Source organism: Prochlorococcus marinus str. AS9601, assembly GCF_000015645.1.
In the GTDB taxonomy this organism is placed as follows: Bacteria; Cyanobacteriota; Cyanobacteriia; order PCC-6307; family Cyanobiaceae; genus Prochlorococcus_A; species Prochlorococcus_A marinus_O.
Genome location: NC_008816.1, coordinates 1,599,085 through 1,656,755, shown reverse-complemented (window position 1 = coordinate 1,656,755; position 57,671 = coordinate 1,599,085). Strand labels below are relative to the sequence as shown.

The window sequence follows — 57,671 nt, the reverse complement described above, 5'->3', positions numbered from 1 at the left end:
TTGTTTTTCTTTAGATTCAACTTTCGCATCTGGATTATCGTTATTCTCTGATTGAGATGTACTCTTGTTCGAAGGCCTTGGGGTTGGTAAAGGACCTTCTTGTTTAACAGTCATGTATCTAATAACATCTTCACTTAGTCTCATTGCTTTTTCAATTTTGAAGATATGTTGCCCATCACCTTGATGACTTAGTTGCACGTAAATACCTTCTCTATGTTTTGCTATTTGATAGGCTAATCTTCTCTTACCTCTCATTTGACTATCAAGAATAGTACCGCCAAATTCTTCTAAAAGCTTGTTGTATTTATCAATGTGATTAGTTACTTCATCTTCCGCAATGTCTGGGCGGAGGATATACATGGTTTCGTAATAAGATTGTTGGTCGGTCATAGTTTCAGACAAGGTCTTTGGCTCATCAATTGATGTAATGAGCGTCTGTTCATTACTTACCATACATTACGATAGGCAATTTCTTGACAAGTAGGATCATTTTTTTAAAGATATTTTTTTAGTGCGTCATTCATTACATGAAAAGGTACTTCTAAACCATCTGTCCAAAATGATAATGATTTTATTCCTTGGGCAACAAGCATTTCCAAACCATCTATAGTCTTGCATCCTTTTCTAGCACTAAATTTCAATAAAGTAGTTGGAGCAGGATTGTATATTAAATCGTAAACAATTGTTTGCGAGTTAAGAGATCTCCAAAATGTTTCGCCATATGGCATTACATTATTTTTATATTTAGTTGTTTTCATCCCTGCTGGTGTTGTATTTACAATCAAATCTGCTTCCCGAATTAAAACTTGGGCTTGATCATCACTATTCAATAAACCCTGTAGTTGAATTTCATTACCAAAGTTTTTAATTAATTCATCCAGTGATGATTTGTTACGTGATATTACTGAAATTGTTGAAAGATTTAAATTTATTAAACCTTGAATAACAGATCTTGCTGCACCCCCGGAGCCAAGAACTATTGATTTTTTCTTTGCTAAGTTTAAATTTTTTAATGGATAAATAAATCCCTCTACATCGGTATTAGTTGCGCTCCATTTTTTTTCAGAATTTAATTTCAGGGTATTAATTGCTTTAAGTTTGTTAGCAATAGGGGAGATTTCACTACAAAGGGTTAATACTTTTTCTTTGTGTGGAATTGTAATGTTTAAACCTTTGCAATTAATCTTTTTAAAAGAATTAAGAACTAATTCTAGATCTTCATCTTTGCAGGGTACAGCAATATAGATTAAATCTAAGCCTAAATATTGAAGGGCAGCATTTTGCATAATTGGAGACAAAGAATGGCTTACTGGATTGCCAATTAATGCGATGAAAGATGTCTTACTTGAAATCATATTTAGAATTTTAACCTTAAAATTAATAGTCTGTTCGGGAACCACACCTCGTCTTTGAGTAACAATAATGACGTCAATGACCGATTATGGAGAGTAACAAATATAAATGATTTACCCATGGGTAAGGTAGTAGGAATTGATTTAGGAACAACTAATAGTTGTGTCGCTGTAATGGAAGGTGGTAAGCCTACTGTAATAGCAAATGCTGAGGGTTTCAGAACTACTCCGTCAGTTGTTGCATATACAAAAAATCAAGATCAGCTTGTTGGACAAATAGCAAAAAGACAAGCTGTAATGAACCCTGAAAATACTTTTTATTCTGCAAAACGTTTTGTTGGTAGAAGAGTTGATGAAGTTAATGAAGAATCTAAAGAAGTTAGTTATTCTGTTGAAAAATCTGGTTCTAGTGTCAAATTAAAATGTCCTATTTTGGATAAACAGTTTTCTCCTGAAGAGGTGAGTTCTCAAGTTTTAAGAAAGCTAGCAGATGATGCAGGTAAGTATCTTGGTGATAAAGTTACACAGGCAGTAATTACAGTTCCAGCTTATTTTAATGATTCCCAAAGACAGGCTACGAAAGATGCTGGAAAGATTGCAGGATTAGAAGTTCTCAGAATCGTTAATGAGCCAACTGCTGCGGCTTTAGCGTATGGTTTGGATAAAGAAAATGAAAAAATTCTTGTTTTTGATTTAGGGGGAGGTACATTTGACGTTTCAGTTATTGAAGCTGGTGATGGAGTAACTGAAGTTCTATCTACATCTGGAGACACACATTTAGGTGGTGATGATTTTGATAGATGCATCGTAGATCACTTAGCCAATACTTTTAAATCCAATGAGGGAATAGATCTCAGACAAGATAAGCAAGCTTTGCAAAGATTGACTGAAGCTGCAGAAAAAGCAAAAATAGAGCTCTCAAATGCTACGCAAAGTGAAATAAATTTACCTTTTATTACAGCGACGCCTGAAGGACCAAAACATTTGGATTTGAACCTTACTAGAGCAAAGTTTGAGGAATTAGCAGCTTCTTTAATTGATAGGTGTAAGACTCCTGTTGAGAGAGCTATAAGTGATGCAAAAATTTCTACTAGTGAAATTGATGAAGTTGTTATGGTGGGAGGCTCATCTAGAATACCTGCTGTCTTAGATTTAGTTAAAAAAATAATTGGTAAAGAACCAAATCAAACTGTTAATCCTGATGAGGTAGTAGCTGTTGGAGCTGCGATTCAGGGAGGGGTTTTAGCAGGAGAGGTTAAAGATATATTGTTGCTTGACGTTACTCCACTTTCTTTAGGTGTAGAGACTTTAGGTGGAGTAATGACAAAAATGATCAACCGAAATACTACAGTACCTACGAAGAAATCTGAAACATATTCAACTGCTGTAGACGGTCAAACAAATGTTGAAATACACGTTTTACAGGGTGAAAGAGAAATGGCTTCTGATAATAAAAGCTTAGGAACTTTCAGATTAGATGGTATACCTTCAGCACCAAGAGGAGTACCGCAAATCGAAGTTACTTTCGATATCGATGCAAATGGTATTCTTAGTGTTACTGCTAAGGATAAAGGTAGTGGTAAAGAGCAAAGTATTTCTATCACTGGTGCTTCAACGTTATCTGATAATGAAGTTGAAAAAATGGTAAAAGATGCTGAATCAAATGCATCTGCAGATAAAGAAAAAAGAGAAAAAATCGATTTAAAAAATCAAGCTGAAACACTCGTGTATCAGACAGAAAAACAACTCGGTGAGTTGGGAGATAAAATTGATGCTGCAACAAAGTCTAAAGTTGAAGAAAAAAGTAATTCTTTAAAAGAGGCAACTTCAAAAGAAGACTATGAATCAATGAAAAAACTTCTTGAAGAACTCCAGCAAGAACTTTATGCAGTTGGTTCATCTGTTTATCAGCAACCCGGTAATCAGCCACCTTCACCTGGTGCAGCAAGCGGTTCTGATCAGAGTGATTCAAATGAAAAAGGTGGAGATGATGTAATTGATGCAGACTTTACTGAAACGAAAGATTAAGAAAGGTAATTTTGAATTTCATTAGCAACCCATTTAGAACAAGCTGGCGCAAGTAAAATCCCATTTTTATAAAAACCAGTACATATAATTAGTCCATCATTAATATTTTTCATTATTGGTGAAGGCTCACCATCTGGTCTTGACCTTATTCCATACCATTTTTTAGCAATTTTACCTTTCATAAGCCAATCTGGTTTTTGATCGAGAAAATTTGTGAGTTTTTCTAATACATTTTCTTCTGGCTTAGTATTATATTCATCAGTTGATCCAATAATTAGTTTATTTTTTGATTTTGGAATTATATTTTTACCATTTATACTGAATTGTTTTGGCAGCGATAATAAATCAACTTCAGCATCATCTATATCAATTTCAATAGCTTGTCCTAAAACTGGTTTTAGTTTGATCTTGTGGGATACGCTATCTATTAAATCAACCGCTTTTAGTGAATTACATAAAATAACCATGTCAGATTTTATATCTTCATTATTCCTTGTTGTAGAAATCCATTGATTGTTTGATTTTCTGATTTTTATTATTTCTCCTTCTAAAGAATTTACTTTTTTATGCTTTAGATATTTATCTAATGTTTTAAGTAATGACAAAGCATTTACTCTTCCATCTTTGAAGGAAATCATTCCTTTTATATTTTTTGTTTGGAAGGCTTTATTTAAATTCTGTATTATTATTGAGTTACTTTCTAAAGTTCGTAAGTTTAGATCATTATTTTCATAAATAAATGTCTCTAATTTTTTAAACTTTTCTTCATTAGTAGTTAGTTGTATTAATGGCTTTTCGATATCTAATTCATAATTAAATTTTTGTAGAAATGTAATCCATTTTGGCCATAATTCAATGCTTTGTTTCCTGAGAGCCCAACTTCTACCTTTTCTTTTTTGATACATATTACCCATTAGTAAGCCTAAAGCTGCATTGCTACTATTTTGGAGTTGAGTTTGATCAATTATTGTTACTTGGAAACCTAATTCTGATAATTCTAAAGCGTTAAATTTTCCTATAATCCCTGATCCAATTACAAGTATGCGTGCTTTTTGAAAATTTTCTTTTAAGCTTTTCATTGATATATTAGATATATTGCTTATTTGACTTGATAGTTAAAGATTTTTTGGAACATCCTTCAATTATATTCAAAATTGTTTGTCCTGATCGTCCTGGCCTTGTGAGTTTACTTACAAGTTGGATTTCAAACTACGGTGGCAACATAAAACATTCTGATCATCATACAGATCAAGATGCGGGTTTGTTCCTTAGTCGAATTGAATGGAATAGTAAAAATGCATTTTTGAATAGAGATGAAATTTATAAAGAATTTGAAAAAATTGCAGATGAAGTAAATGGAAAATTTAATGTAAATTATTCTGATGAAATTCCAAATGTTGCAATTTTTGTGAGTAAACAAAATCATTGCTTGATTGATTTACTTTGGCGAGTAAGAAATGGTGAATTGAAAATGCAAGTGCCGGTAATAATTTCGAATCATTCTGACCTTGAAAATATTGCAAACGACTTTAATGCAAAATTTGTCTATGTTGATACCTTTAATATTGACAAATCTGTTGTTGAAGATCAATTTTTAAATTTATTAAAAGAATATGAAATTGATCTTGTTGTGTTAGCCAAATATATGCAAATTTTGAGTGACTCTTTTTTAAAAAAGTTCTCTTCAATAATCAATATTCATCATTCTTTCTTACCTGCATTTAAGGGCGGTCAACCATATCATCGAGCATGGAAGAGAGGTGTTAAATTAATCGGTGCCACAGCTCACTATGTTACTGAAGATCTTGATGAAGGTCCGATCATAGAGCAATGCACAGTTAATGTAAGTCATAGGGATGAAGTTGATGATTTGATTAGAAAAGGAAGAGATATTGAAAGAATTGCTCTAGCAAGAGCAGTTAGATTACATCTGAATCATCAAGTAATTGTTTATAATAGTAAAACTGCTGTTTTTGATTGAAGATAGTTCCTTAATCTTCTAACTCTATTTGTATTTGTCTTTCATAAATTGATTCTTCATTAAAAGCTCTTGCTATCAAGAAACTGGCAATGCAGCTGATTAACACAGGTTTCATTATTAATAAATTTTTTGTTAAAGCGAAAGCTAAAAACATTGCGGTAATTGGTGTTCGCGAACATCCTGCTACGAAAGCTCCCATTCCAGCAAAAATGTATGTACTTGGTGCATGTCCTGTCGCAATTTCCACCCAGCTCCCCATTATTAGTCCGATTGCCCCACCTAAAGTAAGCATTGGATAGAACAATCCTCCAGGAGCTCCAGATGCTGCAGCTAAACCTGTCGTGATAAATAATACTAAAACTGCTAATAAAGCAATTCCATTACTTGTATTTTGTTCAGCTATTATTTTCTGTAATTCATCTAAATTATGAAATGTACTGGGCAAACAAGAGTACATGCTTCCTAAAATAAGCCCACAAATACTCATTTTTAAAACAAATTTATTTTTATACCACTTTTTCCCAAGATTTTGCATCAACAAAACATATCTGCTGTACAATTCTGCAAATATTCCAATAATTATTCCTAGTAAAACTAAGTAAAGAAAATCTACAGGTAAGAAAAAAACTGATGGGTCATATTCTTTTTGAATCAAAAATCCGAGGTTAAAATCAAACCCTCCTGCTTTAGGATCTAAACCTAAGGCTTGAATAATATCAGCAGATGAATCTGCAATGAAAGTTGTGATTACTACCAATAGCAAAATTACTGGTCTTGCAGAGTTTAATAATTCTTCTATTGCATAGACAAACCCTCCTAATGGAGCGCTAAATACTGCAGCTATTCCAGCACCACCCCCTGCTGCTACTATTACTCTTCTAAAAGCTGTAGGAGCTTTGAGCCACTTGGCCATTTGCCAAGCTACTGATCCTCCCATTTGAACGGATGGACCTTCTGGACCCAAAGGGAATCCACTACCAATAGCAATAATTCCTGATATTAGCTTTACTAATCCTACTTTTAAATTCATTGGAACTTTTTTATGTCTTAAAAAACCCATGATTTGACTCACTCCTGAGCCTTTTGCAGCAGGTGCTATATTTTTGATCAAATATCCTGCAATAGCTCCTCCTAGAGCTCCAAAAATAGGTAAGACCGCAATAGATGGGAATTGGTCTAATAATGCTAATCTCCAATTATTAATAAAATAGATTCCAGTTTTAAAAGATATGCTTGTAATTGAGGCTCCTAAACCTGTTAATAAGAGCGAAAATGCAACAACCAGAGATCTTTGTTTTAATAATTTTTTGATGCTACGAGAAGAATTATTACTTGTTTTTTGAATATTATCTTTTATAAAGTTTGGCATAGTCCATGATTACTTTGTCAAGCTGAAATCTTGTATTTCATCAAATTGAAGATAGCGATAAAGTTCATCCGAATATGGATTAATTTTATTTTTAGTAATATCCTGATATTCTTCAACTTCAGGTATTTTGCCAAGCAGTGCGCAAACTGCTGCTAATTCGGCGCTGCCTAAAAAGACTTGTGCATTCTTGCCAAGTCTATTGTCAAAATTTCTTGTACTAGTAGAAAATACTACGGATCCTTCATCTACTCTGGCTTGATTACCCATACATAAAGAACAGCCTGGTAACTCTAACCTTGCACCACAATCTTCGAAAATTTTATAGTAACCTTCAGCTTTTAGAGTTTCTTCATCCATTTTTGTTGGTGGACAAATCCATAATTTAGCTTTTAAATTTTGTACACCTTCAAGAACTTTCGCAGCTGCCCTGTAATGGCCAATATTAGTCATGCAAGAACCTATAAAAACTTCGTCAATATTTGTATTTGCAACATCAGTGATTTCTTTTACATTATCCGGATCGTTTGGGCAAGCAACTATAGGTTGTGTTACTTTTGCTAAATCAATTTCAATGATTTCTTTATACTGAGCGTTTGAATCTGGTTGAATCAATGATGGTTGTTTTAACCAATTTTTCATATCATTTATTCTTCTTGAAATTGATTTTGAATCTTCATAATTGCTTTCAATCATTTTTTCTAGCAGGCAAATATTGCTTCTTAAGTATTCTTTTACAGTTTCTTGGGATAAAAGTATGGTACTACCAGCGCATGAGCGTTCTGCAGTAGCATCAGTAAGTTCAAAAGCTTGTTCAAGTTTTAGGTTTGGTAATCCCTCAATTTCCATAATTTTCCCGTTGAATATATTTTTCTTATTTGCTTTCTCAACAGTTAAGAGCCCTTTTTTAATTGCGAAAAGAGGGATTGCATTTACTAAATCTCTGAGAGTGATTCCTGGTAATAATTCTCCCTTAAATTTAACCAGTACAGATTCTGGCATATTTAATGGCATTGATCCTATTGCAGCGGCAAAGGCAACAATGCCCGAGCCTCCAGGAAATGAAATGCCAAGAGGAAATCTAGTATGACTATCTCCGCCTGTGCCAACAGTATCTGGGAGAAGCATTCTATTAAGCCAGCTATGAATTATGCCGTCTCCAGGCTTAAGAGCTACTCCACCTCTTTGTGATATAAAATCAGGTAATTCTTTATGGGTAACTAGATCTACTGGTTTAGGATACGCAGCTGTATGACAAAAACTTTGCATCACTAAATCTGCAGTAAATCCTAAACAAGCTAGTTCTTTTAGTTCATCTCTAGTCATTGGCCCAGTAGTATCTTGACTACCAACTGTGGTCATAATTGGCTCACAGGTCATTCCTGGCCTTACTCCCTCTAAACCGCATGCTTTGCCTACTATTTTTTGAGCTTGAGTAAATCCGGCACTACTTTCAGTTGGATTTTGTGGCCTAGTAAATATTTCACTAGGTTGATAATTTAATTTATTTCTAATTTTATCTGTAAGAGATCTACCAATCATAAGATTAATTCTTCCGCCAGCTTGAATCTCATCACTAAGAGTTGATGGATACAAGTCGAATTTGCTTATTAATTCTTCAGTATTTGAATCTTTTTCAACTTTTTTAATAATGCCTGCATAAGGATATATCTTAATAACATCTCCTGTTTTCATTTGAGATACGTCAGCTTCTATTGGTAAAGCTCCTGAATCTTGTGCAGTATTAAAGAAAATTGGGGCTATTTTGCTGCCAATTATTATTCCACCTGTTTTTTTGTTTGGAACAAAAGCAATATCTTCTCCTATATGCCAAATGAGTGAATTAATAGCAGATTTTCTAGAACTCCCTGTTCCAACAACATCTCCAACATATGCTATTGGTAAATTTTGTTTTTTTAAATTATCAAGAATCTTTAGTCCATCAGGTTTTTTGAATTCCAACATAGCTAATGCGTGCATCGGAATATCCGGGCGTGTTGTTGCATGTACAGCTGGAGATAAGTCGTCTGTATTTGTTTCACCGTCAACTTTAAACACCAAACAAGTAATCTCTTTTTCAAGAACTTTTTTATTTTTGAACCATTCTGCATTTGCCCAACTATTTACAACCTCTTTTGCATAAAAATTATTTTGTGACAATTCATAGATTTCATTAGCTGAATCGTAAACAAGAATGATATTTTTTAAAACTTCTGCCGCTTTTTTAGCAAGTAAACTATTTTCCCCTTTCAGTATTTCAACCAGAGAATTTACATTATATCCGCCTATCATTGTTCCTAGTATTTCAATTGCTTTTTCGGGATTAATTAATTTGCAATATTTTTCGGAATTAACAATAGCTGTAAGCCAGCTTGCTTTTACATAAGCAGCCTCATCGACTCCTGGTGGAACTCTATTTAGAAGTAAATCAAGTAAATAAGAAGAATCGTAATTACTATCTTGTTCCAATAATTTTGTAATACAATTTGTTTGCTCAGCATTTAAAGGTAAAGGAGGTATACCTTTGGCAGCTCTTTCCGCTACGTGATCTGCGTAATCTTTTAGCAATGTTTCCAAATTCTTCATTAGTAAGGTTTAATGCCTAATCTATTGTTATTTTTAATATTGAAAAGGAGAGTATTCATAAATGCTTTTTTAAATATTCAAACTTCTTAATTAATCAATGACGACATCATCCAATAATTCAGCTTTAGAAAAGACATCAGATTTACATGTTGTTGAAACACGTCCATTAATACCTCCAAGCAGATTACATAATGATATACCTTTAGATCACGCCTCTGCTAATACAGTATCTAAAACAAGAAGATCGATACAAAATATTTTGCATCATAATGATAAGAAGCTTCTAGTAATCGTGGGCCCATGTTCAATTCATGATCTTGAGGCGGCAAAGGAATATTCAAAATATATTCAAAAATTCCGAGAAATGTATAACGATAAATTAGAAATAATTATGAGAGTATATTTTGAAAAACCAAGGACAACTATTGGTTGGAAGGGATTGATAAATGATCCTCATCTAGATGATTCTTATGATATTAATACTGGTTTAAGAAGGGCAAGAAGTTTGCTTTCATATTTAGCAACTCGAGGCATACCTTCTGCTACAGAATTACTAGATCCAATTGTTCCTCAATACATTGCCGATTTAATAAGTTGGACAGCCATAGGTGCGCGGACCACGGAAAGTCAAACTCATAGAGAAATGGCATCAGGATTATCAATGCCTATAGGCTTTAAAAATGGAACGGATGGTTCTTTTACTACTGCAATTAATGCAATGCAGTCAGCTTCAAAATCCCATCACTTCTTAGGTGTAAATGAAAATGGAATGGCTTCTATAGTTAATACTACAGGAAATCCAGATGGACATATAGTTTTAAGGGGCGGTTCAAAAGGCCCAAATTTTGAAAGTGATCATGTACAAAGAATTTCAGCAGAATTGAGGCAGTATAATCTTCCCCATAAAGTGATGATTGATTGTAGTCATGGAAATTCCAATAAAGATTTCCGAAAACAGTCAGAAGTGCTAAAAAATGTAGCTTCTCAAATTAGTAATGGTGAAAAAAATATTTTAGGAGTTATGCTTGAAAGTCATTTGAAGGAAGGAAATCAAAAACTTTTAAAAAAAGAAGATCTCCAGTTTGGAAGAAGCATTACAGATGCATGTATAGATATAGAAACAACAAAAGAATTAATCGCTATTTTATACGATTCACTTAGCTAGTTATTAAAAAATTAAAAAATAATGCTGAAGAGATTGGAACAATGAAATTATCTATTCCTATAATACTAAATTGTTCGAGCAAAGTCGCAATAAAAGCTATCGTAAAATAATTTAAATTTAGACTATTTTGTTGAAAATATCCTATTGAGCAAACTACCATCAAACTTGTTAAAAACATTGTTATGGTTCCATATAAAGATTTTTTTTGTTCAAAAAAAATCCAACTCTTTGAGTTAAAGCTTTTTCCTATTAATCCAGCTAATCCATCACCAAAAGTCATTATGAAAAATCCACTAATTAGTGCATATGGATCTTTATCCCAGAAAAGATAAATCAAAATAAATAAACTTAGACAATAAAATAATGTCCCATAACTTTTTCTCTCAACATCCTCAATTGTTGGAAATAATTTATAGTTGTAATTGGTGAAAACCATTAATGAAACAATTCCCGTAAAAATTAGAGCAGAGTTTTGATTAATTTTTAAAAATTGAGCAATTGGTATTAAAGGACCTATTCCAATATGTATTATTTTTCTGACTATTTCTTTGTTATCTTCATTATATTTTTTAAAAACTATTGAAATTAAAAAAATTAAAAATAAATATAATAAAATTACAGTAAATTTTATCAATTTGGTTAAGCTGCTTTTTGATGAGTTGTCATTACTCGAAGCTTTAATATTGCTTTAGCTTCTAGTTGCCTTACTCTTTCTCGCGAAACATTAATTTGTCTTCCTATTTCTGCGAGTGTTAATGGTTCTTCACCATCTAGCCCAAATCTGAGCTTCATGATTTTTTGCTCTCTTTCATTTAATTGAGAAAGCCAAGTTCCTAAATGCTCTTTTTGAATAGTTCTATCCATACCTTCCATAGGCTCTTCACAGTTTGGATCAGGTATGAGTTCACCAAGTGTACTTCTGTCTTCTTCCCCTCTTGCATGTGCATCTAGGGAGGCGCAAGGAGCACTTTGAGAAATTAAATCTTCTAAATCTTTTTGATCAATTCCCATCTCAGTTGCCATTTCCAATCTTGTAGGTTGTCTGCCAAATTTGTGTGATAATTCTCTGGAGACTCTTCTCATTTTGGATAGTTTTTCACTTATGTGAATAGGCAAACGAATGGTTCTAGCACTGTTATCAATTGCCCTCGTCATTCCTTGTCTAATCCACCAGTAAGCATAAGTTGAGAATTTATATCCCATAGCAGGATCAAATTTATCTACGGCTCTTTCAAGTCCAATAGCTCCTTCCTGGACAAGATCTAATAATTCAAGCCCTTGGTTTTGGTATTTTTTTGCAACTGAGACAACGAGCCTTAGATTAGCTGCCATCATTCTATCTCTTGCTCTTTTGCCAATCTTAATTTGATAAAGATTTCGTTGGGTTCTATCAGTTTCAGGAATTTGTAGCAACTTTTTCATGTTCTGAACATGATGAGCTAACTCTATTTCCTCTGCTGGAGTCAAAAGAGGTACTCTTCCAATGCTACTTAAGTAATAGCCAATAGAATCTGAAGCGAGTCTGCCAGATTTTTTTTGGCTTTGTTTTGCCGTAAGACTGGATTTCGATTTGCGAGATTTGCCCGCAGTGTTTGGTAATCTTGGCTCATCAAAATTATTATCTGAAGAGCTTTTCGCAGATTCCAGAGGGATCCCCATCACCCTGGCCTCCTAAATAATGGATTTTTTAAAAAGCTAGCACTGAAATTGAAATAAAAACTACTTTTACGTTGAAATTTTAAAGACAAAAATTTTTTTTTTATAGCTTATTTCTTGAAATCCATTGATATGAGATGATTTTATAAAAAATAAAAAAAATTTAAAATATTAAGTATTTTTATAAATGTTGTAAAAATCAATATTAATTTTATTTTTCTATGAGGTCAATTTGCGAACGATTATGCGATGAATCTAATTCATATTTCGAATATGAACCATCATCTTTCATTATCCAAGAAAAGTAATTATCGTTAATGTAAGTTTGCAAAAGCGTGTATATTTTAGATTTCAATTCATAATCCTCTATAGGCGTAACAGCTTCTATTCTTCTATCAAGATTTCTTCTCATCCAATCTGCACTCCCTATAAAAACCTCATTATCCCCGTTATTACAAAACCAAAAAATTCTTGAGTGTTCAAGAAAATGGCCAATAATGCTTATAACTTTAATATTTTCACTTAAATTTTTTCTTTGGGGATATAGGCAACAAATACCTCTTATGATGAGGCTAATTTTTACACCTGAGTCTGAAGCTAAATAAAGCAGTTTAATTATTTCTGGGTCTACTAAAGAATTCATTTTTGCGATTATTTCGGCTTTTTTGCCTTCCTCTGCATTTTTAATTTCTCTCTTTATCAGAAATATAAATTTCTCTCGCATCGATGAGGGAGAAACTAATAACTTTTGATAACTTTTTTGTTTAGAGAAACCAGATAAGTAGTTAAATAACTCAAGTAAATCTGAAGCAATTTCAGGATCCGTTGAAAGTAATCCTAAATCTGTATAAAACTTTGAAGTATTAGAGTTATAATTTCCTGTTCCAATATGAAAATAATTTCTTAATCGTCCTTTCTCTTTTCTAACTGTTAAGGCAATTTTTGTATGTGTTTTAAATCCGATGATTCCATATACAACATGAATGCCAGCTTGTTCAAGTTGTTTGGCCCATTGAATATTATTGTCTTCATCAAATCTTGCTTTTAGTTCAACAAGAGTCATTACTTCTTTACCATTCTCTGCAGCTCTCATTAAAGCTGCAATTATAGGCGAATCTTGGGAAACTCGATATAAAGTAATTTTTATAGCCATTACAAGTGGATCATCAGCTGCTCTGTTTATAAATTCTTCAACTGAAGTTTTAAATAGGTCATAGGGATGATGAAGCAGAATATTTTTTTTCCTAAGTATCTTGAAAATAGAATTAGGGTTTTTGTTTGAAGGCAAATCTAAATGTTTTAATTCTGGGTGAGTTTTTCCAATTAGTAGATTTTCTTTTAAATCATCTCTATCAATTTTTGTAAGCTGATTTAAATCGTCTAGGCCTAATAAACTTTTGCAAAAGTATATATATTCTTTCTGTATTGAGATACTTTCAATAAGTAACTTTAGAATATTTTCTGGCATATCTGACTCCACTTCTAATCTAACTACGTCTCCACCTAATCTTCTTTTTTGCAAACTTTGTTCAACAGCTAAAAGTAGATCATCAGCTTCAAGTTCTTTTAATTCTAAATCTGCATCTCTTGTCACTCTAAAAAAAGAGTAATTTATACATTCCATTCCGTTAAATAAAGTATTTATATTATTCCCAATTAAATCTTCAACACTTATGAAATAGTGAGAACTTTCATCACTAAGTTGAGTAATTTCATTGGGAATTCTTATAAATCGGGGTATATTTTTTGTTGGTATTTTTACTCTGACAAACTGATTTTTAGAATTCTCCTCATCCTTCATTAAAGCTGCTAAATTTAGACTTAAATTACTTATAAAAGGAAATGGATGTGCCGGATCAACAACTAATGGAGTTAATAAAGGAAAAATAGATGTTGTAAAGAAGTTATTACACCAATTTCTTTGATTATCACTTAGTTCCTTATATTTTTTTAAAATTACCCCTTTTTCTTTTAATTCATTTTTTAATTCATTATTTACATAGTTTTCTTGGAGAATAGTTAACTTCTTTATTTCATTATTGATTTTTTTTAATTGCTCTTTAGGGGTAAGTCCGTCAATACTTTTTTTAGTAATTTCTGCTTCAACTTGAGCCTTTAATGAAGCTACTCTTACCATAAAAAATTCATCTAGGTTATTACTAAAAATTGAACAAAATTTTACTTTGTCTAGGATTTTGTACTCCTTTTCCATTCCAGTAAGGAGAACTCTCTTATTAAATTCAATCCAACTTAATTCTCTATTAATAAAAACATCAGCCTGGCGTTTCATTTCAATACTTTTGATTTTTGATTATTAAAAGAATTATTACTTTTACCCTCTGCAATAAGATATATCATGAAAAGCAAGATAACGGAACCAGCTATAAAAGGAGATTTAGGACCAAAACTATCATAAACCCTTCCTGCCATTGCAATTCCTAAAACCCCCCCAAGACTCTGTAGACCTTGAAGATTACTTAAAATTGATCCTTGTTTATCAATGTCTAATTTCTTTGATATTAGTGCTCTTAAGGTGGGCGTAATTAATCCTGCCCCAACGGCTAAAAATGATACAGCTGAATAAATATTAATTGTCGCATTTTCTTTTGGAGCAGTTATTAAAAGAGCACATGCAACAAGAATGAAGCCTGATCCGATAAGTGTTAATCGCATTTCTCCAAATTGTTTTACAAGAGGCCCAATTAGTCCTCCCTGAACGATAATTGCAATTATTCCTACTACAACAAGAGTTCCACTTGATGCTTTTGTCGTCCAGTTTAAAGATTCTTGAAGGAAGAATATAAGTATATTGGTCAATCCAGTAAAGGCAATAAAGTAAATAAAAAAAGCTAATGATAATTTTTTAATCTTTTCTTCTTTGAAAACTGTAAATAGGTTTTTTAAAGGGTTTCTTATAAAAGGTTTTGATTTATTTGAGTCACTATTAGGCTTGGTTTCCGGTAAGTAAAAAAATACAAGGAGGAAATTTATTATTGGAATGATTGAGGCTATCAAAACTGGAATAATAAAATTATTATTTGTATTTTTGGCAAAAATAACAACAAAAATATTACCTAAGAAAAAACTTAAACCAAAAGCTACACCAATAAGTCCAAATGTTTTTGCTCTTTTTTCAGGGCTTGAAATATCTGCAAGAATTGTTGTTGCAGTAGCTGCAGTTCCCCCACTTAAACCGTCAATTAGTCTTGCTAAAAATAATAAAAATAAAGGGATAGAGGCTATTGAATTTGACCAGTTAAATAGAACCGTAAAAGATAATATTGATATTCCTATGACTGAACCAGTAATACAAAAAAGAGTGACAGGTCTTCTTCCATATCTATCGCTCATAAGTCCTATAAAAGGAGAAGCTGTAAATTGAGCTAATTGGTAAGTGCATGATAATAAACCATATGTACTTGCTTTAGAATCAAAAAGTAAAACAAAGGAGGGTAATATAGGTAGTAATATGCTTTCACTTAAACGATCATTTAGAAGAGTGATAAAGGCACTAAGGAGAGTAAATTTTTTATTTGGTTTTAATAAACTTTCTTTCACAATATTTACCTTCATTACCATTAACTTCTACTACCATACTTGTTAATGGAGATTATTGTGCCCGGCATTGTTTATTTAGTTGGAGCAGGTCCTGGTGACCCTGAGCTTCTAACTCTAAAAGCTTTACGCCTAATAAAAAATTGTGATGCATTAGTACATGATGCTTTGATCCCGGATGAAATAACAAAAGAGGCAGGAAAACATACAGAAATTTTCCATGTAGGTAAAAGAGCTGGAAAGTGTTCTGTACCTCAGAAAGAAACTAATGCTCTTATTTTGAAATTGGCAAAAGAAGGCAAAAATGTTGTAAGGCTTAAAGGGGGAGACCCATTCGTTTTTTCTAGAGGTGGTGAAGAGGTATCAATTTTAGAAAAAAATGGAATTTCAGTTGAAATAGTTCCTGGTATTACTTCTGGAATAGCTGCCCCTACATATTTTGGTATTCCACTAACCCATAGAGATGCTGCGAGTTCCGTAACTTTCGTCACTGGACATGAGCGTGTAGATAAAGAAAAAAAGACAGTGAATTGGAGAGATTTAGCTAAATCATCAGATAGCTTAGTAATTTTTATGGGTATAAAAAATATTGAATTTATTGTGGAAGAATTAATTCTAGGTGGTTTAGATAAGAGTACTAAATGCGCTGTTATTCAAGAAGCTACTTTAAAAAATCAAAAATGTTTGATAGAAAAATTAGATAATCTTCCAGATAAAATCAAAGATAAAGAATTTTTAGCTCCATCAATTATCATTATTGGAAAAATTGTTGAATTTAAGGTTAATAACAATATAACTAAAGTATCTGATGTCTATTTACCAGATATTAATAAAGTTCAACTATATAATAAATCCCAAAAGTAAATTGGATCGAATTTAGGTTTAAGCTTTAAATCATCAACTTGATAAATTTGTCTGCAAGATAAGCTATTAATTGCAACTATTATGTCATCATTTTGAAATTTTGGAGGAATTAATTCTTCTTTTACAATTTTCAATTTTAAAGCTTGAGAAACCATAATCCCCTCTAAACAGCCGCTCTTTTTTCTAGGAGTTATCCATTGATTATTTCTTTTAATTAGAAGATTAAATGTACTTCCACAACAAAGTTCACCTGAGGTATTCAACAGGATAGAATCATCAAATGATTTTTCATTAGCTTCTGTCAAAACTTGTATTGCCTGATTATATGAAAATGTTTTGCATTTACTTATAAGACTGAATTCATTTATTTTTTCCGTTTGACTAATACAAACGTTTATAGGATTAAAATTTGGTTTGATTCTATAAAACTCAAGCCATAAATTGTCCAAATTTTTTGTCTCTAAAGTGCTATCAATTCTTAGTGTTCGACCTTCATTAGTTCCTCGACTATAGTTTATTCTTACTGAAGCAAATTGATCTTTTTTAAGCGATAACTTTTTAATTCCATCGTGAATAAGTTGTCTCAAAGTTAATTTATTTATTTTGAGGTTAATATTTAAAATCTTGCTACTTTTTTCTAATCTTTTCAGATGATCATCAAAAAGAATAGGTTTGTTTTCTTTTATCAAAATGGTTTCAAATATACCATCTGCAAATTTTAATCCTCTATTATTAGCAGCAATAAATATTCTATCAATATCCAACCATTGATCCTTGTGCCAGCCTAATGTTTCAATCATTTTAGTGAATCAATTAATGGTAAAAGTTTCCACTTTAGTTCATCAGTTTCTTCCTCCGGGTCTGAGTCAATAACTATTCCGCAACCAGCATATATATTGATTTTTTTGTCTTTAACTAAAAATGATCTTATTAGTATATTGCTGTCAAACTCTCCATTCCAGTCAAGCTTCAAAAATGACCCACAGTATGGTCCGCGTTCACATTTTTCTAATTCAAAAAGTCTCTGGCATGATCTTAATTTAGGTGCTCCAGTTATAGAGCCCCCAGGCCAACAAGCTTTTAGTAAATCAATCCAGTTCGTGTCTTTTTTTAATTTGCCTCTGATTACTGAAGTTAGATGATGAACTTTTAAGAAACTTTCAAGTTTTAATATTTCTGGCACCATAATACTTCCTGTTTCGCAAACTTTACTTAAATCATTTCTTATTAGGTCAACAATCATAATATTTTCGGCTCTATCTTTCTCATTAGTTATTAAATCGATAGCATTAAGTGCGTCTTGATTTAAATCTTTATCTCTGGATCTAGTTCCTTTGATAGGTCTTGATTCTACAAAATTTTTATTATCTATCTTTAAAAACCTTTCTGGCGAGGTAGATAATACAGCCTCTTTATAATTATTATTTATTATTATTCCTCCAAAGGGAGCTCTTAATTTCCTTCTTATTTTCAAATAAATATCTAGAGGATTATAGTTTTTGGAAGATTCAATTTCGCATTTAGTTGTTAGGTTTGCTTGAAATATATCTCCTAAGGAAATTAATTTTTTCAATTTTAAAATATTTTTCTGAAATTTTTCAGCCATTTCGTCCAAATTTATTTTTGAAAAATCAAAATTCAACTTTGTTTTAATAATATTTTCTTCTTCGATATTTTTTATATTGTTGATTATGTTTTTATAATTCATCAGTTCAGATGAGTTTGTGCCTTCGATAATTATTTCTTTTTTTATTAGATTACATTTAATGATTGGATCATATGATGCAATCCATAAAGTTGCCATATTAGATTTTTTCCATGGGTTTTTTGGTTCTATGTAAACTCCGGCTTCATAACTTAACCATCCGATCCAAAATCCTTTTTCAATATTTCTTAAATTGTTAAATGGATTATTAGTTTTGTCTAAGTTATTGATATCTCTTGATTGGATTATTTTTTTAGGTTTAATTCCTATTATTGACCATTCCCCATTTTCTTTGCCATCGCTGTCTAGCCAAGCTAATCCTTGATCTCCAAATTTTTTTGTTAGATGATGCGTAATCAGTGCTGGATCTATCCATTTTTCTAGAATTATTTTTTTTATTTTCATTTTTTATTATTGTTATTAAGCCATTTTTCATAAGCAGCATTTCTAATTCTGCAGCTATCACACTTACCGCATGGTTTTGAATTACCCGAATAACAACTCCATGTTTTATCTAAAGGGACATGATTATCAAAAGCTAATTTAATAATTTCCTCTTTATTTAAATCTAATAGTGGTGTCCAAAGTTTTATTGGATTATTTTCTCTTCCTCTTTTATTGGCTAAATCTGCTAACTCTTGAAATTTTTTAATGTAGTCAGGCCTGCAATCTGGATAACCAGAATAATCTAGTGCATTAACTCCTAGTCCTATAAAATCAGCATCTATTGCTTCGGCATAACTTAGTGCAACGGAAATAAATATAGTATTTCTCCCAGGAACATAAGTATTAGGAATTTTATTAGTTTGCACTCCTTCTATTGGAATATTTTTTTGAGTATCAGTTAATGACGAGCCTCCCCATAAAGATAAGTCAAGCTTAATGATTTTAAATTCGTCGATATCAAAGTGTTTTGCAATTATTGATGCAGAATTTAATTCTTTTTTATGACGTTGACCGTAGTCAAATGAAAGGCCAAAAATTTTAGCTTCGGATTTTTTGGCGATACCAGTAACTGTAGAAGAATCTAAACCTCCAGATAATAAAACTACTATCGATTTATTTTTAAGAGTCATATGATTTCAATTAATTTTTAAGTATTTGTGAGTTTGAAGGCTCAATTTCCAATCGGGGTTATTTTTTACGAAATCAATAGCAAGAGAAAAACCATTCGCATTGTTCCATGCTGGCTGTAAATAAAAAATTTTATCTTCTTTTTTTAAGCCATCTTCGCCTTTAGAGAGTTGATGTTGTTTTAAAGTTTCTTTTTTTATTTGAATAGCAAATTCAATATCTTCTATTTCATTTATGATTATTTTGATCTCATTACAGTTTTTTAAAAAATAATTTTTTGGAGGTGAGTGTCTTTTAGGAGATAAAGTAATCCAGTCATAGCTTCCTGATATCGAATTAACTCCACTTGTCTCAATATGAATCTTAATTGGCTTTTGTTCTTCTCCCATTGTCATTTTTTTTATAGCTTTGCAAAAATTATCCAAGTTATGTTGTAAAGGTTCTCCACCTGTAATAACGCAAAAAGATGCTCCTTTTTTTCTGGCAATTTTTATGCGATCTATTATTTTTTCAATTGATATAGAAGGGTGTTTTTTCTCGTCCCATGAATTCTTGGTATCGCACCACGAACATCCAACTTTGCATCCGGCTAATCTTACAAAAAAAGCACTTTTTCCAGCGTGATAACCTTCACCTTGTAATGAATGAAATTGTTCGACTAAGGGTAAAAAATTTGTCATTTTCATTCAAAAAAATAAAGAATATTAATTTGATTGAGTTAACTTATCTTGAGAGGCTTTTATTAATCCTTTAAATAAAGGATGAGGTTTGCCAGGTCTTGATAAAAACTCAGGATGATATTGACAGGCTAAGAAGTATGGATGATTTTCTAACTCAATTAACTCAACTAATCTGCCATCTGGTGATGTACCACTAATTTTGTATCCAGAATCTAAAAAACTTTGTTTGTAGTAATTATTAAATTCGTATCTATGCCGATGTCTCTCATAAATAACATCCTCATCATATAAGTTTTTTCCAGTTGTATTTTTTGTCAGTCTACATGGATAAACTCCAAGTCTCATTGTCCCACCTAAATCAACTACATCTTCCTGTTCTGGTAATAAATGTATCACTGGATTTGGAGTGTTTGGGTCTAGTTCTGAACTAGATGCATCTGGAAGATTAGCTACATTCCTGGCCCATTCAATAACTGCACATTGCATGCCAAGGCACAAACCTAAAAAGGGAATTTTATTTTCTCTTGCGAATTTTATAGCCGAAATTTTTCCATTTACTCCTCTATTACCAAATCCCCCGGGTACAACAATTGCATCAACTTCATTTAAGTAAGTTTCTGCTGAATTGTTTTCTATCATTTCAGCACTTACCCAATGTAAATCTAATAAAGCCCTTTGTTCAATGCATGCATGTCTTAAAGCTTCAACAACGGATAAATATGCATCTCCAAGTTCAATATATTTGCCTACAAGTGCAACTTTTATTGGATCTCCAGGATTTCTTAGGTTGTGTATTAGTTGCTCCCAATTTTTCAAATCACATTTTTTATCTTCAAGGTCTAAATACTTCAAGGTTTCTTTGCATAAACCTTCTTTTTTTAAAGAAAGAGGTACAGAATATATACTGTCTGCGTCTAAAGCTTCAATTACAGAGTTGATATTGACACCGCAAAAACCACTAAGCTTTTTTTTAAGAGCTTCATTGATAGATTTATCACTTCGGCATACAAGTAAATCTGGCTGAATTCCAATTGATCTTAATTCTTTCACTGAATGTTGTGTTGGTTTAGTTTTTATTTCGCCAGAGGTTTTGATGTAAGGAAGTAATGTTACGTGTATGTATGCAACATCGTTCCTATTGACATCATTTTTGAATTCTCTTATTGCCTCTAAAAAAGGTAGAGATTCAATATCACCAACTGTTCCACCAATTTCAGTAATAATAATATCTGCATTGCTGTTAGCGGCTACTCTATGAATCCTTTCTCTAATTTCTCCCGTTATGTGAGGTATTACTTGCACAGTTCCACCGTTATAATTGCCTCTTCTTTCTTTATTAATAACTGCTTGATAAATAGATCCAGTAGTCACACTATTTAACCTAGTCATTGCAGTATCAGTAAATCTTTCGTAGTGACCTAAATCTAGATCGGTTTCAGCCCCATCTTCGGTTACAAATACTTCTCCATGTTGAAAAGGGCTCATTGTTCCTGGATCAACATTTAGATATGGATCTAGTTTTAATATTGAAACACTATATCCTCTAGATTTTAATAATCTTCCTAAGCTTGCAGCTACAATCCCTTTACCAATGCTAGAAACTACTCCTCCAGTGACAAATACAAATTTTGACATTAAATATTTTTAATTAAGCACAGCCTCCTTATATTTTATTTAAACAAAAAACTTTTAGAACATCCATATATATTCTTATTCATCAATTGTTATTTCAATATCTAATTCTTTTAATTGTGATTCAGAGACATTGGAAGGTGCATTTGTGAGAAGACATTTTGCTTGTTGATTTTTTGGAAACGCAATGGTTTCTCTGATTGAATCTGCACCAATGATCAGCATTGTAATACGATCCAATCCAAACGCTATTCCACCATGAGGAGGAGCCCCCATTTCTAAGGCTTCTATTAAAAATCCAAATTTTTCATCAATCTCTTTATCAGTAAGTCCTACCGTTTTCAGAACCTGTCTTTGTAGGTTCGCCTCATGAATACGTAAAGAGCCACCTCCTAACTCTAATCCATTAAGAACTAAGTCATAAGCATTTGCTGTAGAGCTCTCAATTTCTTTTTTCAAGTTTTCAGAATCTTTAGATTTTATATTTTTTGGAGAACAAAAAGGATGATGTAAAGCTTCATATCTATTTTCATCTTCATTTCTCTCAAACATAGGGAAGTCAGTTACCCATAAGAAATTCCATTTGCTTTTATCTATGAGATTTAATTCTTTTGCGATATATTGTCTAACCCTATCTAATGACTGATTGACAATTTGTTTATCTCCAGCTCCTAAGAGGATTAAGTCTCCATCTTTTGCTTCTGTGATTTTTAAAATATCAGCTATATGCTCTTCACTTAAATTATTTTTAATTGCCCCAATAGTCTCAAGCTCATCTCCTTTGACCCTTATAAAGGCTAAACCACCAGCTCCTGCGTCTTGAGCTACTTTGAAGATGTCACCTCCCGGTTTAATTCTTACATTGCTAATACTTGAATTGCCTCCTTTGACTGTTATGGATTTTATATACCCTCCAGACTTAATTGCTTTGGTGAAAATATTAAATCCAATATTACCTAATACTCCTCCTAAATCTTTCAATAACATTTGATATCTAGTATCTGGTCTATCAGTGCCGTAATTATCCATTGCTGCCTGCCATGTCATTCTTGGAAAAGCATTATTAAAATTAATATTTAACACTTCTTTCCATATTTTTTTTATGAGACTTTCATTAAAAGAAATTATTTCTTCTTCACTAATAAAGCTCATCTCAATATCTAATTGAGTAAACTCTGGCTGTCTATCTGCCCTTAAGTCTTCATCACGGAAACATTTTGCGATTTGATAATACTTATCTAAGCCCCCAACCATTAAAAGTTGTTTAAAGAGTTGTGGGGATTGAGGTAAAGCAAAAAATTCTCCATTTGAAAGACGTGCAGGAACAAGAAAATCACGAGCCCCTTCAGGAGTTGACTTTGTAAGTAATGGGGTCTCTACTTCTGTAAATCCAAAATTATCAAGAAATTCTCTAGCAACTTTAATAATCTTATGTCTTTTTTTTAAATTTTCTAGTAATTTTCCCCTTCTTAAATCAAGGTATCTATATTTTAATCTGAGTTCTTCTTTTGTATTTTCATAATCATGTATAGATACTGGAAAAGGTAAGTTGTTTTTAATTTGGTTGAGAATTTGCAAATCTTTAACCTTAAGCTCTAACTCTCCAGTACTTAAATTTGTATTTATGGAATCTTTGGGCCTTTCATTAATAATTCCGCTGACCATTATTACTGTTTCATTTCTTAGAGTTTCTGCCTGTTTAAATAGATCTGCACCATCATCTGGGTTAATTGTTATTTGTAGGAATCCACTATGGTCTCTTAAATCAATAAAAATTACACCACCATGATCTCTTCTTCTATCTACCCATCCGCATAAATTAACTAATTTACCAATATCTGTATTATTGAGTTCTTCACAAATTTTGTTTCTCATCTAAGTATGGTTTATTTATCAATAACTTATAATAATTCTTTAAGGGCAAATTTAGTTAATAATTCTTTTTATAAAACGCTCTTTTTGTTATAACCCCGTTGAATTTTTTGCCTCTTATTAATATTTCAACTTCATTATTTATTAAGGCATGCGAAGTATTGATGTATGCAAAAGCAATAGCTTGATGTTTAGTTGGAGACCAACTGCCGCTAGTGATAGTTCCAATATTTTCATCACCTTTAAGCACTGCGCACCCTTTTCTTCCTATTGCTTTACCTTTTATAGAGAGACCAACTAACTTTTTTTGAATGCCTAATCTTGACTGTTCTTCAAGAACTCTTCTGCCAATGAATTCGTGATTATTTTCTAGATGTACTAGCCATCCTAACCCTGCTTCATATGGAGAAGTTTCTTCATTTATGTCTTGCCCATAAAGATGCATGCCTGCTTCAAGTCTAAGAGTATCTCTAGCTCCTAAACCACAAGGTGCAACATTTTTAGAAATTAAGAAATCCCATAAATTAATTGCTGCTTTTTTAGATAAAAGTATTTCTAGACCATTTTCCCCCGTATAGCCTGTCTTTGAAAAGAAAATTTTTTCCTTAGGGGAAATATGTTCAAAAATTTTATATTCGCATCCAAAGTTAGGGATATGTGAGATCGAAGATTCAATCCATTCTTCAAATAAACCGAATGAGTTTTTTCCCTGTAGTGCTAAAAGTACTTTGTCTTTTTTAAAGTTTGTTATCGAAATTTCAGACATATTTAAATTATTTTTTATCCACTGAAAATCTTCTTCATATCTACTTGCATTAACTATTAACAATAATTCTGATATGTCATTTTTTTGTATACCAAGGTCATAAATTATTAAGTCATCTATTATTCCTCCTTTATCATTGAGCATTACTGTATAAAGCCCCTGACCTTCACAAAAGGAGTATAAATTAGTAGGAAAAAGTTTTTGAATATAATCCTTTGGATTGATTCCCTTGATAGAAATCACACCCATGTGAGAAATATCAAATAATCCTGCTGAATATCTAACTGATTCATGCTCTTTAATTAATCCTGAAAATGATATGGGCATTTCCCAACCTGCAAAATCCACTAATTTTGCATTGGATTCAACATATTTTGAATAAAGAGGACTTTTTAGCAAATCCATGAAATATTTAGTTTCTATTTAGTATTTATACACTTTAGTTTAGAAATTTTTTATTGCATATTTTCTAATGACAAAATTAAGCTTCTAAGTACTTTGGCTGCAACTATGCTACTTACTCCGCTTCTATCAATTTCTGGAGATAATTCCACAATATCTGATCCCACGATTCTAAGGTTTTTTAAAGTTTTAAGTATCTCTTCAAAATCATTCCAAAAAAATCCTCCCGGTTCTGGAGTGCCCGTCCCTGCTAATAAACTGGGATCAAACCAATCTAAATCTATTGTTAAATAGATTGGACACTTAGCGTATGGAAGAAGAGCTTGTTTTAACTCATATGCATTTCCGCCTGGACAAAAGTTAACTAATTGGTTGTTGTTATGCATAATTTCAAATTCTTCCTTAGTCCCACTTCTAATTCCTACTTGCAAAATTTTCTTTTCAGGTAGCACTTCTAAGCACCTTTTCATAGTACAAGCATGACTATGTTCATTTCCTATATATGATTCTCTTAAATCTGCATGAGCATCAAGTTGAACCAATATCAAATCTGGATATTTTTTTACTAATGCTTCAATTGCACCTCTTGTAATAGAGTGTTCGCCGCCGAGCATAATAGGACTAAGGCGTTTACTGATTAAATAATTTGTTGCTGATTTAACCGATTCAATAACGGACTTTGAGTCATTTTTATCAATTAGTATTGATCCAAAATCAACATACATAATATCCTCTAAGTCTTTTTTAATTTTTGGACAATATGTTTCTAAACAAGAACTGACTTGTCTTATTGCTTCTGGACCAAATCTTGCTCCTGGTTTAAACGAACATGTCCCGTCATAATTAACTCCAAATATTCCAATTGAGCAATTTTCGGGACTTCTTTTTGCTCCCATATAAATTGCATTTTCGTTATCAAATAAATTTTTTGTCATCTTATGAATCTAGTTCTTTTACAATTTTATTTGGCATCATTTTGAATGCTGCATTTTGAAAATTTAAATTCCAAATTTCACATCCTTTTTCTATTTTTACGACTTCATCATAATTTTGCTTTGATAAACTTAGATCTTCTGAAGAAGCAAATGTCCAACTCCAAATCCCGCTTGGATATATAGGCACAAAGGAATACATAGTTTCAGAAACTTTAAATATATTTTTTAGGCTTTTCAAAATATTTATGTGAATATTTTTGAAGGATTCAGGAGATTCGCTTTGAGTTGCTAATATCCCCGATGGTGCAAGTATTCTTTCACATTCTTTATAAAAAGAATGTGAAAATAATAAATTTGAAAATTCTGAGGGATCTGAACAATCTATAAATATAACGTCGTAAAAATTATCTTTTGTTTTTTCTACCCATTTAACGCCATCATCAATATGTATTTCTAATCTTTTGTCATTCCATGCTTCGCCTGCAATTTCTTTTAGAAATTTTTTAGATATTTTGATTACCTCCTCATCAATTTCTACTAGATCAATTTTTGATATTTTAGAATATTTAACGCATTCTCTTACAGTACCACCGTCACCACCGCCAATAATTAGTACATTAGATTTTTCGTCAATGCTACTTAATGCAGGATGCACAAGACACTCATGATAATATTTCTCGTCTTTTAATGATGTCATCCAGCAACCATCTAACATTAAAGCTTTACCATAATATTCATTTTCAATAACAATAATTTCTTGATATTTTGAGGTTTTTTTAAATAGAATTTTCCCATTTAGGCCGAATCTTGAGCCTTTATGATATTCATCTATCCATGTTGTAATATCTGTCATTTGCTTTTAGGAATTTTTCCCGCCAGTTTTTGTTTGGCTATTTGCCAAAGCCGTTGAAAGTCTTTAGGAGTTTGTTTTTTAATATTATCTCCTGCATGCTCTTCGACGATTGAAAATCTGTCTAAAAATTTTATATTAGTTTTTTGAAGAGCTGATTCAGGATTAATCTTTAAAAAGTTTGAGAGATTGAGAAGGGTAAAGTAAATATCCCCAAATTCATTTTTTATCTCTGAATCATTTTTACTTTTAATTGCTTCCTTTAATTCATTAATCTCTTCTTCTAACTTTTTAAAAATTTCATCAGTACTTCCCCACTTGAAACCATGTTCCTTAACAACATTTGTGATTTTATCTGTTCCAACTGTTGGAGGTAAATTTTTAATTTTCAAATTTAAATTTCTACTAATTGAAGATTTCATATGAGGTGCTTCTTTTTCTAAATTTTTTATATTCAACCAAATCTGTTGTGATTTTTTTAATGATACTTTTTCTTTTTTGTTAAAAATATATGGATGTCTATAAATAATTTTCTTGTTTAGATTTTTTATAACATCATTTAGTGTAAATTCTTTTTCTTCGTAACCGATTTCAGAATGAAGCATTACTTGTAATAAAAGATCTCCTAACTCCTCACATATGTTAACTGCATTTTTTTCATATATCGCATCTATAAATTCATTACTTTCTTCATACAAAAATGGGATCAACGATATATGAGACTGTATTTTCTGCCAAGGGCAGCCCCAAGATTTATCTTTTAATGCTTTGATATTAGATATTAAGATTTTAAAACTATTTATAGTCTCTAAATCGGAATTTTTTTCCAATTTATATCTATTGTTTGAGGACATTAGGATATATTTTATTAATTAAATTTTGCCTCAATCATGAAATATTTAAATACTTAGTATAAATTTTTCAACTTCATCTATTAGAATGATCTATTATAAGGGCGATTAGCTCAGCGGTAGAGCGCCTGCCTTACAAGCAGGATGTCCCTGGTTCGAACCCTGGATCGCCCATTTATTAATTTTCTAATGACTGAGATCGTCAATCTTGCAATCAGTCAAAGTGCTGCTTCAGAACTATCTAGGCAAGCTTCTTTTGGAGGTTCTCCAGGAGAGATGTCGATTGATTTAGTGGAGGATAAAAATTGTTCCGAAGGATGGATGCATATTAAATTAAGGCCAGGTACATTTAATGGATCCCCTATTTCAAGAACTGAAGGAGTAACTTTATACGCGGATGTAAAAAAGTTTAATTTACTGAAAGATTTAAAATTAGATTATTACGGTGATTTGAGCGGTGGTGGATTTCTTATTTCAACACCAAAAAATGCAAAACGTTGTTCTTGTGGTTCTGGTTTCAAACTTTTGTAGAATGGATGTGTCTTTTTTGGCAAACTAATATTATTTTCATAATTAGCTGTTCTCAAGATAAAATAAACAAAAAGTTTATTGAAATAAAATTTGCACATGACCGAGATTAATGATCAATTATCTTTAGAGAATTATTCACCTTTTGAAGTAGAGAAAAAGTGGCAAGAAAAATGGGAAATTCTTAAGGCGTTTAGTCCTAACCCTGAGGATGATGGTGAGCCTTTTTGTGTTGTTATTCCGCCACCAAATGTAACTGGATCTTTGCATATGGGGCATGCATTTAATACGGCTTTGATAGATGTTGTAGTACGTTTTCAAAGACTTTTAGGTAAGAATGTTTTGTGTTTACCGGGAACTGATCATGCTTCAATAGCTGTTCAAACTATTCTCGAAAAACAATTAAAAAGTGAAGGCAAAACAAGCGAGGATATTGGAAGAGATGAATTTCTTAAAAGAGCATGGAACTGGAAAGAACAAAGTGGTGGAAGAATAGTTTCTCAATTAAAAAGGATAGGATATTCAGTAGACTGGACTAGAGAAAGATTTACTCTTGATCAAAAATTAAATGAAGCAGTTATTGAGGCTTTTAATATTCTCTATAAAAAGAATTTAATTTATAGAGGCGAATATTTGGTTAATTGGTGCCCTGAATCTCAATCTGCCGTAAGTGACCTTGAAGTTGAAATGCAAGAAGTAAATGGTCATTTATGGCATTTTAAATACCCTTTAATTTCTGAAAGTGGTGAACACTTAGATAAGTACTTAGAAGTTGCAACAACAAGACCAGAAACTCTTTTGGGCGATACTGCTGTGGCAGTTAATCCTGATGATGATAGATATAAAGAATTTATTGGAGTCAAAGTAAAAGTTCCTTTCGTCGATAGAGAAATACCTATTATCGCTGATTCACATGTTGATAAGGATTTTGGTACGGGTTGTGTGAAGGTTACTCCAGCCCATGATCCAAATGATTTTGCAATAGGAAAAAGGCATAATTTAAAACAGATTAATGTAATGAACAAGGATGGAACTTTAAATATTAATGCAGGTATTTTTCAAAATTTAGATAGATATGAGGCTAGAAAGAAAATTATCAAAGAATTGGATAACTTAGGCCTTTTGACAAAGATAGAGGATTATAAACATACTGTTCCTTTTTCTGATAGAGGTAAGGTGCCAATTGAACCTTTATTGTCAACACAATGGTTTTTGAAAATGGATGATATATCACAGGGATGTCTTAATGAAATTGATTCTAAAAAACCATCGTTTATTCCTCCACGCTGGGAGAAAGTTTATAAGGATTGGTTAGAAAATATTAATGATTGGTGTATCAGTCGGCAATTGTGGTGGGGGCACCAAATACCAGCCTGGTATGTTTTAGATGAATCTCAAGACTCAATAGAACAAAATACTCCATACATCGTCGCAAGAAATGAAGAGGATGCCTTAATCGAAGCTAATAAAAAATTTGGATTAAATATTAAATTGGTTCGTGATAAAGATGTTTTGGATACATGGTTTTCAAGTGGTTTGTGGCCTTTCTCAACCCTTGGTTGGCCAAACACAAATGATCCGGATTTTAAAAAATGGTATCCAAATAGTGTTCTTGTTACTGGTTTCGATATTATTTTCTTCTGGGTAGCAAGAATGACAATGATGGGGAATACTTTTACAAATAATATTCCTTTTAATGATGTATATATTCATGGTCTAGTTCGAGATGAAAATAATAAAAAAATGAGTAAAAGTTCAGGTAATGGTATTGATCCAATACTATTAATTGATAAATATGGTTCTGATGCTCTACGATTTGCTTTAATTCGAGAAGTTGCAGGCGCTGGACAAGATATCCGCCTTGATTTTGATAGGAAAAAAGATACATCTTCAACTGTTGAAGCTTCAAGAAATTTTGCGAATAAATTATGGAATGCAACTAAATTTGTGTTAATTAATAAAACTTCTAATAATAATTATTCGCTTAATGAGAGTGATGAAACTTCTTTAGAGTTATGTGATAAGTGGATATTATCGAAATTGAATCAGGTAAATATAAAAGTCGCTGGTTTGTTGAAAGAATATAAATTGGGAGAATCTGCGAAACTTCTATATGAATTTACGTGGAATGATTTTTGTGACTGGTATGTAGAATTTGCTAAACAAAGATTTAATAATAAAGAGACTAAAAATAGACAAATATCTGAGAAAGTTTTAATAAAAGTGCTCAATGATATTTTGGTAATGATTCATCCTTTTATGCCGCACATAACTGAGGAACTTTGGCATGTGCTGCAACTAAAACCAGACAATTTATTATTATCTCTTCAAAAATGGCCAATTCACGAAAATAAATTTGTTGATAATAAGCTTGATAATTCCTTTCAGCAACTCTTTGAAATTATTAGACTGATTAGAAATTTGAGAGCTGAGTTAGGTCTCAAGCCATCAGAAAAAGTTCCCGTATATTTAATTTCAGAGAATGATGAATTGATTGATTTTTTAAAAACTTTAGTTGATGATATTCAAACCTTAACTAAATCTTCTGAAGTATTTATTTTTAAAACTAATGCTGTTGATAAAAAAGAGTTTGCTAAATCTTTTTCCGGGATAATTAGTGATTTAGAGGTTTACTTACCTTTTCAGGATTTTGTAAATATAGATTCATTAAAGGAAAGGTTAAATAAGGATTTAAAAAAGGTGACTATCGAATTAGAAAATTTAAATAAGAGATTATCTAATAAAAATTTCGTTGATAAGGCTCCAAAAGATATTGTTGACGAATGCAGATTTAAATTAAATGAGGGTTCGGTACAGAAGGAAAGAATTACTAAAAAACTCGAACTTTTGAATTGAGAATGAATATACTTCTTGAAAATATTTATAATTTGTCTTTTTTTTTTAATACTGGTTTTGGGATTTTTTCGTTTGTTTGTATTTATATTTTAATTGTTTTATTAATACTTCCAGCCTCTTGGTTATCTCTATTATCAGGTTTTTTATATGGCTCATATTTAGGATCAATTATCGTTTTCATTTCCGCTTCAATAGGAGCATCAGTTGCTTTTTTTGTATCAAAAAGTTTTTTTGCAAAAAAGCTAAAAAATCTTTTTAGCCGTTATCCAAGATTAAGTGTCATGGAAAAAGTAGTAGAAAAAGGCGGACTTAAATTAATTTTTTTAGCGAGATTATCGCCCATATTTCCATTCAGTATTCTTAATTATTTTTATGGTTTGAATAATGTTAAATTTAGAGATTTCGCTCTTGGTCTTCTTGGAATAATTCCAGGAACTTTTCTTTATTGCTCAATAGGTAGTTTGGCAAAAAGTATTCAGGAGTTAAAAAATGTGCAATCACCAAATAATTTATATATTACAAGCATTGGAATTATTTCAACTTTTTTAGTTGTATATTTCTCAGCTAAATACTCCAGAGAATATTTTGAAAAATCTTAAGAATTTACTCTTTAATATTCCAATCTCTAATTGATGCAATTAAGATAAACCACAAAAGCCTTAATTTACCTAGTAAAGTTTTGTTGGCTTCTAATTCGATATATTTTGCCTGTCCACAAGGTGTTTTTATAAAGCTGAAAACTGTTTTCTTCGTCATAAGTCTCTCAAAAAGTCCTCATAATTACTCTTATATTTTATAGCTAAAATTTTTATTTTTTTATTTAAAAACCACATTTTTCTTTGACTTCTTTGTTGAATATTATTTTTTAGAATTTAAACTTTTTCTCCTTCTTTAAATCCTCTAAAGCATTTAAATCTAGGAAATCTAAGACTAAAGGTAACTGCATCCTTTGACTTGGTTTTTGCATCAGCTCTGATTTCTACAAGTTGACCAACGAGATGATTACGTTTTGACCAATATTCTTCACGTTGGATATCACTAAATCCGCTTCCGCAACTAAGACTGTATTCATACCCATCATCTTCTCCTTCTACCAGGATTGCTCCCAGTCTTCCTTTGTTGCGACCTGTACCTTCCTCAACCGATATAACTTTTAAAGTAACTTCAATAAAAGGTTTTGCTTTTAACCAACTGTGTGTTCTTTTACATTCATACATAGCATCAGGATCTTTAATCATTACTCCTTCATACCCACCTTCTACAGCAGATTTATTCAGCTCTACAAATCTTTTTTGTCCTTCAATAGTGTCGAGATCTACATTTTCCCATTCAAGTGTTTGTATATGTTTTAGAAGCATAGAATGTTTTGCTACCCATTCTTTTACTAATAAACTTCTTTTTGTTTGACTAGTATTCCATCTCCCTTTTTGAAAGTTTTCCAGGGGACATAAGTCAAATAAGTGGAGAACTGCGTCTTTGGTTTGTTTGCCATCTTTTCTATGTACCTGTTTCATTAAATCTTGAAAGTTAGAGCTCATCACTTCACCATCGAGTACTAAGTCATAAGGTGCTGGGTCTTCTTTTAAGGCGTTTTCTAGTTCCGAGATAATATGACCAAAATTGTGGAATTGTTTCCCATTACGAGAAAACATTTCTACTTTATTTTGTCTAATTATAGTTAAGACGCGTACACCATCTAATTTGATTTCAATTTGCTTTTTTCCTATCATTTTTTTTTCATGATTTGCACTGTCATGAGCTAAAGGACAAGAAAAAATAGGAATAGCATATTTGGGAAATTTCTTTGCTATCTTGTTGATTGTTTTTTCAGATACACCACATCTAAGATCTTTAATTAAAACTCGTCTATAAAATCCATTCCACTCTTCTTTTGTTGCAGATTCCATAGCCTTAAGAATTGCATCACGAGCAGCATGACCAGTAAGTTCTCTTTGAATAAGCTTATTGGCTAATTTTCTAAAATCTTCCCATAAAAAATTTTTACTTTTTTCAGTCTCTTTCTCAGGGACAATTTTTACACCAAAAGTTACCAATGGATCAAGTGCCATACGTATACCTTCAAAAAAATCATCTAGACCTTCTTCCATTGCTTCTAAAATGATTTTTTCTTTATCTAATCTACTGGGGTGTAATTCTAATTGATGTATTATTTCTTGTTTAAACAATTTTTTTTGCCTCACAAGAAATTATTAATTCACTTTAGCTATTCTGTCTATTTTCCAATCATTGTCAGTTTTTGCAAAAGTAAAATCTAATGGGAGCTCATCTTGTTTGTCTTCTGATTTTAAATTCAAAGTTATTATGATTTGATCTTCTTGGACTCTAGGTCTTCCTGATTTTAAATTTCTGTATTTGTTGAGGTTTAAACTAGCTAAAAATTTAAGAAAGTCTTGTCGTTTTACATGAGTTTTATAAGTTTTTGTAGTCAAACCATAGGCTGCATCAATTCTGCCAGCAGCTATTTGATCGAAAAACTTTCTTACTAATGGATTAATTCCTCTGGCGCTTATAACTAATTTGACTGCATTAAAAGTCCAAAAAGAAACTAGTACAGCTCCTCCAACTAATAATGCTTTAATTCCGATATCTTTAACTAATGTTGCATCCATGTTAATTTTACTTTTTTATTACTTTAAGAAAAGAAATCGTTTTTGATGGCTTTTTTGTCAAAATAATACTAATTTTAATCCATAATGCCTGTAATTCCTCTTTTACCATTATTTCATAGATTTAATAGCCAATATTTTGAAAATTCTTTAACGGTTAATAATCAACCTTTAGTAAAAGTTAGATGGAGTGATAATAGATTAAAAACTACTGCTGGTTTTTATAAAAGAAAACGTATTAATGGTTTTATAGATTCTGAAATTATCTTATCGAAACCTATCTTGAGTAAATTATCCAATAGTGAAATAAACAGTACTTTATGTCATGAAATGATACATGCATGGGTAGATAGGATATTAAAGAAAAATGAGATACACGGTCCAAATTTCCTAGAAAAGATGCATGAAATTAATTCAAAAGAGAAGAATTTTCAAATTGCTGTAAGGCACTCATTTCCTATAGAAAGGAGAGAATTAAAATACACAGGAACTTGTCAACATTGTGGTGAGAAATTTTTTTATAGAAAAAGAATAAAGAATATAGCCTGTAAAAAATGTTGTGTAAATTTCTTTAATGGATCATGGAATAAAAAGTGTTTAATTTTGTTTGATTAGAAATAATTTAGATGTGTTTTTGTTTCTATCTTTGGAATTATTTATTTTTTTAATGTAATTTATATCTTAAAAAGAACAATAATTTATGGATTCAAGGAGAATTAGAAATCTTAGAAATAGTTTTGATAGAAATCTTGTTGATAAACAAGTTGATAAAATTTTTGAAACTGGAAGACAATTCGTTGATGGAGTATCTGGTGCTAGGCCAGGTAAAAGAAGGAACTCAGATTTTCAAGGAATAACAAGTAAGAGTGTTAAAAAAGTAGGAAGATGGGTATCTGAAAAAGTGGATTTATTTTTTGATGAAGATAATGATGATTGGAATGATGAGAATTTTTACGATGATAATAGCGATATTAAGACATTTTCCAGAGAATCAAATTCTTATGAATCTGCTAGACAGCACTCAAAAAGACCTTTGGAAGCAATATCTTTAAGGCAACAAAAAAATTTGCAGGCAACTGAGCAAAAAAAATTACCCTACGTGAAAGAGACTAAGGACGAAGATTGGCCAGATGAAATGGATTTCAAAGTTGAAAGATGGCAAAGAGCTTCAGAAAAAGAGATTAATACTTCGAGGGATCAATCAAACCAACAAGTTCAATCAAAATCAAGAAATCTTCCCAGATCAAGAAGAAGAAGAAGAGTATAGTTTCGTGAATTCTTTAATTCCTGAATAGCCTAGTAAACTTTCTAAATGTGGATTAAATACTTCTCTAATAATTGTTAGAGGCTTTTTGTCTCGAAAAAATCTATAATTTCTTGACCAGAATGGGCCTTTAAAACAAAATTGATCTTCTAACCAATTTGAATTAACAAGTGAAATTCGATCAACTTCTCTAAACAATTCCGATCTGTCTTGTGTTAAATTTTTCCAAATTGGTTCTTCTTTGGCTTTTAAATTTTCATTCACTTGTTCCGCATTCCACCAACTTTCAGCCCATGCTAGGTTTTTATTATTGTTTTTAATCCATACTTGTCTTCTAATTAAAGGTCCATTTAACTGATTTAATTCTTTAGGTCCTTCTGAGATGAATAGAGGGTCTACTTGCATTGAAATTAATTTAATTTTCGTCTCTTGATTAGTTAAAAGCTGTAAATGTCTAGTTGGACTTCCATCCCCAAGCAGCATTAATTTCCATGGACCAGATATTTTTGGTAATGAATTTTTCACTAAAAAAGTAGAGGCTTTTTCTTCCCATAAAATTTTTGGTGATTTAAAAAGTTTATTATTCAGTGCTCAGACGGAATCCTTTTAAGATGATAACTTTTTTTCGACAAAAATATTTGCCTTTTCTTTTTTTATTTCTCTTATTTTTAGCCAAACAAGTAATGCAGTTAAATCAGCTTTGCTGACACCGGGAATTTTTGAAGCATCACCAAAATTTTTTGGCTTTATCTTATTCAAATTTTCTCTGGCTTCTAAAGATAATGTCTCTATCTTTTCATAGTTTATTTCTTGAGGCAGAGATTTACAGCTTTGACGATTTATTTGTTCTATGTTGTTTTTTTGTCTTTTAAGGTAACCCTCGTATTTAATATCTATTTCAACACCTTCCTGTATTGAAGAACCTAGATTTCTTTCATTCAAATTATATTTAATTAGATCTGAATAATGAAAGTTTGGTCTTTTTAAGAGTTCTTTCAAAGTTGTTGAGCCTTTGATTTTTGATCCCGTTTCTAATTCTATTTTTTTTGATATTTCATCGGTATTTTTTAAACGAGTATTATTCAATCTAAATTTCTCTTCTTCGAGGAGGTTCATCTTTTCTTGATAGGCCGACCATCTTTTCTCATTAATTAGCCCTATTTGATAACCTAATGGTGTTAATCTTCTATCTGCATTATCTCCTCTGAGAGTTAACCTATATTCACTCCTACTAGTGAGAACTCTATATGGTTCTTTGAGATCTTTTGTAATTAAATCATTGATCATTGTTCCTATATAACTGCTTTCTCTGGAGAAGATTATTGGATCTTTTTTGTTTAGTTTTCTTGTCGCATTGACTCCTGCAACTAATCCTTGTGCTGCTGCTTCTTCATAACCAGTAGTGCCATTAATTTGTCCGGCGCTAAATAAATATTCAATTTCTTTCGTTTCGAGTGATGTTTGGAGCTGTGTTGCAGGTATATAGTCATACTCCACAGCATATGCTGGTCGCAACATTTTACATTCACCTAATCCAGGTAAGGTCCTTAAAAGTTCTAATTGAATATTTTCGGGTAAACCTGTAGAAAATCCTTGTACATATATTTCAGGGGTATTAATTCCTTCTGGTTCTAAGAAAATTTGATGTGATTCTTTATTAGCAAATTTGACGATTTTATCTTCAATTGATGGACAATATCTTGGCCCTTTACTATCAATAAAACCGCCGTAAATGGGAGTTAAATGTAAATTATCTCTAATAAGTTGATGGGTTTTGGTAGTTGTTCTTGTGATGTGACAACTAACTTGGGGCATATTATTTTTTATATCTGGGTCAAACGAAAAATATTTATCTACTGCAGTACTTGGTTGAACATCTAATTCATCAAAAATGATACTTCTTTTATCAACTCTTGCTGGAGTACCTGTTTTTAAACGTTCTGTTTTGATACCAATTTCGTGTAAATTCTGAGTAAGACCTTGTGCTGCTTGTTCGCCCGATCTGCCAGCTGACATTGATTTATTTCCTATCCATATTCTTCCTTCTAAGAATGTACCAGCTGTGATGATAACTGATCTTGCGGAATAATAACTACCAAAGAATGTTTTTACACCCTTTATTCTTTTTTTTAAGATTTTTTTTGAGTTCAATCCAATTTGTTCAGTTTTTGCAATATCCAGTTCAGTAATCATTGCTTCTTTTAAAGATAAATTATCTGTATTTTGTAGTATTTCGATCATTTTTTTTGAGTATTCTCTTTTATCTGTCTGAGCTCTTAACGCCCATACAGCTGGGCCTCTACTTGCATTTAATATTCTTTTTTGAATAGCTGTTTCATCGGCTAATTTACCAATAATTCCACCTAATGCATCAACTTCATGAACCAACTGACTTTTTGCTGGTCCCCCAACAGCAGGATTACACGGTTGCCAGGCAATCCTATCTAGATTGATTGTAAATAAGGCAGTAGAAAAACCTAATTTTGCTGTTGTTATAGCGGCTTCGCATCCTGCATGTCCTCCTCCAATAACGATGACGTCAAAAGATTCATTTGTTGAGTTATGATCTTGCATTTTAGGATCGATTTAATTAGCTAAATTCCTAAATCTCGTAAATTGAGGTTCAAATAATAATTTAACAGTTCCTACGGGTCCATTTCTATGTTTAGTGACAATGATTTCTGTAATGCCTCTATCTTCAGTCTCCGGATTATAGTATTCATCTCTATAAATCATTAATACTAAATCTGCGTCTTGTTCAATAGATCCTGATTCTCTTAGATCGCTTAACATTGGTCTTTTATTTGTTCTAGACTCAACCCCTCTACTAAGCTGAGATAAAGCTACTACTGGGACTTTTAATTCTCTGGCCATGCTTTTAAGACCTCTTGTTATTCGTGAAAGTTCTTGAACTCTATTATCAGGGGTTGAACCTTCCATCAACTGCAGATAATCAATCACAATTAATCCAAGTTCTTTTTTTTGTTCAGCTATTAATCTTCTGCATAGAGATCTCATCTCTAGAACACTTAGGTTAGGCTTGTCATCTATGAATATTGGTAATTGACCTAATGAATTGATACCTTCTCCGAGTAATGGCCATTCTTCTTGCTGTAATCTTCCTGTTCTTAGCCTGCCACTTTCGATCCCCACTTCCATAGAGAGTAGTCTATATGTCAACTGTTCTTTACTCATTTCAAGGCTAAATACACACACAGGTAAATCTTGAGATTGTGCAACATTTTTAGCCAGATTAAGAACTATTGAAGTTTTCCCCATTGAAGGTCTTCCAGCAACAATTATTAAATCACTTCTTTGAAAACCTTGAGTCATCGCATCAAGATCGTAGAAATTAACAGGAATTCCAGCTACTGAAGTACCTAATGATCTTGACTCTATTTCATTGAAAGTACTTGTAAGGATTTCAGCTGCTTGAGTAAGACCTTTTGAAGGTTTTTCTTGACTGATTTCAAATATTTTTTGCTCTGCTTTGTCTAGAACTTCATTAGTATCTTGAGTTTGATCAAAACCTAGTTGAACCACTTCATTTCCAGATCTAATAAGTTGCCTTCTCATGAATTTGTCGTTAATTAAATTAGCAACTTGTTCTATGGAAGCTGTAGAGGAAACATTTTCAACGAGTTCTACCAGTTTGCCGTTTCCTCCAATTTTTTCTAGTGATCCATTATCTGCTAACCAAGCACTCATTGATGTTAAATCAGTTGGCTTTCCCTGGGTATGCAACATTAATGCTGTTCTATAAATCTCTTGATGGGCGTTTATATAAAAAGCTTCAGGTTTAATTAAGTCTGCAATTCTTCCGATCGCATCTGGATCAAGAAGTATGCCTCCAAGCACAGCTTCCTCTGCTTGAACGTTTTGAGGAGGAACTAATCCAGCATTTTCACTATTAAAATCCTTTTTAAAATTTTTATTTTGCCCATTATTTGGAAAAGGTACGGAAACCATATCTTTAATTGCTTAGATATATACTCTGGCTACTTTTCAAAATAATGCAACAAATTGATTAACTTGTTACTTCAATATTTACTTCTGCATTTACTTCTGGATGTAATTTTATTTTTGCAGTAAAGGCACCTAAATTATGAATATCAGGAACAGTAATGTTCCTTCTATCAATTTCTTTTTTAGTAGCCGCTTCTATCGCTTCGGCAACATCACCATTGGTAACCGTTCCAAAAAGGACACCATCTTCTCCAACCTGTTTTTTGATAGTGAACCTACCTATTGTAGATAATGCAGTTTGGAAATCTAAAGCTTCTTGCTTTAATTTACCAGCAGCGATTTTTTCTTTTTCTTTCTTCCTCTCAATTTGCTTAAGGACTGCTGGTGTTACATTCATTGCCTTGCCATAAGGTAATAGAAAATTTCTTGCGTATCCTGGTGCTACATCAACTAGATCTCCTTCTTTACCTAGTGACGCGATTGATTCAGTTAATGCAACTTGTACTCTTTTAGCCATGAAAATATTGAACAATATAGTTAATAATAAGACCTAGAGGGTAACTTTACTTTTTTTGCAAAACCAAATTTCGCAAGAATCTTAATATGTTCCCATGTTATGTCTATCTGACCTTTAAATAATCCCTGTTTTGCCGAATTGGGAAATGCATGATGGTTATTATGCCAACCTTCTCCAAAAGTTAATGCAGCAACCCATGCATTGTTTTTAGATGAATCACCACTTTCAAATGGAGCTTTACCCCAACAGTGCGTCGCGGAGTTGACTAGCCAAGTTACATGATAAACAACCACAAGCCTCAATGGAATTCCCCAAAGGACTAGAGCCCATCCTCCAACTCCTAATTTTTGACCTATTACGTACAAAGAAAGTCCAATGGGAATTTGTAAGAACAAAAAATATTTATTTAAGAATCTATAGTATGGATCCTTGATTAAATCTGCACTTAGTTTTGGAACAGCTTTTAGTGCTTCTACGTCTTTAAACATCCAACCCATATGACTCCACCAAAACCCCTTTTTACTATTGTGATGATCTACTTCAGTATCTGAAAAAGAGTGGTGATGCCTATGTAAACCTACCCAATCAATTGGTCCATGCTGGCAACTTATGGCTCCACAGGTAGCAAAAAATCTTTCTAACCATCTTGGTACAATGAACGATCTGTGTGATAACAATCTGTGATATCCAAGGGTGACTCCTAAACAAGCAGTTACCCAGTAAAAAAATAATAATGAAGTGACTGCAGGGAGACTCCAAAATTTTGGTTGTAGAGCTATAAGGGATAGAATATGAATTGCAACCATAAAAACTATCGTTCCCCACGTTTTATGTAGTCTTGGGGGATATCTTTTTGAATGACTGGAAGGTTCCAGTAATTTTTCTGAGAGTTCTATAACTTTTTCAGCTGGAACAGGTTTTTTTAATTTTGCTGTTTCTTGGAAAATTACTGAATTCATGATATTGAAATACTATTTTCAAAATTACCGATATGTAATATTATCATACTATATTATTGATAAGTTTAATTATCTGTGAGTCTCGGATATCGCGATAAATTATCTAGAGGTCGAAGGGCTATGGCTCATTTGATACACCTCTGGCATGAAAGAAATGGTTGGTCTCACAGAGTACTGCCATTACTTTCAGAAGTTCTTGATTTAGGTAAAGTTCATAATTCGCAAATTTCTAATCTTAGGAATGGGAAGTTATCTTCGCCAGGTCCTGAAGTTTTTCTTGCTTTAGCTCAAGTTAATACGATTCTTGATCAAGGTATTGAAAAAATCAGGGATCGTTTTGAAAGTGATTACCCAGAGTTATGGAAATCTTTGGAAGAGTCTGCATTACCCCTGAAAAATGATTCTGGTAATCCATTGTCGGCCGGGGATTTATTCGAGATATTTTCAGGATTAAAACCTCTACCTTCATCTTTTGACTGGTACATAGAAGATGAAGAAGCTTCTGCTTTAAGTGACGCTCTTTCAGTGCATTTTTGTCAGAATAAGGCTTGGAGATCATGTAAAATGCGGGTAATGGATGCCTATGCTGTCAATAAATCTGCCCGTAGAGAACGTTTTGCTGAAGTAATTGCAGGAATTAGAGATTATACTGCAGAAGAATTAGATGGAGAACTTCTTGATTTATATGAGGCTTCAAAAAAACTTTCTTATTTCCAGGGCAGGGGACCTAATGCTTTCCTAGCAGAATTAAGAAATTTAGCTTCTGAAAAATAACATGAATTTTTATAATAAATGACTCTTGACAATAACTTAAAACTGGCTGAACACACTGTTTTTTCTGTAGAAGAGAGTTTAAGTAAAGTTTTCCAAGAAAGGTCCAATCAGGTTTTCCAGAAATTAGAAAATATTTTGACAATTTTTAAGGAAGAAAAAGTTTCTACTAGTCATTTCAATCAATCTTCTGGTAGTGGTCATGATGATATATCTAGAGAAAAAATTGATGCAGTTTTTGCAAGATTATTTCTTGCTGAAAAGGCTGCTGTGAGGATGCAATTTGTGAGTGGAACCCATGCAATAAGTTCTGTCTTATTTGGAATTCTTCGACCCGGAGATGTAATGTTATCTCTTACAGGACAACCATATGACACGTTAGAAGAAGTCATAGGAATAAGGGGAGGAGGAAAAGGATCACTTAAAGATTTTGATATTGAATACAAGCAAGTAAATATCTGCGAGAATTTTGATTCTTTTGAAGAAAAAATTGTTCATTTTTTTAAAGAAAATTCATGTAAATTAGTATTCATACAAAAAAGTTGTGGATATAGTTGGAGAAAGTCTCTTACGAATCATCAGATAGAGAAAATTTGTAGTCTTATTCATTCTCTTGATACTAACTGCATATGTTTTGTTGATAACTGTTATGGTGAGCTTGTTGAAGATAGTGAACCAATTTCTAAAGGGGCAAATATAATTGCTGGTTCATTGATTAAAAATTTGGGAGGAACAATAGTTCCTACTGGTGGGTACGTTGCAGGAGATGCAGAGTTGGTTGAGATGGCATGTTCTAGATTAACCTCACCAGGCATTGGCTCTTCTGCAGGAATAAATTTTGGATTAGGAAGATTAATTTTGCAGGGTTTGTTTTTAGCACCACAAATTGTTCATGAATCACTAAAAGGTGCTGATATGGTTGCAGCAGTCTTTAAGAATTTGGGATTTAAGGTTTTACCAGAGCCAGCAACTTATAGATCTGATCTTATTCAGTCAGTAAGATTGAATAATCCTGATTTGGTACAAAAAATTTGTCAATCTTTTCAAAATTCTTCACCAGTAGATTCTTTTCTAAATGTTGTTCCATCATCAATGGATGGATATGATTCAAAATTATTAATGGCAGGAGGTACCTTTATTGAAGGTAGTACAAGTGAATTTTCTGCTGATGCCCCTCTAAGAGATCCTTATAATATTTTTGTTCAAGGTGGTTCTCACATAGCTCACATCAAAATTGCATTAATTCGATTATTATCTGAACTATTAGAGGAAAAATTAATTTCAAAGGATTCTCTACTTCCTTTATCTACTTAATCATGTCTTACAAGTTTCCAGACAACCTCAACTATGCTGATACTCATGAATATGTCTTGGAAGAAAATGGATTATTAAAAATTGGAGTTAGTGAATTCGCTATAGATCAATTAGGAGATATTGTTTTTGTTGAATTAGCTGATGAAGGTGCGACTTTAGAGAAAGGCGAGACTTTTGGAACCATAGAATCAGTTAAGGCCGTTGAGGAAGTCTATTTGCCTTTTTCAGGGGAAATAGTATCTGTAAATGAAAGTGTTATTGAGAACCCTGAGCTTTTACAGAATGATCCGATTGGAGAAGGTTGGTTAGTCATTTTGAAACCAGAATCAAAAGCATCAATTGCTGATTTGATGACCTCTGAGGAATATCAATCAAAGGTTGTACCAAAATAAGGCAAACTTTTTAAAAAGAGCTATTTTAAAGAAAAATATTTTAATATGACATCTAAATTTGGGTCTGATTTGTTTGTAGATAGGCATCTTGGGTTAGGAGATAATGACGAAAGAATTATGCTGAACAAGCTTGGTTTTAATAATATTGATCAATTTATAAATCAAGTTATTCCTGAAGATATTCAGCTTAAAGATAAATCTTCAGAAATATTGCCCCAAGGTTGTTCAGAAATTGAGGCTTTAAACGAATTAGAAGAGATTGCGAATAAAAATACTAAAATGAGATCACTTATAGGTCTTGGTTATTATGACAATCATATGCCTAAAGTAATCCAAAGACATGTTCTTGAAAATCCAAGGTGGTACACGTCTTATACTCCATATCAAGCAGAAATTGCACAAGGAAGATTAGAAGCTCTATTTAATTTTCAGACTATTGTTTGTGAACTAACAGGATTCCCTGTCGCCAATGCATCTTTGTTGGATGAGGGTACTGCTGCAGCAGAATCCATGGCCATGAGTTTTTCGGCAAGAAAAAATAAATCTTCAAAAGTTTACTTAGTGGAGTCAAATGTTTTTGATCATACTTTTAATGTTCTACAAACCAGAGCAAAACCTTTGGGAATATCTTTAAAACGCTTTACTCAAAGCAACCTTCCTAATCATGATGATGTTTTTGGAATGCTGTTGCAATTACCTGGTAAAAATGGTCAATTATATGATCCCACATTCTTAATATCCCAAGCACATCGATCAGAAATTATTGTTACGGCATGTATTGATCCACTAGCACAAGTTTTGATTAAACCAATTTCTGAATTTGGTGTTGATGTAGCAGTGGGTAGTATGCAAAGATTTGGTGTACCAATGGGTTTTGGCGGTCCCCATGCAGCATATTTTGCTTGTAGCGAGCAATATAAAAGGCTGATACCCGGAAGAATTGTTGGGCAAACTCTCTCTAAAAATGGAGAAAAATCTCTAAGACTAGCATTGCAAACAAGAGAGCAACATATTAGAAGGGAAAAGGCCACCAGTAATATTTGTACTGCTCAATCTTTATTAGCCATAATTTCTTCTTTTTATGCTATTTATCATGGACCCTCTGGATTAACGCAAATTGCTAAGAGATTAGTTGAGTTGAGAATAAATTTAGAATCAAGTTTAGCTGCTTTAGGTTTTGATATTCCTGATGGGATAAGATTTGATAGTGTTGATGTTTATTCTGAGCACTCCCAGAGGATCCATAATGAAGCTTTAAAAAATGGCTACAACTTAAGAATTTTGCCGTTGGGATCAACTATTGAAAATTCAACTGGCTTTGGGATCTCTTTAGATGAGCTTAGTAATGAAAAAGAAATAAAAGATATTTTGACTTTCATAGCAAACCTTTTAGAAAAAGAAGATGATTTAGAGCATATAAAATTTGATAAAGAATTTCATCTTGAAAGTTTAGCTTTGAGATCCAGTGAATGGATGCAGCAAGATATATTCACAAATTATCAAAGTGAAACTGAATTAATGAGATATATATTCCGACTTGCAGAAAAAGATTTTTCTTTGGTAGATGGGATGATGCCATTGGGAAGCTGTACCATGAAGTTAAATTCTGCAGCAGAGTTAAATCCAGTCTCTTGGGCTAATTTATCTTCCATGCATCCTTTTTCCCCACTAGATCAAACTAAAGGCTATTCAAAAATTATATCTGACCTAGAAAAATGGATAAGTGAGATTGTTGGTTTAAAATCAGTTTCTTTTCAACCAAATGCAGGCTCTCAAGGAGAGTTTGCAGGTTTATTGGCAATTAATTCTTATTTTGAATCAAGAGGTGAACTGTTAAGAAAAAAATGTTTAATTCCAAAAAGTGCTCATGGAACAAATCCTGCTAGTGCAGTTATGGCAGGTTTTGACGTGTTAACTGTTGAATGTGATGACGAAGGAAATATTGATTATCAAGATTTGTCAATTAAGGTCAAGAAATTTGATAACCAAATAGGGGCTCTTATGTTGACTTATCCCTCTACTCATGGAGTTTTTGAATTACAAATCAGAAAGATATGTGATTTAATTCATTCTGTGGGAGGATTTGTCTATTTAGATGGAGCAAATTTGAACGCTCAGGTTGGATTATGCAAACCTGGAAACTATGGGGTTGATGTTTGTCATTTGAACTTACATAAAACATTCTGCATTCCGCATGGAGGTGGTGGTCCAGGAGTAGGTCCAGTTGCTGCATCAGAAACTTTAAGCCCGTACCTTCCTACTCATTCTTTAATGGATAATAATTTATCTAATAGTTTAAATTTCGTATCTTCTGCCAAGCATGGGAGTGCAAGTATCCTTCCAATAAGTTGGATGTATATAAAAATGGCAGGTCTTAGTGGGTTAAGGAAAGCAACTTCGCACGCAATTTTATCTGCAAATTATATTGCGCATTCCTTAAAACATAAATTCAAGATTCTTTATAAAGGAAAAAATAATTTTGTCGCACATGAATGTATTTTAGATTTTAGAGATTTAAAATCCAAAACTGGATTGAGTGTCAATGATTTAGCTAAACGATTAATTGATTATAGTTTTCATGCCCCAACTATTAGTTGGCCTGTGCCAGAAACCATAATGATAGAGCCTACTGAAAGTGAAAGTTTGGCAGAAGTAGATAGATTTTGTGAGGCTATGCTATTGATTGGAGAAGAAATCAGTGAAATAGAAAATAATTATGAATTAAAAAATAATAATGTAATAAGCAATTCTCCCCATACGTTGAAAGAGTTAATTGCTGATAATTGGCAATATCCTTATTCAAAAGAAAAGGCTTCTTTCCCTTATAAAACTCCAACAACTATTAAGTTTTGGTCTTCAGTTTCTAGGATCAATAATGCATATGGCGATCGCAATTTAATTTGTTCTTGCAATGTAAATCAAGATGAGACTTTAGAAGAAAAAAAATGTGCTTAAAGGACTAGCGTCCCTATACATACTTAGTTATTATCAATTTGAATAAAAATTTAATATTTTCTTATAGAATTTTTTTAAATTTTTTTATTACAATATTCGAGCATCAAATTTTTTGGGGTATTTGAAGCTATGACCAAAGATTTTAAATCTGGTAATGTTAAGCGACTGCCAGTTAAAAACGTCAACTTACCAAATTTTGTAAATAATTTTTCTGGAGATAACTCAAATATTTGTTCTATTGAGGGGACTAATGTTATAAGAGTACCTTTTGGGAAAAAATTCTCAAAGAAAAAAAGGCCTGAAAAGAATCAAAATATAGCTACTCTAATACTTCCTTTAAGTTCATATAGCAATCCTACGCCCCCACACGTCGCATAATAAATTAGATCAAATTTAATCTATTTCTTTGAGCGTTTCTGAATAATAATTTTGCAGTTGTAACGTTGCTTGATTCCAATCCCATTTTTCTGCTTCGTTTCGCGCCTCTTTTCTCATAATTTCTCTTTTATCTTCATTCTCTAGAATTTTTTTTGTTGCTTCAATCAAACTTTGTACCCCATTATCTTTTTCATCTGGATCATATAAACAACCATTTATCCCATCGCTAATTATATCTGGAATTCCCCCCTTGTTGGCTCCGATAACTGGACATCCTGCGGCCATTGCTTCGAGTAAAACTAAACCAAGTGTTTCTGTACTAGAGGGAAATAAAAATATATCTCCAGAGGCATAGGCGCTAGCAAGTTCATTACCAGATAAATATCCTATGAAATTAGTCTTGGTATTTTCGAAGATTTTTTCAAGTTGGTTTCTATACGGTCCGTCGCCTACAAGTGCTAGACAAGCATTAGGGATACTTTCTAAGACTGGTTTAATTCTCTCAATTTGTTTTTCTGCGGATAATCTTCCTACATAAATCAATAAATAATTAGCATCTTTATATTTTCCAAATAATTTATCTCTCATTTTCTCATTTCTTAAATCTGGTCTGAAACTGTAAGTATCTACTCCTCTTTGCCAAAGAGCAGTCCTTTGAATACCTTTATCTTTTAATTCATTGACCATAGCGGTGGAAGTACACAAATTTAACAATGCTTGATTATGAGCTGCTTTAAGTAATTCCCACAAAAGTGGCTCTAGCATACCCATACCGTAATGTTCCAGATATTTCGGAAGATGAGTATGGTAGCTAGCAATTAAAGGAATATTATTAGTTTTCGCCAACCATATGCCACCTAAGCCAAGTACAGCTGGATTAACAACATGTATTAAATCTGGGTTAAATTTTTCTAACTTATCTGAGACTGCAGGGCCTGGTAAGCCAAGCTTCAACTCTGGATATAAGGGTAATGGCATTGCAGCAACTCCCACTACAGTTGCTCCCATATATGATTCTGGACACCCCTCTGGACAAAAAATTATAACTTCATCACCATTTTTTATTAAAAATTCAATTGTTTTAGTCAGTCTTGTGACTATGCCGTCAACTTTAGGTAAAAAAGTTTCAGTAAACAATGCAATTTTCACTTTCTTAAGATAACTATTTCAAAATTTTAATTAGTCTTAATAGCCTCAGCTTGTTTTTTTGTCCAGGATGAAACACAAGGTATGCGATTAAGATCACATCTATTGGAGTATTTTTTAGCAACTTCAACAACTTCTTCTAATAAGCCATTATCAAGAGTAGTTGGGTTTAAACCTAATTCTATAAAGCATTTATTATCAACAATTAGATCATTTTCTACTGCTTCATTCCTTGGATTTGGTAAATAATTGATTTCAGCTCCAGTTAGAGAAGCAACTTTTTTAGCTAGTTCTCCAACTTGATGACTCTCAGTCATTTGATTAAAGATTTTGACTCTTTCTCCAGATTTTGGAGGATTTTCAAGAGCAAGTTGTACGCATTTGACAGAGTCTTTTATATGTATAAATGCTCTTGTTTGCCCTCCTGTCCCATGAACACTTAATGGATATCCAATTGCAGCTTGCATTAGAAATCTGTTTAAAACAGTTCCATAATCTCCGTCATAGTCAAATCTGTTTGTCAATCTAGGATCTTTTAAAGTTGCTTCTGTATTTGTTCCCCAAACAATGCCTTGGTGTAGATCAGTGATCCTTACAAGATCATTTTTGTTGTAGTAAAGAAATAATAATTGATCTAAAGTTTTAGTCATGTGGTAGACACTACCTGGGCTTGCAGGGTGTAATATTTCTTCTTCAAAGCGGCTTCCATCAGGTTGTGGAACTTCAACTTTTAGATAACCTTCTGGAATTGTTGCACCTCTATGTGATCCATATCCGTAGACTCCCATTGTTCCTAAATGAACAACATGAATATCTAAATTACTCTCTACTATCGCAGCAAGCAAGTTGTGGGTGCCATTAACATTATTATCTACTGTATATCTTTTGGTAAAACTCGATTTCATCGAGTATGGTGCTGCTCTTTGTTCTGCAAAATGGATCACGGAATCTGGTTTTTCATCAATGAGCAAATTGAGTAATTTTTGATATTGCTTAGAGATATCCATGTTAAGAAATCTCATAGGCTTGCCTCCAGTCTCTTCCCATGCAGAAAGTCGTTCTGTTATGGAAGAAATTGGAGTTAAAGATTCTACCTCTAGATCAATATCAATTTTTCTACGACTTAAATTGTCGACAATAATTACATCATGATTTTGCTCTGCTAAATTCACCGCACAAGGCCAACCGCAAAAACCATCTCCACCTAGAACAATAACTTTCACTCAGAACTCCAGAATTAAAAGATTCATAATATATTTATTAAATTACTACAGCGTGCTTCCACTTTGCGAAAAAACATTGTAAATAGTTTCAAATCTTCTTTCTTAAATAGGATAAATAAAAGCAAATAATAAATTTTTACTTTCTTTTGAAACTTTTCTCAATTTAGAGAATTAGATAGATATATTTTTTTCCGGCGAACTTGCTACTGCAAAGTCTTGTTTTTTAATTCTTCCTGCCAGAAAAGCTTGCCTGCCAGCTTTCACACTATAATTTATCGCTTGAGCCATTAGAGGAGGATTTGCAGCTTGTGCTATTGCACTATTGATTAAAACACCATCAGCTCCAATTTCCATAGCTTGAGAAGCTTCACTAGGTACCCCAATTCCTGCGTCAATTATTACTGGCACTTTTGAATTCTCAATAATAATCCTTATATTTGATAAATTTAACAAACCTTGCCCGGAGCCTATGGGAGAGCCCAATGGCATTACAGTTGCACAACCTATTTCTTCTAGTCTTTTTGCAAGAATGGGATCTGCATTGATATAAGGTAGTACAGCGAAACCTTTTTTAATTAAAATTTCGGCTGCTTTAAGAGTTTCTATTGGATCTGGTAGCAAATACTTTTTGTCAGGAATAACTTCTAACTTCACAAAATTATTTTCTTCTTGACCAGATAATTTTGCAAGTTCTCTACCTAAAATTGCTATTCTGACTGCCTCATCGGAATTAACACAACCAGCTGTATTAGGAAGCATCCAGTATTTTTCCCAGTTGATCTTTTCGAGTAAATTTTCTCCGGTCTGATCATTTTTAATTCTTCTAACAGCGACGGTTATAATTTCCGTTTCAGAATTTGACAAACTTGCCACCATATCTTGAGTAGATTTGTATTTGCCAGTACCAACCATTAATCTACTGGAAAATTGTTTTCCACCAATTAGTAAAGAAGAATAATTTTCCATATTTAGAATCCCTTATCCTTAATACCTTTATAAGGTTCATAATTGTTTCTTTTTTCTAATTCCTTACTTTTTTTTATTGCTGTTTTGTTTTTTGGATCTATCACCAAAACTTTTTGATAAGTTTCATATGCCAAGTCGTACTCAAGTAAACGCTGTTGTGCTGATGCGAGGTTATTTAGGGCTATAGGATATTCTGGAAGTGATTTTATTGCAGATTTATAGTGTTTAATTGCTTTCTTAAATTCATTTTGAGCAGCATAAGAAAATCCTAAAGCATTATTTATTATCGCTTTGGCTTCATCAGGTTCATTTTCATAATTTTCAATTGCTTTTAAAAAAGTTTTAGTAGCTTCAGGATATAATCTTTTTTTTATTTGAATAGACCCAAATTCATATAATTCTGTAGCTTGAGTGAGAGAATCTAAACCTTTCTGCTCGAATTTGACTAAATTTAATTCTTCACTCCTGGTTTTTAGAAATTGTCTGAATACAAAGATAGAAATTATTATTAATACAACAAAAAGAATTATTAAATAAGATTGAAAGGAAGATATTTCCATTATTTATAATTATTTTCTTAATTATATTCTTTTTTCTACTGACTTACGGAAGAAACAATTTTTTCAAAACACTTAGGATCGGTTATGGCTAATTGAGCAAGCATTTTTCTGTTAATGATAATATCTGCATTTTTCATCCCATTTATTAACTTGCTATAATTTGTTCCATTTATCCTCGCAGATGCGTTAATTCTAGAAATCCAAAGTCTTCTAAAATCTCTTTTTCTTCTTCTTCTATCCCTATAAGCATTACAAAGAGCTTTCATCACTCTTTGGTTTGCGGTTCTGAAAAGATTTTTGTTGCCGCCTCTAAAACCTTTTGCAAGATTTAAGATTTTGTTTCTTCTTTTTCTGGCTATGTTGCCTCTTTTTACCCGTGCCATGAATATCTAATAAAAATTGGTTAAAGATTTATGCGTATGGAATCATTAATCTTACATTATCAGCATCTCTTTCATCAACTACGGCTTTTGTTGATAGATGTCTTTTTAATTTTGAGCTTTTATGATCAAGTAAATGATTATGGAAAGCTCTTCTTCTCATGAATTTACCCGTCGCAGTAGCTTTAAATCTTTTGGCAGCTGATTTACGAGTTTTTAGTTTAGACATTTAAGTCAAATGTGTTTAATTAGGATAATCTAAACCTTTATACGCATTGGTGCAAATTAAAGTTTTTAATTGATAAGGAAAGTTCTAATTTATGAAACTTAAATTTGCCTTTTTAAACTTATTTTTAGGTTGTATTTCTCTTTTAGTAATAAACACTAAATTTATTTCAAATGCAAAAGGAGAAGAATTGCTAAAGGTTGAACTCCATAATGAAATTAAAAAAGGAAAATTTTTAATTGGTTTAAAGCAATATTTAGGTGGGGAGAATGATAGTTTTTCGGAGAAAAAGAATATAAACTTTACAACTAATAAAGGTTTTGTAAACTTGATATCGTCCAACGGTATTAAGCATAAATCAAAACAGATAAATATTACCTGGGCGGATATTCCTGTTAAAAATCCAAAAACAATTGAAAGAATTGTTTTTGGTCCTTTTGCTAGCTATGAATCGGCAAAAAAACAATCAGAGAAACTAAGAGATAAGGGATTTGATACGACTGTTGCCTACCCTAAAAATTGGGAAGTATGGATTCCATTTCAAGAGGATCTGCCAGAGTTTGAATTAAAAAATAAGATTTATAGAAAAATAAAAAATTTTCAAATTACTCCTGTTCTTAGAAATGACTACAGTGGTATAAAACTTGAAGGTCCCATATGTATTTATTCTGAAGAGAAAATAAAAATAAATGGTGTTAATTTTGGCAAAAATTTTTATTTAATAAAGGATTTATATGGAACTTGGACCTTAGTTCAAAAAATTGAATTTGATGACTATTTGGCAGGTGTTTTGCCATATGAAATTGGACCGAATTCTCCTTTAGAAGCACTCAAGGCTCAAGCAGTTATTGCAAGAACTTGGGGCATATTTAATTCTGATAGATTTAATATGGATAAATATCATTTATGTATAAGCACTCAATGTCAAGTTTATAAGCCTTCTGAAATTTCATATAAAAACGTACAAAAAGCCATAGACGAAACTTCAAATTTAATTCTCACTCATGAAAATCAACCAATAAATGCTTTTTATCATGGTTCTAATGGTGGAGTATCTGCTACTGCAGGCGAGTCTTGGCAAATTCAAGATTATTCTTATTTCAATTCAATCATTGATGGCTCTAAATCATTAAATAACATTTTTAAACTACCAATTACAAATGAATTTTATTTAAATAATTTTTTAGATTTTGATAAGGAACAGTTTTATGGGAGTAATCATTCTCTTTTTCGATGGAATAAGAAAATTTCTAGTCTTGAAATTAAAGAAAAGTTAATTAAAAACAAACTTATAAATATTAATGAAGATGTTTTGGATTTAAATTCTATTGAACGTGGTTCTAGTGGCAGAGTGACAAAATTGGAAATACAAACTGACAAGGGTAATAAATCTATTGTTCTTGTTAAAGATGATATTCGACGGGTATTAAATTTTATACCTAGTAATTTGTTTACTATTAATAAATTAAATGATGATTTATGGCTTTTGAGAGGAGGAGGCTTCGGTCATGGTGTAGGTTTATCTCAGTCAGGAGCAATTGAAATGGCTAAATTAGGATTCTCTTATGAACAAATATTGAATCATTACTATCGAAATGCAAAACTAAAAAAATTTGAGATATTGTCTCAATGGAAGTTAAGTAATTAACAATTTACTTTTATGAGTAAGGGTTTTTATAAAAATCGAAGATTGAAGTCGTTTATATTTCTTAGTGCTTGTTTTTTAGTAGCTTTTATTCCTCACGCTAACAATATCGAAAATTTCTTTTATATAATGTTGACTCTTTCTTTTGTGATTGTTTTTTACGGTTTAATAGTTATTTCGAGAAATTTCAAAAGGAACAACGTTTTAAATACTTTAAGCAGAAGAATTAGCAATAAAGAGTTACCTGTGCTTGATATTTTAGTCGCAGCTAGAGATGAAGAGAATGTCATATCAAGATTAGTTGAAAGATTATTTAGTTTAGATTATCCAACAAATAAATTAAATATTCATATAATCGATGATGGTAGTTCTGATAAGACGCCTTTAATTTTAGATCGATTATCAAGACAATATGAAAAGCTAAAAGTCATAAGTCGTTCTCCAAATGCAGGAGGAGGAAAGTCAGGAGCTTTGAATTATGCCTTGAAATTTACCCATGGTGAATGGTTACTAGTTTTGGATGCTGATGCTGAATTAAAAAAAGATTCTTTGATAAGGTTATTTAGTTTTGTAGAAGAGGGTGATTGGTCTGCAGTTCAACTAAGAAAATCAGTAACAAATGTAAGTAAGAATTTTTTAACTTCCTGTCAGTCAATGGAGATGGCTATGGATGCAATCTTTCAATATGGAAGATTATCAGTTGCTGGAGTTTCCGAATTAAGGGGAAATGGTCAATTAATTAAGAAAGAAACATTATTAGCATGTGGTTCTTTTAATGAAGATACAGTTACAGATGATCTTGATTTGAGTTTAAGATTATTATTATCAAAATCTAGAATTGGAATCTTATGGGATCCTCCAGTCATGGAGGAGGCAGTTGAGAATTTAAATGCTTTATTAGCCCAAAGGCAAAGATGGGCAGAGGGGGGGTTGCAAAGATTCTTCGATTATGGAGATCAATTATTTACTAATAAAATTGATTATTTGCAGAAATTTGATTTAACTTACTTTTTCATCTTGCAATATGCATTACCAACCATTTCTATTTTTGATTTAGTTTTCAGTATTGCTTTTTTAGATTCACCAATTTACTGGCCTATTTCATTTACAGCTTTTATGTTATCTGGAATTGCTTTTTGGTACGGTTCTTCTTGTAAAAGTGAAGTACCTGTATTGCAAAAAAGCAATTTTTTGATGGTATTTGTATCGGTTTTTTATTTATCACATTGGTTTTTAGTAATCCCTTGGGTAACTATAAAGATGTCTATTTTTCCTAAAAAGATACTCTGGCGAAAGACTCTTCATACTGGAGTTTAATCTATTCATCAAGGTCTATAATTTCTCCATTAAAAAAATTTGCTAAATTTTTTGAACTATCATCATAAGTTTCCTCGTTGGAAATTTTTGTTGTCGAATTAGTTTTTGGTTCTATTTTTTTTATTGGTCGGAAATTATTTACTTCATTTTGGGTTATTTCTGGAGTGTTTGTAGGGTTACTTTTATTTAATTGTTTGGTTGAAAAATTAAGTATTATTCCATCTCCAAATATCTTTTTTACAGTATCTTCAATTATAACTTTTCTGCTTTTTATCATATTTTCCCAGTTTGGAGATAATGCAATTGTGATTTTCTCCGAATCAAAACTTTCAAGTTCGGCTTGTTGTGAAAGTAACATTCTTGTTGATGGTAACTCTACTTTAGAAAGAATTAATTCCCATTTATCTTTTAAATTTGATCGAGGATTATTTTGGTTATTTTCAGAAATATTTTCAATACTTTCTTTTTCAAGAACTTCAAATTTTTCTAATTTTTCCTCTTTTTTTTCGATCAATTCCTTGTGTGTTATCTCTTCTTGGATACTTGGTTTTGGAATCTCATGTGAAATATTTTCTTTATTAATTGGAATGTTTTTTCTACTTTCATGCTCCTCAGTCGTATTATTTTTACTTTCTTTTTTATTTTCCAAACTATTTATCTCTTGACTATCCAGAAGACCAGTTAAATGTATTTCTAACCAAAGCCTTGGATTATCACTTGATTTGATTTGATATTCAATATTTCTCAGATTATTATGCCAATTTACTATTTTAGATTTATTAATTGTTTTTGAGATTTTATCTAACTCATCTCGAAATTCATCAGAGGTATAATAAAGATCTGAATATTTGTTATTAGTAGTGTGTAATAGTAGATCTCTTGTTATATTCAACAATCCGATAATTATTTGAAGAGGTTCGTTTCCGGAATCATATAATTTGTTGCAAGTGTCAATTAATGACTCTGGATTATTCTCAACCAATGATTTAATCAGATTTGTTAATTCACTTTCTGATACTTCTCCTAGGAGGTTTTGGATACCGTTAATTGTTATCCCTTCTGGTAAAAGATTCAATTGTTCAAGGAGGCTTTGCGCATCTCTCATACCTCCATTAGACCTTTTTGCAATCATTTTTAACGCCTGAACTTCGTACTTAATGGATTCTTTTTCGGAGATTTCTGATAAATGTTGAAAAATATCACTAGGGCTTATTCTTCTAAAATCAAACTTTTGGCATCTACTTTTTATTGTATTTAATACTCTCTCAGGATTTGTTGTCGCAAGTATAAATACAACTCTTGAGGGCGGTTCTTCAATAGTTTTTAGTAACGCGTTTGAAGCTGCCGTTGAAAGCATATGACATTCATCAATTACATAGACTTTCCATCTCGCTTGAGTAGGAGCAAATCTCGCTCTTTCTATAATTTCTCTTATATTTTCTACTCCTGTATTTGATGCTGCATCAATCTCGATAATATCTAGAGCGCTCCCTTCTGTAATTTGTCTACATAAGTCACATTTACAACAAGGAGTTATAGTAGGTTGGTCGAATGCCTGGCAATTTAGAGATTTTGCAAAAATTCTTGCACTTGATGTTTTTCCAGTGCCTCTTGGACCATTAAAAAGATATGCAGGAGCAATTTTTTTTGTTAGTAGAGCCTGTTTGAGTGTAATGGATATAAATTTTTGCCCAACCAGTTCGTCTAAGTTGTTTGGTCTATATTTTTGATGAAAAGGTTTATGTATATTTGGCATTTATTTTTCATTAATTAGAAAAATTAGGGATTCAATTAAAAAAATTAAACTATAATTTTATGCAGACTCTTTAATGATTCTTTTTGATCCTGAAGGTAGTTTAACAATTTTAGATGAGAACAAATTATCTACCATTTTTTTCGTAATTGTGAATTCTTTTACATTTTCTTCAGAAGGCAAAGTATACATTATGTCTAGCATTAGCTCTTCAATTATTGATCTTAATGCTCTTGCACCTGTTTTTCTTTTGTATGCTTCATTTGCTATCGCTTCAACAGAATCAGGCTCAAATGATAATTCAACATTATCCATACTTAGCAAAGTTTTGAATTGCTTTACTAATGCATCTCTTGGTTGAGTCAAAATAGATTCTAAAGTTTCTTTAGTAAGACGATCTAATACAGCACAAACCGGAATTCTTCCAATAAATTCTGGAATTAGGCCATATTTCACTAAGTCATCTAATTCTAAATTTTTCAGGGAATCTCTTGGGTCTACTATTTTTTTTGTATCAACTTTGTTTTGATCTGAATTGGTGGTAAAACCTATAGAGTGTTTACCCATACGCTTTTGAACGATATCCTCTAAACCTATAAAAGCTCCCCCACAAATAAATAGTATTTGACTCGTATCAATTTGGATACAGTCATGATACGGATGTTTTCTTCCGCCTTGTGGTGGCACATTAGCAATTGTTCCTTCAAGCATTTTTAATAAAGCTTGCTGTACTCCTTCACCAGAGACATCTCTAGTAATTGAGGGATTCTCGCTTTTTCTTGCAATTTTATCTATTTCATCAATATAAATAATTCCTTTTTGAGCTAGTTCTACATTCATTTCTGATTTCTGTAGAAGTCTTAAAAGTATGTTTTCAACATCCTCCCCAACATATCCAGCTTCTGTCAAAGTCGTTGCATCAGCTACTGCAAAAGGAACATCTAAAAACTCTGCTAAAGTTTGCGCCAATAATGTTTTTCCACTTCCAGTAGGGCCGATGAGTAAAATATTTGATTTTTGTAATTTAGTTGCTTGTGAATCTGTTGCATTGTTATTTTTACTATCTTCTTTAACTTTCCAAGCTAATCGCTTGTAGTGATTGTATACGGCGACTGATAATATTTTTTTTGCGGATTCTTGTCCAACAACTTGATTATCTAGAAAACTTTTAATTTCTAATGGCTTAGGAATTGAGGTTAATTCTAAAGGAACAGATTTTTTTGGATTATCAGTTGGTAATTTCTTTTTTACTTGCGGAGGGTTGTTTGTGTTCGCTTGATTATCAAGTAGTTCTTCATCGAGAATTTCATTACAAAGATCTATGCACTCATCACAGATATAAACCCCAGGACCAGCTATAAGCTTTCTTACTTGGTCTTGTGATTTACCGCAAAATGAACATTTAAGATGGGCGTCGAATTTAGCCATCGATAATAAGTTTTTAAAAGTGAAAGGTGTTAAATATTCCCTATTCACTAGGATTGCTTATAAATATCGATTCGTCATCTTATTCTTAAAAAATCAGAACCCCTTGTCACTTTTTGATAACTTTATCAATTAATCCATATTCGACTGCTTCTGAGGGAGATAAAAAATAATCTCTTTCTGTGTCTTCATTAATTTTTTCTAAAGGTTGACCAGTATGTTCTGCTAAAAGCGAATTTAATGTTTTCTTGAGAAAAAGTATTTCTTTAGCTTGTATTTCAATCTCTACTGCTTGACCTTGTGCACCTCCTAGAGGTTGATGAATCATAATCCTAGAATTAGGTAAAGCCAATCTTTTCCCCTTTGCTCCTCCAGAAAGAAGAAATGCCCCCATACTTGCCGCTACTCCAAAGCATATTGTCACTACATCAGGGGATATTTGCTGCATAGTATCGTATATTGCCATTCCTGCAGTTACTGAGCCACCAGGAGAATTGATATATATTTGTATGTCTTTTTCGGGATCTTCCGCTTCAAGAAATAATAATTGTGCAACAAGTGAATCAGATACTTGATCATTAATTCCAGTACCTAAAAAAATTATTCTCTCCCTTAATAGTCTTGAATAAATATCAAAAGCTCTTTCTCCTCTACCTGATTGTTCTATAACAGTAGGAACAGCAGCAATGGTTTTATTGTTACTTTCGTAAGAACTTATTGAGCTTTGGATTAAATGTTTTTTTTCTGAGTTCACAAAATAGTTTTCGTCTTATAAATAATTTAAGGGGTTTTTGTCTAATTAGTAGGAAATTTCATAAATTATTTTTTTTCTTTTTTATTTTGAGTTTTTGTAGTTTTTGTAGTTTTTGACGCAGTTTTTGTGGCTTTTGTTGTTTTTGAGGTTTTTGTAGCTTTAGAAGTTTTTGTAGTTTTTTCTTTTACTTCAGAATTTTCTTCAAGCCAAATGATTAATTTTTCTTTGAGTAAATCGTTAGTTAATACTTCTGTTAGTTTTTTAATATCTATTTGTTTTGAAGATTGAGAGATTGCATCTTCATAATCTTTCATTTTTGAATCAATTTCATCTTGCTCAACTTTTATGTTTTCAGTTTCAGCTAATGCTTTTAAAGCTAAATTTCTTTGAACATTTTTTTCAGCTTGAGGCCTTGTGGAATCTGCTAAT

General features: G+C 32.0%; 53 protein-coding genes and 1 tRNA gene (2 of these 54 only partly in view). 17 read left to right on the top strand and 37 right to left on the bottom strand.

All coding sequences use genetic code 11. From position 1 onward, the window contains the following. Positions 1-390 carry the 5' portion of a 30S ribosomal protein S6 gene (gene rpsF / locus A9601_RS18165; RefSeq protein WP_041484644.1) on the bottom strand. 72 nt of this gene lie to the left of the window's left edge, so 390 of the gene's 462 nt are visible here — the first part of the coding sequence; its start codon is at positions 388-390; its stop codon lies beyond the left edge, outside the window. A gap of 104 nt (positions 391-494) precedes the next feature. Beyond that, on the bottom strand, positions 495-1,355 hold the full coding sequence (locus A9601_RS18160) for a shikimate dehydrogenase (protein ID WP_011819315.1): 861 nt from the start codon (positions 1,353-1,355) through the stop codon (positions 495-497). 117 nt (positions 1,356-1,472) lie between these two features. Between A9601_RS18160 and dnaK the strand changes: the two genes are divergently transcribed. Continuing rightward, positions 1,473-3,380 (top strand): molecular chaperone DnaK, encoded by a 1,908-nt coding sequence (gene dnaK / locus A9601_RS18155; RefSeq protein ID WP_011819314.1) that lies wholly within the window; start codon positions 1,473-1,475, stop codon positions 3,378-3,380. Here the strand turns inward: dnaK and A9601_RS18150 are convergent. Beyond that, a complete protein-coding gene (locus A9601_RS18150) occupies positions 3,377-4,459 on the bottom strand; it encodes an NAD(P)/FAD-dependent oxidoreductase (protein WP_011819313.1) in 1,083 nt (360 codons plus the stop codon). The two genes, dnaK and A9601_RS18150, sit on opposite strands and share 4 nt — an antisense overlap. A 47-nt stretch (positions 4,460-4,506) precedes the next feature. Here A9601_RS18150 and purU point away from each other — a divergent pair, with 47 nt between their 5' ends. Next, positions 4,507-5,361: a formyltetrahydrofolate deformylase gene (gene purU, locus A9601_RS18145; protein WP_041484643.1), complete on the top strand. Its 855-nt coding sequence runs from the start codon at positions 4,507-4,509 to the stop codon at positions 5,359-5,361. Between the two features lie 10 nt (positions 5,362-5,371). Here purU and A9601_RS18140 read toward each other — a convergent pair whose 3' ends face one another. Together A9601_RS18140 and acnB are read right to left on the bottom strand one after the other, a co-directional pair. Continuing rightward, positions 5,372-6,730, bottom strand: a complete 1,359-nt coding sequence (locus tag A9601_RS18140) for a ClC family H(+)/Cl(-) exchange transporter (RefSeq protein ID WP_011819311.1) — start codon at positions 6,728-6,730, stop codon at positions 5,372-5,374. 9 nt (positions 6,731-6,739) lie between these two features. Further along, positions 6,740-9,313: a bifunctional aconitate hydratase 2/2-methylisocitrate dehydratase gene (gene acnB, locus A9601_RS18135; protein ID WP_011819310.1), complete on the bottom strand. Its 2,574-nt coding sequence runs from the start codon at positions 9,311-9,313 to the stop codon at positions 6,740-6,742. 97 nt (positions 9,314-9,410) lie between these two features. Between acnB and A9601_RS18130 the strand changes: the two genes are divergently transcribed. Further along, positions 9,411-10,478: a 3-deoxy-7-phosphoheptulonate synthase gene (locus A9601_RS18130; RefSeq protein ID WP_011819309.1), complete on the top strand. Its 1,068-nt coding sequence runs from the start codon at positions 9,411-9,413 to the stop codon at positions 10,476-10,478. Here A9601_RS18130 and A9601_RS18125 read toward each other — a convergent pair. From A9601_RS18125 to A9601_RS18110, 4 genes are all read right to left on the bottom strand, one after another. Further along, entirely contained in the window at positions 10,471-11,112 is a 642-nt protein-coding gene (locus A9601_RS18125) for a diacylglycerol/polyprenol kinase family protein (protein ID WP_011819308.1), read from the bottom strand. The two genes, A9601_RS18130 and A9601_RS18125, sit on opposite strands and share 8 nt — an antisense overlap. A 5-nt stretch (positions 11,113-11,117) precedes the next feature. Further along, positions 11,118-12,137: an RpoD/SigA family RNA polymerase sigma factor gene (locus A9601_RS18120; protein ID WP_011377332.1), complete on the bottom strand. Its 1,020-nt coding sequence runs from the start codon at positions 12,135-12,137 to the stop codon at positions 11,118-11,120. A 208-nt stretch (positions 12,138-12,345) separates the two neighbouring features. Next, entirely contained in the window at positions 12,346-14,424 is a 2,079-nt protein-coding gene (gene ppk1 / locus A9601_RS18115) for a polyphosphate kinase 1 (protein WP_011819307.1), read from the bottom strand. Next, the gene (locus tag A9601_RS18110) at positions 14,421-15,692 is read right to left on the bottom strand and encodes an MFS transporter (RefSeq protein WP_011819306.1); all 1,272 of its coding nucleotides are present in this window, start codon (positions 15,690-15,692) and stop codon (positions 14,421-14,423) included. Before A9601_RS18110 ends, ppk1 begins: the two co-directional genes overlap by 4 nt. 57 nt (positions 15,693-15,749) lie before the next feature. Here A9601_RS18110 and cobA point away from each other — a divergent pair, with 57 nt between their 5' ends. After that, positions 15,750-16,553: a uroporphyrinogen-III C-methyltransferase gene (cobA, locus tag A9601_RS18105; RefSeq protein WP_011819305.1), complete on the top strand. Its 804-nt coding sequence runs from the start codon at positions 15,750-15,752 to the stop codon at positions 16,551-16,553. Here cobA and A9601_RS18100 read toward each other — a convergent pair. From A9601_RS18100 to mazG, 10 genes are all read right to left on the bottom strand, one after another. After that, entirely contained in the window at positions 16,526-17,353 is an 828-nt protein-coding gene (locus tag A9601_RS18100) for an aminotransferase class IV (RefSeq protein WP_011819304.1), read from the bottom strand. The two genes, cobA and A9601_RS18100, sit on opposite strands and share 28 nt — an antisense overlap. Next, entirely contained in the window at positions 17,350-18,663 is a 1,314-nt protein-coding gene (locus A9601_RS18095) for an anthranilate synthase component I family protein (protein WP_011819303.1), read from the bottom strand. Before A9601_RS18095 ends, A9601_RS18100 begins: the two co-directional genes overlap by 4 nt. Further along, a complete protein-coding gene (gene queC, locus A9601_RS18090) occupies positions 18,660-19,334 on the bottom strand; it encodes a 7-cyano-7-deazaguanine synthase QueC (RefSeq protein WP_011819302.1) in 675 nt (224 codons plus the stop codon). Before queC ends, A9601_RS18095 begins: the two co-directional genes overlap by 4 nt. Before the next feature lie 6 nt (positions 19,335-19,340). Beyond that, positions 19,341-20,012 carry a 7-carboxy-7-deazaguanine synthase QueE gene (locus tag A9601_RS18085; RefSeq protein ID WP_041484578.1) on the bottom strand — a complete coding sequence of 224 codons (672 nt, stop codon included), beginning with the start codon at positions 20,010-20,012 and terminating at the stop codon, positions 19,341-19,343. A 24-nt stretch (positions 20,013-20,036) separates the two neighbouring features. Continuing rightward, positions 20,037-21,647: a CTP synthase gene (locus tag A9601_RS18080; protein ID WP_011819300.1), complete on the bottom strand. Its 1,611-nt coding sequence runs from the start codon at positions 21,645-21,647 to the stop codon at positions 20,037-20,039. Positions 21,648-21,722: 75 nt separating this feature from the next. Further along, positions 21,723-23,519 (bottom strand): aspartate--tRNA ligase, encoded by a 1,797-nt coding sequence (aspS, locus tag A9601_RS18075; RefSeq protein ID WP_011819299.1) that lies wholly within the window; start codon positions 23,517-23,519, stop codon positions 21,723-21,725. Between the two features lie 55 nt (positions 23,520-23,574). Further along, on the bottom strand, positions 23,575-24,687 hold the full coding sequence (gene gcvT / locus A9601_RS18070; protein ID WP_011819298.1) for a glycine cleavage system aminomethyltransferase GcvT: 1,113 nt from the start codon (positions 24,685-24,687) through the stop codon (positions 23,575-23,577). Between the two features lie 50 nt (positions 24,688-24,737). Next, the gene (gene speB / locus A9601_RS18065; protein ID WP_011819297.1) at positions 24,738-25,619 is read right to left on the bottom strand and encodes an agmatinase; all 882 of its coding nucleotides are present in this window, start codon (positions 25,617-25,619) and stop codon (positions 24,738-24,740) included. Between the two features lies 1 nt (position 25,620). Continuing rightward, the gene (gene speE / locus A9601_RS18060; protein WP_011819296.1) at positions 25,621-26,472 is read right to left on the bottom strand and encodes a polyamine aminopropyltransferase; all 852 of its coding nucleotides are present in this window, start codon (positions 26,470-26,472) and stop codon (positions 25,621-25,623) included. Next, positions 26,469-27,323: a nucleoside triphosphate pyrophosphohydrolase gene (gene mazG, locus A9601_RS18055; protein ID WP_011819295.1), complete on the bottom strand. Its 855-nt coding sequence runs from the start codon at positions 27,321-27,323 to the stop codon at positions 26,469-26,471. The genes speE and mazG overlap by 4 nt, the downstream gene beginning before the upstream one ends. 99 nt (positions 27,324-27,422) lie before the next feature. Here mazG and A9601_RS18050 point away from each other — a divergent pair. The 4 genes from A9601_RS18050 to A9601_RS18035 all read left to right on the top strand — a co-directional run bounded on the left by A9601_RS18050 (position 27,423) and on the right by A9601_RS18035 (position 31,303). Continuing rightward, a tRNA-Val gene (locus A9601_RS18050) sits at positions 27,423-27,494 on the top strand. Next, positions 27,465-27,851 (top strand): AIR synthase, encoded by a 387-nt coding sequence (locus A9601_RS18045; protein ID WP_011819294.1) that lies wholly within the window; start codon positions 27,465-27,467, stop codon positions 27,849-27,851. The genes A9601_RS18050 and A9601_RS18045 overlap by 30 nt, the downstream gene beginning before the upstream one ends. Before the next feature lie 96 nt (positions 27,852-27,947). Next, complete coding sequence (locus A9601_RS18040) at positions 27,948-30,704, top strand: valine--tRNA ligase (protein WP_011819293.1); 2,757 nt, start codon at positions 27,948-27,950, stop codon at positions 30,702-30,704. 2 nt (positions 30,705-30,706) lie between these two features. Continuing rightward, the gene (locus A9601_RS18035; RefSeq protein WP_041484576.1) at positions 30,707-31,303 is read left to right on the top strand and encodes a TVP38/TMEM64 family protein; all 597 of its coding nucleotides are present in this window, start codon (positions 30,707-30,709) and stop codon (positions 31,301-31,303) included. Positions 31,304-31,307: 4 nt separating this feature from the next. On the opposite strand, the gene A9601_RS18855 is transcribed toward A9601_RS18035, so the two are convergent. From A9601_RS18855 to A9601_RS18025, 3 genes are all read right to left on the bottom strand, one after another. Next, a complete protein-coding gene (locus tag A9601_RS18855; RefSeq protein ID WP_011819291.1) occupies positions 31,308-31,460 on the bottom strand; it encodes a hypothetical protein in 153 nt (50 codons plus the stop codon). A gap of 116 nt (positions 31,461-31,576) precedes the next feature. Continuing rightward, on the bottom strand, positions 31,577-32,890 hold the full coding sequence (locus A9601_RS18030; protein ID WP_011819290.1) for an RNA ligase family protein: 1,314 nt from the start codon (positions 32,888-32,890) through the stop codon (positions 31,577-31,579). Positions 32,891-32,914: 24 nt separating this feature from the next. Then, on the bottom strand, positions 32,915-33,334 hold the full coding sequence (locus A9601_RS18025) for a hypothetical protein (RefSeq protein WP_011819289.1): 420 nt from the start codon (positions 33,332-33,334) through the stop codon (positions 32,915-32,917). 84 nt (positions 33,335-33,418) lie between these two features. On the opposite strand from A9601_RS18025, the gene A9601_RS18020 reads away from it, so the two are divergent. Both A9601_RS18020 and A9601_RS18015 read left to right on the top strand, forming a co-directional pair. Beyond that, on the top strand, positions 33,419-33,946 hold the full coding sequence (locus A9601_RS18020; protein WP_011819288.1) for a SprT family zinc-dependent metalloprotease: 528 nt from the start codon (positions 33,419-33,421) through the stop codon (positions 33,944-33,946). An 85-nt stretch (positions 33,947-34,031) separates the two neighbouring features. Next, positions 34,032-34,598, top strand: a complete 567-nt coding sequence (locus tag A9601_RS18015) for a hypothetical protein (RefSeq protein ID WP_011819287.1) — start codon at positions 34,032-34,034, stop codon at positions 34,596-34,598. On the opposite strand, the gene A9601_RS18010 is transcribed toward A9601_RS18015, so the two are convergent. Genes A9601_RS18010 through A9601_RS17990 form a run of 5 tightly spaced genes read right to left on the bottom strand, consistent with a single transcriptional unit; the run spans position 34,575 to position 40,037 of the window. After that, entirely contained in the window at positions 34,575-35,153 is a 579-nt protein-coding gene (locus tag A9601_RS18010; RefSeq protein ID WP_193328906.1) for a chorismate lyase, read from the bottom strand. The genes A9601_RS18015 and A9601_RS18010 overlap by 24 nt on opposite strands. A 48-nt stretch (positions 35,154-35,201) precedes the next feature. Next, positions 35,202-37,169, bottom strand: coding sequence for a tRNA uridine-5-carboxymethylaminomethyl(34) synthesis enzyme MnmG (mnmG, locus tag A9601_RS18005; protein WP_011819285.1), 1,968 nt, complete (start codon positions 37,167-37,169; stop codon positions 35,202-35,204). Between the two features lie 12 nt (positions 37,170-37,181). Beyond that, the gene (gene dnaB, locus A9601_RS18000; protein WP_011819284.1) at positions 37,182-38,564 is read right to left on the bottom strand and encodes a replicative DNA helicase; all 1,383 of its coding nucleotides are present in this window, start codon (positions 38,562-38,564) and stop codon (positions 37,182-37,184) included. 58 nt (positions 38,565-38,622) lie between these two features. Continuing rightward, positions 38,623-39,078, bottom strand: coding sequence for a 50S ribosomal protein L9 (gene rplI, locus A9601_RS17995; RefSeq protein ID WP_011819283.1), 456 nt, complete (start codon positions 39,076-39,078; stop codon positions 38,623-38,625). Positions 39,079-39,098: 20 nt separating this feature from the next. Continuing rightward, the gene (locus A9601_RS17990; protein WP_011819282.1) at positions 39,099-40,037 is read right to left on the bottom strand and encodes an acyl-CoA desaturase; all 939 of its coding nucleotides are present in this window, start codon (positions 40,035-40,037) and stop codon (positions 39,099-39,101) included. 75 nt (positions 40,038-40,112) lie between these two features. On the opposite strand from A9601_RS17990, the gene A9601_RS17985 reads away from it, so the two are divergent. The 5 genes from A9601_RS17985 to A9601_RS17965 all read left to right on the top strand — a co-directional run bounded on the left by A9601_RS17985 (position 40,113) and on the right by A9601_RS17965 (position 45,847). Next, a complete protein-coding gene (locus A9601_RS17985; RefSeq protein WP_011819281.1) occupies positions 40,113-40,811 on the top strand; it encodes a hypothetical protein in 699 nt (232 codons plus the stop codon). Positions 40,812-40,829: 18 nt separating this feature from the next. Beyond that, positions 40,830-42,122 carry an aminotransferase class I/II-fold pyridoxal phosphate-dependent enzyme gene (locus A9601_RS17980; protein WP_011819280.1) on the top strand — a complete coding sequence of 431 codons (1,293 nt, stop codon included), beginning with the start codon at positions 40,830-40,832 and terminating at the stop codon, positions 42,120-42,122. Positions 42,123-42,124: 2 nt separating this feature from the next. Further along, the gene (gcvH, locus tag A9601_RS17975; protein ID WP_011819279.1) at positions 42,125-42,514 is read left to right on the top strand and encodes a glycine cleavage system protein GcvH; all 390 of its coding nucleotides are present in this window, start codon (positions 42,125-42,127) and stop codon (positions 42,512-42,514) included. A gap of 45 nt (positions 42,515-42,559) precedes the next feature. Continuing rightward, positions 42,560-45,469 carry an aminomethyl-transferring glycine dehydrogenase gene (gene gcvP / locus A9601_RS17970; protein ID WP_011819278.1) on the top strand — a complete coding sequence of 970 codons (2,910 nt, stop codon included), beginning with the start codon at positions 42,560-42,562 and terminating at the stop codon, positions 45,467-45,469. Positions 45,470-45,598: 129 nt separating this feature from the next. Further along, a complete protein-coding gene (locus tag A9601_RS17965) occupies positions 45,599-45,847 on the top strand; it encodes a hypothetical protein (RefSeq protein ID WP_011819277.1) in 249 nt (82 codons plus the stop codon). A 15-nt stretch (positions 45,848-45,862) separates the two neighbouring features. On the opposite strand, the gene A9601_RS17960 is transcribed toward A9601_RS17965, so the two are convergent. The 6 genes from A9601_RS17960 to rpmI all read right to left on the bottom strand — a co-directional run bounded on the left by A9601_RS17960 (position 45,863) and on the right by rpmI (position 50,351). After that, a complete protein-coding gene (locus A9601_RS17960) occupies positions 45,863-46,996 on the bottom strand; it encodes a glycosyltransferase family 4 protein (RefSeq protein WP_011819276.1) in 1,134 nt (377 codons plus the stop codon). A 26-nt stretch (positions 46,997-47,022) separates the two neighbouring features. Continuing rightward, positions 47,023-48,216, bottom strand: a complete 1,194-nt coding sequence (locus tag A9601_RS17955; RefSeq protein WP_011819275.1) for an NAD-dependent epimerase/dehydratase family protein — start codon at positions 48,214-48,216, stop codon at positions 47,023-47,025. A gap of 171 nt (positions 48,217-48,387) precedes the next feature. Next, the gene (locus A9601_RS17950; protein WP_011819274.1) at positions 48,388-49,182 is read right to left on the bottom strand and encodes a thiazole synthase; all 795 of its coding nucleotides are present in this window, start codon (positions 49,180-49,182) and stop codon (positions 48,388-48,390) included. A 2-nt stretch (positions 49,183-49,184) separates the two neighbouring features. Beyond that, complete coding sequence (locus tag A9601_RS17945) at positions 49,185-49,742, bottom strand: tetratricopeptide repeat protein (RefSeq protein ID WP_011819273.1); 558 nt, start codon at positions 49,740-49,742, stop codon at positions 49,185-49,187. Positions 49,743-49,777: 35 nt separating this feature from the next. Continuing rightward, positions 49,778-50,125: a 50S ribosomal protein L20 gene (rplT, locus tag A9601_RS17940; protein WP_011819272.1), complete on the bottom strand. Its 348-nt coding sequence runs from the start codon at positions 50,123-50,125 to the stop codon at positions 49,778-49,780. Positions 50,126-50,153: 28 nt separating this feature from the next. After that, on the bottom strand, positions 50,154-50,351 hold the full coding sequence (rpmI, locus tag A9601_RS17935) for a 50S ribosomal protein L35 (RefSeq protein WP_011819271.1): 198 nt from the start codon (positions 50,349-50,351) through the stop codon (positions 50,154-50,156). 91 nt (positions 50,352-50,442) lie between these two features. Between rpmI and A9601_RS17930 the strand changes: the two genes are divergently transcribed. Further along, entirely contained in the window at positions 50,443-51,996 is a 1,554-nt protein-coding gene (locus tag A9601_RS17930) for a SpoIID/LytB domain-containing protein (RefSeq protein ID WP_011819270.1), read from the top strand. A gap of 12 nt (positions 51,997-52,008) precedes the next feature. Continuing rightward, entirely contained in the window at positions 52,009-53,310 is a 1,302-nt protein-coding gene (locus A9601_RS17925) for a glycosyltransferase family 2 protein (RefSeq protein WP_011819269.1), read from the top strand. Position 53,311: 1 nt separating this feature from the next. On the opposite strand, the gene A9601_RS17920 is transcribed toward A9601_RS17925, so the two are convergent. The 4 genes from A9601_RS17920 to tig form a co-directional block, all read right to left on the bottom strand. Further along, a complete protein-coding gene (locus tag A9601_RS17920; protein WP_011819268.1) occupies positions 53,312-55,066 on the bottom strand; it encodes a DNA polymerase III subunit gamma/tau in 1,755 nt (584 codons plus the stop codon). Between the two features lie 57 nt (positions 55,067-55,123). Then, a complete protein-coding gene (gene clpX / locus A9601_RS17915) occupies positions 55,124-56,491 on the bottom strand; it encodes an ATP-dependent protease ATP-binding subunit ClpX (protein ID WP_011819267.1) in 1,368 nt (455 codons plus the stop codon). A gap of 106 nt (positions 56,492-56,597) precedes the next feature. Next, complete coding sequence (gene clpP / locus A9601_RS17910) at positions 56,598-57,242, bottom strand: ATP-dependent Clp endopeptidase proteolytic subunit ClpP (RefSeq protein WP_011819266.1); 645 nt, start codon at positions 57,240-57,242, stop codon at positions 56,598-56,600. A gap of 65 nt (positions 57,243-57,307) precedes the next feature. Next, positions 57,308-57,671, bottom strand: the 3' portion of a protein-coding gene (gene tig, locus A9601_RS17905) for a trigger factor (RefSeq protein ID WP_011819265.1). 1,061 nt of this gene lie beyond the right edge of the window; 364 of the gene's 1,425 nt are visible here — the last part of the coding sequence; its start codon lies beyond the right edge, outside the window; the stop codon is at positions 57,308-57,310.

Excerpts from the sequence above, each read along its gene's own strand:
- A9601_RS18160 (WP_011819315.1), bottom strand. The coding sequence starts at position 1,355 with ATGATTTCAAGTAAGACATCTTTCATCGCATTAATTGGCAATCCAGTA.
- dnaK (WP_011819314.1), top strand. The coding sequence starts at position 1,473 with ATGGGTAAGGTAGTAGGAATTGATTTAGGAACAACTAATAGTTGTGTC.
- A9601_RS18150 (WP_011819313.1), bottom strand. The coding sequence starts at position 4,459 with ATGAAAAGCTTAAAAGAAAATTTTCAAAAAGCACGCATACTTGTAATT.
- A9601_RS18140 (WP_011819311.1), bottom strand. The coding sequence starts at position 6,730 with ATGCCAAACTTTATAAAAGATAATATTCAAAAAACAAGTAATAATTCT.
- acnB (WP_011819310.1), bottom strand. The coding sequence starts at position 9,313 with ATGAAGAATTTGGAAACATTGCTAAAAGATTACGCAGATCACGTAGCG.
- A9601_RS18130 (WP_011819309.1), top strand. The coding sequence starts at position 9,411 with ATGACGACATCATCCAATAATTCAGCTTTAGAAAAGACATCAGATTTA.
- A9601_RS18120 (WP_011377332.1), bottom strand. The coding sequence starts at position 12,137 with ATGGGGATCCCTCTGGAATCTGCGAAAAGCTCTTCAGATAATAATTTT.
- ppk1 (WP_011819307.1), bottom strand. The coding sequence starts at position 14,424 with ATGAAACGCCAGGCTGATGTTTTTATTAATAGAGAATTAAGTTGGATT.
- A9601_RS18100 (WP_011819304.1), bottom strand. The coding sequence starts at position 17,353 with ATGATTGAAACATTAGGCTGGCACAAGGATCAATGGTTGGATATTGAT.
- A9601_RS18095 (WP_011819303.1), bottom strand. The coding sequence starts at position 18,663 with ATGAAAATAAAAAAAATAATTCTAGAAAAATGGATAGATCCAGCACTG.
- queC (WP_011819302.1), bottom strand. The coding sequence starts at position 19,334 with ATGACTCTTAAAAATAAATCGATAGTAGTTTTATTATCTGGAGGTTTA.
- A9601_RS18085 (WP_041484578.1), bottom strand. The coding sequence starts at position 20,012 with ATGACAAATTTTTTACCCTTAGTCGAACAATTTCATTCATTACAAGGT.
- A9601_RS18080 (WP_011819300.1), bottom strand. The coding sequence starts at position 21,647 with ATGTCAAAATTTGTATTTGTCACTGGAGGAGTAGTTTCTAGCATTGGT.
- aspS (WP_011819299.1), bottom strand. The coding sequence starts at position 23,519 with ATGAGAAACAAAATTTGTGAAGAACTCAATAATACAGATATTGGTAAA.
- gcvT (WP_011819298.1), bottom strand. The coding sequence starts at position 24,687 with ATGGATTTGCTAAAAAGTCCTCTTTATTCAAAATATGTTGAATCCAAT.
- speB (WP_011819297.1), bottom strand. The coding sequence starts at position 25,619 with ATGACAAAAAATTTATTTGATAACGAAAATGCAATTTATATGGGAGCA.
- speE (WP_011819296.1), bottom strand. The coding sequence starts at position 26,472 with ATGACAGATATTACAACATGGATAGATGAATATCATAAAGGCTCAAGA.
- mazG (WP_011819295.1), bottom strand. The coding sequence starts at position 27,323 with ATGTCCTCAAACAATAGATATAAATTGGAAAAAAATTCCGATTTAGAG.
- A9601_RS18045 (WP_011819294.1), top strand. The coding sequence starts at position 27,465 with ATGTCCCTGGTTCGAACCCTGGATCGCCCATTTATTAATTTTCTAATG.
- A9601_RS18040 (WP_011819293.1), top strand. The coding sequence starts at position 27,948 with ATGACCGAGATTAATGATCAATTATCTTTAGAGAATTATTCACCTTTT.
- A9601_RS18035 (WP_041484576.1), top strand. The coding sequence starts at position 30,707 with ATGAATATACTTCTTGAAAATATTTATAATTTGTCTTTTTTTTTTAAT.
- A9601_RS18855 (WP_011819291.1), bottom strand. The coding sequence starts at position 31,460 with ATGACGAAGAAAACAGTTTTCAGCTTTATAAAAACACCTTGTGGACAG.
- A9601_RS18025 (WP_011819289.1), bottom strand. The coding sequence starts at position 33,334 with ATGGATGCAACATTAGTTAAAGATATCGGAATTAAAGCATTATTAGTT.
- A9601_RS18020 (WP_011819288.1), top strand. The coding sequence starts at position 33,419 with ATGCCTGTAATTCCTCTTTTACCATTATTTCATAGATTTAATAGCCAA.
- A9601_RS18015 (WP_011819287.1), top strand. The coding sequence starts at position 34,032 with ATGGATTCAAGGAGAATTAGAAATCTTAGAAATAGTTTTGATAGAAAT.
- mnmG (WP_011819285.1), bottom strand. The coding sequence starts at position 37,169 with ATGCAAGATCATAACTCAACAAATGAATCTTTTGACGTCATCGTTATT.
- dnaB (WP_011819284.1), bottom strand. The coding sequence starts at position 38,564 with ATGGTTTCCGTACCTTTTCCAAATAATGGGCAAAATAAAAATTTTAAA.
- rplI (WP_011819283.1), bottom strand. The coding sequence starts at position 39,078 with ATGGCTAAAAGAGTACAAGTTGCATTAACTGAATCAATCGCGTCACTA.
- A9601_RS17990 (WP_011819282.1), bottom strand. The coding sequence starts at position 40,037 with ATGAATTCAGTAATTTTCCAAGAAACAGCAAAATTAAAAAAACCTGTT.
- A9601_RS17980 (WP_011819280.1), top strand. The coding sequence starts at position 40,830 with ATGACTCTTGACAATAACTTAAAACTGGCTGAACACACTGTTTTTTCT.
- gcvH (WP_011819279.1), top strand. The coding sequence starts at position 42,125 with ATGTCTTACAAGTTTCCAGACAACCTCAACTATGCTGATACTCATGAA.
- gcvP (WP_011819278.1), top strand. The coding sequence starts at position 42,560 with ATGACATCTAAATTTGGGTCTGATTTGTTTGTAGATAGGCATCTTGGG.
- A9601_RS17965 (WP_011819277.1), top strand. The coding sequence starts at position 45,599 with ATGACCAAAGATTTTAAATCTGGTAATGTTAAGCGACTGCCAGTTAAA.
- A9601_RS17950 (WP_011819274.1), bottom strand. The coding sequence starts at position 49,182 with ATGGAAAATTATTCTTCTTTACTAATTGGTGGAAAACAATTTTCCAGT.
- A9601_RS17945 (WP_011819273.1), bottom strand. The coding sequence starts at position 49,742 with ATGGAAATATCTTCCTTTCAATCTTATTTAATAATTCTTTTTGTTGTA.
- rplT (WP_011819272.1), bottom strand. The coding sequence starts at position 50,125 with ATGGCACGGGTAAAAAGAGGCAACATAGCCAGAAAAAGAAGAAACAAA.
- rpmI (WP_011819271.1), bottom strand. The coding sequence starts at position 50,351 with ATGTCTAAACTAAAAACTCGTAAATCAGCTGCCAAAAGATTTAAAGCT.
- A9601_RS17930 (WP_011819270.1), top strand. The coding sequence starts at position 50,443 with ATGAAACTTAAATTTGCCTTTTTAAACTTATTTTTAGGTTGTATTTCT.
- A9601_RS17925 (WP_011819269.1), top strand. The coding sequence starts at position 52,009 with ATGAGTAAGGGTTTTTATAAAAATCGAAGATTGAAGTCGTTTATATTT.
- A9601_RS17920 (WP_011819268.1), bottom strand. The coding sequence starts at position 55,066 with ATGCCAAATATACATAAACCTTTTCATCAAAAATATAGACCAAACAAC.
- clpX (WP_011819267.1), bottom strand. The coding sequence starts at position 56,491 with ATGGCTAAATTCGACGCCCATCTTAAATGTTCATTTTGCGGTAAATCA.